This is a genomic window from Haloarcula sp. H-hyl6 (genome assembly GCF_056934455.1).
Map to the genome: position 1 here is coordinate 1,369,277 of NZ_JBRIIK010000001.1, position 53,001 is coordinate 1,422,277.

63 protein-coding genes (2 of these 63 only partly in view) are annotated in these 53,001 nt (G+C 67.1%); 21 read left to right on the top strand and 42 right to left on the bottom strand.

The window, feature by feature from the left end:
* From Hhyl6_RS07170 to Hhyl6_RS07180, 3 genes are all read left to right on the top strand, one after another.
* On the top strand, positions 1-451 hold the end of the coding sequence (locus tag Hhyl6_RS07170) for a M20/M25/M40 family metallo-hydrolase (protein ID WP_483738527.1). It extends 872 nt beyond the left edge of the window; 451 of the gene's 1,323 nt are visible here — the last part of the coding sequence; the start codon falls outside the window, past its left edge; its stop codon occupies positions 449-451.
* A 137-nt stretch (positions 452-588) separates the two neighbouring features.
* On the top strand, positions 589-1,011 hold the full coding sequence (locus tag Hhyl6_RS07175) for a DUF7344 domain-containing protein (protein WP_483738528.1): 423 nt from the start codon (positions 589-591) through the stop codon (positions 1,009-1,011).
* Positions 1,012-1,027: 16 nt separating this feature from the next.
* A complete protein-coding gene (locus Hhyl6_RS07180) occupies positions 1,028-1,747 on the top strand; it encodes a DICT sensory domain-containing protein (protein WP_483738529.1) in 720 nt (239 codons plus the stop codon).
* A 427-nt stretch (positions 1,748-2,174) separates the two neighbouring features.
* Here the strand turns inward: Hhyl6_RS07180 and Hhyl6_RS07185 are convergent, their stop codons facing one another.
* Positions 2,175-2,867, bottom strand: a complete 693-nt coding sequence (locus Hhyl6_RS07185) for a hypothetical protein (protein ID WP_483738530.1) — start codon at positions 2,865-2,867, stop codon at positions 2,175-2,177.
* 148 nt (positions 2,868-3,015) lie between these two features.
* On the opposite strand from Hhyl6_RS07185, the gene Hhyl6_RS07190 reads away from it, so the two are divergent.
* From Hhyl6_RS07190 to queC, 3 genes are read left to right on the top strand one after another with little or no spacing between them, the layout of a single operon-like run.
* Positions 3,016-3,465 (top strand): 6-pyruvoyl trahydropterin synthase family protein, encoded by a 450-nt coding sequence (locus Hhyl6_RS07190; RefSeq protein ID WP_483738531.1) that lies wholly within the window; start codon positions 3,016-3,018, stop codon positions 3,463-3,465.
* A complete protein-coding gene (locus Hhyl6_RS07195; protein WP_483738532.1) occupies positions 3,465-4,247 on the top strand; it encodes a 7-carboxy-7-deazaguanine synthase QueE in 783 nt (260 codons plus the stop codon). The genes Hhyl6_RS07190 and Hhyl6_RS07195 overlap by 1 nt, the downstream gene beginning before the upstream one ends.
* 27 nt (positions 4,248-4,274) lie before the next feature.
* Complete coding sequence (queC, locus tag Hhyl6_RS07200) at positions 4,275-4,973, top strand: 7-cyano-7-deazaguanine synthase QueC (RefSeq protein ID WP_483738533.1); 699 nt, start codon at positions 4,275-4,277, stop codon at positions 4,971-4,973.
* Positions 4,974-4,984: 11 nt separating this feature from the next.
* Here the strand turns inward: queC and Hhyl6_RS07205 are convergent, their stop codons facing one another.
* The 4 genes from Hhyl6_RS07205 to Hhyl6_RS07220 all read right to left on the bottom strand — a co-directional run bounded on the left by Hhyl6_RS07205 (position 4,985) and on the right by Hhyl6_RS07220 (position 7,092).
* A complete protein-coding gene (locus Hhyl6_RS07205; RefSeq protein ID WP_483738534.1) occupies positions 4,985-5,368 on the bottom strand; it encodes a methylglyoxal synthase in 384 nt (127 codons plus the stop codon).
* 42 nt (positions 5,369-5,410) lie between these two features.
* Positions 5,411-5,689: a HalOD1 output domain-containing protein gene (locus Hhyl6_RS07210; protein ID WP_483738535.1), complete on the bottom strand. Its 279-nt coding sequence runs from the start codon at positions 5,687-5,689 to the stop codon at positions 5,411-5,413.
* Positions 5,690-5,773: 84 nt separating this feature from the next.
* On the bottom strand, positions 5,774-6,436 hold the full coding sequence (locus Hhyl6_RS07215; protein WP_483738536.1) for a helix-turn-helix domain-containing protein: 663 nt from the start codon (positions 6,434-6,436) through the stop codon (positions 5,774-5,776).
* 191 nt (positions 6,437-6,627) lie between these two features.
* Positions 6,628-7,092, bottom strand: a complete 465-nt coding sequence (locus Hhyl6_RS07220; RefSeq protein ID WP_483738537.1) for a deoxyuridine 5'-triphosphate nucleotidohydrolase — start codon at positions 7,090-7,092, stop codon at positions 6,628-6,630.
* A gap of 139 nt (positions 7,093-7,231) precedes the next feature.
* Here Hhyl6_RS07220 and Hhyl6_RS07225 point away from each other — a divergent pair, with 139 nt between their 5' ends.
* Both Hhyl6_RS07225 and Hhyl6_RS07230 read left to right on the top strand, forming a co-directional pair.
* Positions 7,232-9,205 (top strand): aconitate hydratase, encoded by a 1,974-nt coding sequence (locus Hhyl6_RS07225; RefSeq protein ID WP_483738538.1) that lies wholly within the window; start codon positions 7,232-7,234, stop codon positions 9,203-9,205.
* A 100-nt stretch (positions 9,206-9,305) separates the two neighbouring features.
* Entirely contained in the window at positions 9,306-9,698 is a 393-nt protein-coding gene (locus Hhyl6_RS07230) for a hypothetical protein (protein ID WP_483738539.1), read from the top strand.
* A gap of 125 nt (positions 9,699-9,823) precedes the next feature.
* On the opposite strand, the gene flaJ is transcribed toward Hhyl6_RS07230, so the two are convergent.
* The 17 genes from flaJ to Hhyl6_RS07315 form a co-directional block, all read right to left on the bottom strand.
* Positions 9,824-11,572 (bottom strand): archaellar assembly protein FlaJ, encoded by a 1,749-nt coding sequence (flaJ, locus tag Hhyl6_RS07235; RefSeq protein ID WP_483738540.1) that lies wholly within the window; start codon positions 11,570-11,572, stop codon positions 9,824-9,826.
* A gap of 2 nt (positions 11,573-11,574) precedes the next feature.
* On the bottom strand, positions 11,575-13,248 hold the full coding sequence (locus Hhyl6_RS07240; RefSeq protein WP_483738541.1) for a type II/IV secretion system ATPase subunit: 1,674 nt from the start codon (positions 13,246-13,248) through the stop codon (positions 11,575-11,577).
* A gap of 15 nt (positions 13,249-13,263) precedes the next feature.
* Positions 13,264-14,025 (bottom strand): archaellum protein ArlH, encoded by a 762-nt coding sequence (gene arlH / locus Hhyl6_RS07245; protein WP_483738542.1) that lies wholly within the window; start codon positions 14,023-14,025, stop codon positions 13,264-13,266.
* Entirely contained in the window at positions 14,022-14,477 is a 456-nt protein-coding gene (gene arlG, locus Hhyl6_RS07250; RefSeq protein WP_483738543.1) for an archaellum stator protein ArlG, read from the bottom strand. Before arlG ends, arlH begins: the two co-directional genes overlap by 4 nt.
* Before the next feature lies 1 nt (position 14,478).
* Positions 14,479-14,922 (bottom strand): archaellum stator protein ArlF, encoded by a 444-nt coding sequence (arlF, locus tag Hhyl6_RS07255; RefSeq protein WP_483738544.1) that lies wholly within the window; start codon positions 14,920-14,922, stop codon positions 14,479-14,481.
* Positions 14,906-16,498, bottom strand: coding sequence for a FlaD/FlaE family flagellar protein (locus tag Hhyl6_RS07260; RefSeq protein WP_483738545.1), 1,593 nt, complete (start codon positions 16,496-16,498; stop codon positions 14,906-14,908). The genes arlF and Hhyl6_RS07260 overlap by 17 nt, the downstream gene beginning before the upstream one ends.
* Positions 16,499-16,751: 253 nt before the next feature.
* A complete protein-coding gene (locus Hhyl6_RS07265) occupies positions 16,752-17,273 on the bottom strand; it encodes a chemotaxis protein CheD (RefSeq protein ID WP_483738546.1) in 522 nt (173 codons plus the stop codon).
* The gene (locus Hhyl6_RS07270; RefSeq protein ID WP_483738547.1) at positions 17,273-18,490 is read right to left on the bottom strand and encodes a chemotaxis protein CheC; all 1,218 of its coding nucleotides are present in this window, start codon (positions 18,488-18,490) and stop codon (positions 17,273-17,275) included. The genes Hhyl6_RS07265 and Hhyl6_RS07270 overlap by 1 nt, the downstream gene beginning before the upstream one ends.
* Entirely contained in the window at positions 18,491-18,850 is a 360-nt protein-coding gene (gene cheY, locus Hhyl6_RS07275; RefSeq protein ID WP_483738548.1) for a chemotaxis protein CheY, read from the bottom strand.
* 109 nt (positions 18,851-18,959) lie between these two features.
* Positions 18,960-20,906, bottom strand: coding sequence for a hypothetical protein (locus tag Hhyl6_RS07280; protein ID WP_483738549.1), 1,947 nt, complete (start codon positions 20,904-20,906; stop codon positions 18,960-18,962).
* A complete protein-coding gene (locus Hhyl6_RS07285) occupies positions 20,903-21,376 on the bottom strand; it encodes a hypothetical protein (RefSeq protein WP_483738550.1) in 474 nt (157 codons plus the stop codon). The genes Hhyl6_RS07280 and Hhyl6_RS07285 overlap by 4 nt, the downstream gene beginning before the upstream one ends.
* A 46-nt stretch (positions 21,377-21,422) precedes the next feature.
* Positions 21,423-21,992 (bottom strand): DUF7500 family protein, encoded by a 570-nt coding sequence (locus Hhyl6_RS07290; RefSeq protein ID WP_483738551.1) that lies wholly within the window; start codon positions 21,990-21,992, stop codon positions 21,423-21,425.
* Between the two features lie 110 nt (positions 21,993-22,102).
* Entirely contained in the window at positions 22,103-22,702 is a 600-nt protein-coding gene (locus Hhyl6_RS07295; protein ID WP_483738552.1) for an archaellin/type IV pilin N-terminal domain-containing protein, read from the bottom strand.
* Between the two features lie 356 nt (positions 22,703-23,058).
* A complete protein-coding gene (locus Hhyl6_RS07300) occupies positions 23,059-23,334 on the bottom strand; it encodes a DUF7521 family protein (RefSeq protein ID WP_220618007.1) in 276 nt (91 codons plus the stop codon).
* Positions 23,335-23,425: 91 nt separating this feature from the next.
* The gene (locus tag Hhyl6_RS07305) at positions 23,426-23,761 is read right to left on the bottom strand and encodes an ArsR/SmtB family transcription factor (protein ID WP_483738553.1); all 336 of its coding nucleotides are present in this window, start codon (positions 23,759-23,761) and stop codon (positions 23,426-23,428) included.
* A 155-nt stretch (positions 23,762-23,916) separates the two neighbouring features.
* Positions 23,917-24,642, bottom strand: coding sequence for an RAD55 family ATPase (locus Hhyl6_RS07310; protein ID WP_483738554.1), 726 nt, complete (start codon positions 24,640-24,642; stop codon positions 23,917-23,919).
* Positions 24,643-24,729: 87 nt separating this feature from the next.
* The gene (locus Hhyl6_RS07315; RefSeq protein WP_483738555.1) at positions 24,730-25,164 is read right to left on the bottom strand and encodes a chemotaxis protein CheW; all 435 of its coding nucleotides are present in this window, start codon (positions 25,162-25,164) and stop codon (positions 24,730-24,732) included.
* Between the two features lie 171 nt (positions 25,165-25,335).
* On the opposite strand from Hhyl6_RS07315, the gene Hhyl6_RS07320 reads away from it, so the two are divergent.
* From Hhyl6_RS07320 to Hhyl6_RS07340, 5 genes are all read left to right on the top strand, one after another.
* Positions 25,336-26,409: a protein-glutamate methylesterase/protein-glutamine glutaminase gene (locus tag Hhyl6_RS07320; RefSeq protein WP_483738556.1), complete on the top strand. Its 1,074-nt coding sequence runs from the start codon at positions 25,336-25,338 to the stop codon at positions 26,407-26,409.
* The gene (gene cheA, locus Hhyl6_RS07325; RefSeq protein ID WP_483738557.1) at positions 26,409-28,373 is read left to right on the top strand and encodes a chemotaxis protein CheA; all 1,965 of its coding nucleotides are present in this window, start codon (positions 26,409-26,411) and stop codon (positions 28,371-28,373) included. Before Hhyl6_RS07320 ends, cheA begins: the two co-directional genes overlap by 1 nt.
* A complete protein-coding gene (locus Hhyl6_RS07330; RefSeq protein ID WP_483738558.1) occupies positions 28,370-29,179 on the top strand; it encodes a CheR family methyltransferase in 810 nt (269 codons plus the stop codon). Before cheA ends, Hhyl6_RS07330 begins: the two co-directional genes overlap by 4 nt.
* Positions 29,176-30,408: a HEAT repeat domain-containing protein gene (locus Hhyl6_RS07335; RefSeq protein ID WP_483738559.1), complete on the top strand. Its 1,233-nt coding sequence runs from the start codon at positions 29,176-29,178 to the stop codon at positions 30,406-30,408. Before Hhyl6_RS07330 ends, Hhyl6_RS07335 begins: the two co-directional genes overlap by 4 nt.
* A 78-nt stretch (positions 30,409-30,486) precedes the next feature.
* Positions 30,487-31,359 (top strand): CheF family chemotaxis protein, encoded by an 873-nt coding sequence (locus Hhyl6_RS07340; RefSeq protein ID WP_483738560.1) that lies wholly within the window; start codon positions 30,487-30,489, stop codon positions 31,357-31,359.
* 1 nt (position 31,360) lies between these two features.
* Here the strand turns inward: Hhyl6_RS07340 and Hhyl6_RS07345 are convergent, their stop codons facing one another.
* From Hhyl6_RS07345 to tenA, 5 genes are all read right to left on the bottom strand, one after another.
* Positions 31,361-33,283: a hypothetical protein gene (locus tag Hhyl6_RS07345; protein ID WP_483738561.1), complete on the bottom strand. Its 1,923-nt coding sequence runs from the start codon at positions 33,281-33,283 to the stop codon at positions 31,361-31,363.
* On the bottom strand, positions 33,280-33,744 hold the full coding sequence (locus Hhyl6_RS07350; protein ID WP_483738562.1) for a hypothetical protein: 465 nt from the start codon (positions 33,742-33,744) through the stop codon (positions 33,280-33,282). The genes Hhyl6_RS07345 and Hhyl6_RS07350 overlap by 4 nt, the downstream gene beginning before the upstream one ends.
* A 73-nt stretch (positions 33,745-33,817) precedes the next feature.
* A complete protein-coding gene (locus tag Hhyl6_RS07355; protein WP_483738563.1) occupies positions 33,818-35,344 on the bottom strand; it encodes a sodium:solute symporter family transporter in 1,527 nt (508 codons plus the stop codon).
* On the bottom strand, positions 35,338-36,102 hold the full coding sequence (locus tag Hhyl6_RS07360; protein ID WP_483738564.1) for a TenA family protein: 765 nt from the start codon (positions 36,100-36,102) through the stop codon (positions 35,338-35,340). Before Hhyl6_RS07360 ends, Hhyl6_RS07355 begins: the two co-directional genes overlap by 7 nt.
* Positions 36,099-36,764, bottom strand: coding sequence for a thiaminase II (gene tenA / locus Hhyl6_RS07365; protein ID WP_483738565.1), 666 nt, complete (start codon positions 36,762-36,764; stop codon positions 36,099-36,101). The genes Hhyl6_RS07360 and tenA overlap by 4 nt, the downstream gene beginning before the upstream one ends.
* A 107-nt stretch (positions 36,765-36,871) precedes the next feature.
* Here tenA and Hhyl6_RS07370 point away from each other — a divergent pair, with 107 nt between their 5' ends.
* On the top strand, positions 36,872-37,798 hold the full coding sequence (locus Hhyl6_RS07370; RefSeq protein ID WP_483738566.1) for a thiamine-phosphate synthase family protein: 927 nt from the start codon (positions 36,872-36,874) through the stop codon (positions 37,796-37,798).
* 294 nt (positions 37,799-38,092) lie between these two features.
* Here the strand turns inward: Hhyl6_RS07370 and Hhyl6_RS07375 are convergent, their stop codons facing one another.
* The 3 genes from Hhyl6_RS07375 to Hhyl6_RS07385 all read right to left on the bottom strand — a co-directional run bounded on the left by Hhyl6_RS07375 (position 38,093) and on the right by Hhyl6_RS07385 (position 39,868).
* Complete coding sequence (locus Hhyl6_RS07375) at positions 38,093-38,971, bottom strand: CheF family chemotaxis protein (RefSeq protein WP_483738567.1); 879 nt, start codon at positions 38,969-38,971, stop codon at positions 38,093-38,095.
* Positions 38,972-39,053: 82 nt separating this feature from the next.
* Positions 39,054-39,482: a DUF7112 family protein gene (locus Hhyl6_RS07380; protein ID WP_483738568.1), complete on the bottom strand. Its 429-nt coding sequence runs from the start codon at positions 39,480-39,482 to the stop codon at positions 39,054-39,056.
* Positions 39,479-39,868: a 30S ribosomal protein S6e gene (locus tag Hhyl6_RS07385; protein WP_483738569.1), complete on the bottom strand. Its 390-nt coding sequence runs from the start codon at positions 39,866-39,868 to the stop codon at positions 39,479-39,481. The genes Hhyl6_RS07380 and Hhyl6_RS07385 overlap by 4 nt, the downstream gene beginning before the upstream one ends.
* A 163-nt stretch (positions 39,869-40,031) precedes the next feature.
* Here Hhyl6_RS07385 and Hhyl6_RS07390 point away from each other — a divergent pair, with 163 nt between their 5' ends.
* Positions 40,032-40,328, top strand: coding sequence for a hypothetical protein (locus Hhyl6_RS07390; protein ID WP_483738570.1), 297 nt, complete (start codon positions 40,032-40,034; stop codon positions 40,326-40,328).
* On the opposite strand, the gene Hhyl6_RS07395 is transcribed toward Hhyl6_RS07390, so the two are convergent.
* Both Hhyl6_RS07395 and Hhyl6_RS07400 read right to left on the bottom strand, forming a co-directional pair.
* Positions 40,325-40,750 (bottom strand): dCTP deaminase/dUTPase family protein, encoded by a 426-nt coding sequence (locus Hhyl6_RS07395; protein ID WP_483738571.1) that lies wholly within the window; start codon positions 40,748-40,750, stop codon positions 40,325-40,327. The genes Hhyl6_RS07390 and Hhyl6_RS07395 overlap by 4 nt on opposite strands.
* Positions 40,751-40,795: 45 nt before the next feature.
* Positions 40,796-41,101 carry an Hsp20/alpha crystallin family protein gene (locus Hhyl6_RS07400; RefSeq protein ID WP_483738572.1) on the bottom strand — a complete coding sequence of 102 codons (306 nt, stop codon included), beginning with the start codon at positions 41,099-41,101 and terminating at the stop codon, positions 40,796-40,798.
* Positions 41,102-41,187: 86 nt separating this feature from the next.
* Here Hhyl6_RS07400 and Hhyl6_RS07405 point away from each other — a divergent pair, with 86 nt between their 5' ends.
* Positions 41,188-41,619, top strand: coding sequence for a DUF5807 family protein (locus Hhyl6_RS07405; RefSeq protein WP_483738573.1), 432 nt, complete (start codon positions 41,188-41,190; stop codon positions 41,617-41,619).
* Positions 41,620-41,634: 15 nt separating this feature from the next.
* Here Hhyl6_RS07405 and Hhyl6_RS07410 read toward each other — a convergent pair whose 3' ends face one another.
* From Hhyl6_RS07410 to Hhyl6_RS07425, 4 genes are all read right to left on the bottom strand, one after another.
* On the bottom strand, positions 41,635-41,760 hold the full coding sequence (locus tag Hhyl6_RS07410; RefSeq protein ID WP_483738574.1) for a hypothetical protein: 126 nt from the start codon (positions 41,758-41,760) through the stop codon (positions 41,635-41,637).
* 64 nt (positions 41,761-41,824) lie between these two features.
* Positions 41,825-42,916 (bottom strand): DHH family phosphoesterase, encoded by a 1,092-nt coding sequence (locus tag Hhyl6_RS07415; protein WP_483738575.1) that lies wholly within the window; start codon positions 42,914-42,916, stop codon positions 41,825-41,827.
* A 43-nt stretch (positions 42,917-42,959) separates the two neighbouring features.
* The gene (locus tag Hhyl6_RS07420; RefSeq protein ID WP_483738576.1) at positions 42,960-43,979 is read right to left on the bottom strand and encodes a hypothetical protein; all 1,020 of its coding nucleotides are present in this window, start codon (positions 43,977-43,979) and stop codon (positions 42,960-42,962) included.
* A gap of 59 nt (positions 43,980-44,038) precedes the next feature.
* On the bottom strand, positions 44,039-44,503 hold the full coding sequence (locus tag Hhyl6_RS07425; protein WP_483738577.1) for a universal stress protein: 465 nt from the start codon (positions 44,501-44,503) through the stop codon (positions 44,039-44,041).
* A gap of 107 nt (positions 44,504-44,610) precedes the next feature.
* Here Hhyl6_RS07425 and Hhyl6_RS07430 point away from each other — a divergent pair, with 107 nt between their 5' ends.
* Entirely contained in the window at positions 44,611-45,048 is a 438-nt protein-coding gene (locus tag Hhyl6_RS07430; protein WP_483738578.1) for a universal stress protein, read from the top strand.
* On the opposite strand, the gene Hhyl6_RS07435 is transcribed toward Hhyl6_RS07430, so the two are convergent.
* On the bottom strand, positions 45,045-45,566 hold the full coding sequence (locus Hhyl6_RS07435; protein WP_483738579.1) for an N-acetyltransferase family protein: 522 nt from the start codon (positions 45,564-45,566) through the stop codon (positions 45,045-45,047). The two genes, Hhyl6_RS07430 and Hhyl6_RS07435, sit on opposite strands and share 4 nt — an antisense overlap.
* A complete protein-coding gene (locus Hhyl6_RS07440) occupies positions 45,563-45,934 on the bottom strand; it encodes a universal stress protein (protein ID WP_483738580.1) in 372 nt (123 codons plus the stop codon). The genes Hhyl6_RS07435 and Hhyl6_RS07440 overlap by 4 nt, the downstream gene beginning before the upstream one ends.
* A gap of 109 nt (positions 45,935-46,043) precedes the next feature.
* Between Hhyl6_RS07440 and Hhyl6_RS07445 the strand changes: the two genes are divergently transcribed.
* Positions 46,044-46,715, top strand: coding sequence for a DUF5806 family protein (locus tag Hhyl6_RS07445; RefSeq protein WP_483738581.1), 672 nt, complete (start codon positions 46,044-46,046; stop codon positions 46,713-46,715).
* Between the two features lie 15 nt (positions 46,716-46,730).
* Here Hhyl6_RS07445 and Hhyl6_RS07450 read toward each other — a convergent pair whose 3' ends face one another.
* From Hhyl6_RS07450 to Hhyl6_RS07460, 3 genes are all read right to left on the bottom strand, one after another.
* Positions 46,731-46,910 (bottom strand): hypothetical protein, encoded by a 180-nt coding sequence (locus Hhyl6_RS07450; protein WP_483738582.1) that lies wholly within the window; start codon positions 46,908-46,910, stop codon positions 46,731-46,733.
* Positions 46,911-46,994: 84 nt separating this feature from the next.
* Positions 46,995-48,299: a dihydroorotase gene (locus Hhyl6_RS07455; RefSeq protein WP_483738583.1), complete on the bottom strand. Its 1,305-nt coding sequence runs from the start codon at positions 48,297-48,299 to the stop codon at positions 46,995-46,997.
* Between the two features lie 54 nt (positions 48,300-48,353).
* Positions 48,354-49,034 carry a lipoate--protein ligase family protein gene (locus Hhyl6_RS07460; RefSeq protein WP_483738584.1) on the bottom strand — a complete coding sequence of 227 codons (681 nt, stop codon included), beginning with the start codon at positions 49,032-49,034 and terminating at the stop codon, positions 48,354-48,356.
* A gap of 206 nt (positions 49,035-49,240) precedes the next feature.
* Between Hhyl6_RS07460 and Hhyl6_RS07465 the strand changes: the two genes are divergently transcribed.
* A complete protein-coding gene (locus Hhyl6_RS07465) occupies positions 49,241-50,071 on the top strand; it encodes a DUF8155 domain-containing protein (RefSeq protein ID WP_483738585.1) in 831 nt (276 codons plus the stop codon).
* A gap of 1 nt (position 50,072) precedes the next feature.
* Here the strand turns inward: Hhyl6_RS07465 and Hhyl6_RS07470 are convergent, their stop codons facing one another.
* A complete protein-coding gene (locus Hhyl6_RS07470) occupies positions 50,073-50,645 on the bottom strand; it encodes a cysteine hydrolase family protein (protein WP_483738586.1) in 573 nt (190 codons plus the stop codon).
* Between the two features lie 80 nt (positions 50,646-50,725).
* Here Hhyl6_RS07470 and Hhyl6_RS07475 point away from each other — a divergent pair, with 80 nt between their 5' ends.
* Both Hhyl6_RS07475 and Hhyl6_RS07480 read left to right on the top strand, forming a co-directional pair.
* Positions 50,726-52,198, top strand: a complete 1,473-nt coding sequence (locus Hhyl6_RS07475; protein WP_483738587.1) for an Hvo_1808 family surface protein — start codon at positions 50,726-50,728, stop codon at positions 52,196-52,198.
* Positions 52,191-53,001, top strand: partial view of an Hvo_1808 family surface protein gene (locus Hhyl6_RS07480; protein WP_483738588.1) — the 5' portion only. It continues 518 nt past the right edge of the window; 811 of the gene's 1,329 nt are visible here — the first part of the coding sequence; its start codon is at positions 52,191-52,193; its stop codon lies beyond the right edge, outside the window. The genes Hhyl6_RS07475 and Hhyl6_RS07480 overlap by 8 nt, the downstream gene beginning before the upstream one ends.

Below are 53,001 nucleotides of genomic sequence, written 5' to 3' on the forward strand. Positions count from 1 at the left end.
CGACCGGGAGTTCGACTCGATACGGGCGATACTGAACCTCGACGGCGTCGTCCGCGGGCGCACCCTCCAGTGTTTCACCCACGGGTTCGACCCGCTGGGCGAGGCCGTCGAATCGGTGGCCGAGCGGTTCGACCACCCGGTGACGGTCAGTCCCGAACAGAGCCCCCACAGCGACCACTGGCCGTTCGTCCAGTGGGGCGTCCCGGGCGTCCACGTGATGAGCGAGACTGGCGAGACGGGACGAGGGTGGGGCCACACGCACGCCGACACGCTGGACAAACTCGAACCGCGCACCCTGCGCGAACAGGCGGTGCTGCTGACCGACCTCGCGGTCACGCTCACCCGGACGGCCTGCGACAGGGCGAGTCCCGAGACGATAGCCGATTCGCTCGAAGCCGAGGACCTCGCCGAGGGAATGCGGATAACCGGCGACTGGCCCTACGACGACTGAGACCAGTCGTTCATCCAACGAGTCCGAGTATCAATCGACGGCGTTAGTGGTCACGTCTGCCGAAAGTCAGTCTCAAAAGTAATATTTGGGTAACAACTATTAGGGCGACTACCGTAGTCGTACGTGTGTGATAACCCATGGTTCCCAGCGAAGACCACGAGTCACGGCCATCACTTGACGTCGACGCCCTCGACGCTGGGTCCGTGGGGCCACCCCCGGACGACCTCTTCAAGGCGCTGGCGAACGCGAAACGGCGGCGACTGCTCGCGGTGCTGACCACCGAGGCCGCGGTCCCGCTCGACGACCTGACGGACGTGCTCGTCGGCTGGGAAAGTACGAACAGCGGCCCGGTCGGTCCCGACGAGTGGGCGCAGGTGAAGATAGAACTCGTCCACGCGCACATTCCGCTGCTGGTCGACACCGGCCTCGTCCGCTTCGACCGGTCTGCCGACGAGGTGCGACTCGAATCGGTCTCGAAACCCGTCCACGACCTGCTCAGGTTCGCTACGAAGTACGAGCGAGTCGCGGACGCCGCCGGCCGAGCGACGCCGGACTCGTGACCAGACGGGGTGGCGAATGTCACTCGGTTCGATTCTCACCGAGGCGGCCGACCGGCACAAACGCGTCGTCGTCTACGCGCCGGACGCCTCCGGCGCAGACCTGACCGAGCGACTCGCGACGCGGAACCTGACCGTCGACCACCGGAAGATACCCACCATCAGCGCCGAGGCGTTCGTCGTGGTCCGGGACGACGGGCGGTTCCTCGGCGCGCTCTCGCTCGCGGACCTGCTCGTCTTTCTCGCGCCGCCGGTCCACCGACCCGAGGACCTCGACGTCATCGACCCCGCGTATCGCGCCATCTACGACCTGCTCGACGACACCGTCTTCGTGTCGCTGGACCGCCGACAGTTGCTCGCGACGTCGCGCGAACTGGAGGACCGCGCGTGGCGGGCCGGACGGGGTCGACTCCACGTGGGATTCCAGTCGGCGGACGCCTTCGAGGCGCAGGCGGACCTCTACCGCCAACTCGCGGCGGCCACCGACGTCGACGTCCACGTCTACGTCCCCGAGGGCGCTCCGGCGGACTCCCTCGACGACGCACCGCTGACCGTCCACACCGACACCGACGAGGAGTTACAGCGGTACTGGTTCGTCCTGTTCGACAGCGAGACGGCGTCACCCGACGCCCGGCAGTCCTGTGCGCTCGTCGCACAGGAGACCGAGGACGGCGGCTACCGGGGCGTCTGGACCTACGACCCCGTACTGGTCGCCCGCGCGTTCGAGGCCGTGACGTGACCGGCGAGCCGTCAGCTCGTTTGCAGTTCCTATAACGAACGAGACAATATTCGAAATATCTTTTCCCCACATAGATGGCGTTTCTACGGACGTTACGGTAGTGAAAGAACTTACTCGGTTCGAAAGTAACATATTTCGTAGACTATTTACCGCAGTGGCGAGTGGAGACTACTGGCAGGCCGTCAGGCCGACATCCGTGTTCGAACACTGCCCCACCCAGTGTTCGAACGCCAGACCCCATGCCCACATGGTGTCTACCACCATTCCACGGCCGATCCACGCCTGCCGTCGTCAGTCAGCCCAATCGTGACCCTCACGTGTCAGGAGCGGTCACGTGCACCAATCCATTCACCGGTGTCGCGCCACTCCCCCCTCGGCGCGACACCGACCTGCCATCCCTCGGAGCGGTGTCTCAGTTCGTAGCCGGTCAATCGTCGAACGCCCGTTCAGCGTCGGCTTTCGCCCGCGGGATGACGCGCTGTTCCGCGCGGCGCATCGACCGAAGTGCCTCGTCGGTGAACTCCACCGTCAGCGACGGGAGCGCCCGCGCGAGACCGCCAAGCACCTCACCCGGGTCTATCTCTAACTCGAAGACGAAGGCGCCCCGTTCCTCCCGGAGCGGCGTGCTGAACTCGAAGTGCTCCTCGACGACGCCTACGGCCCGGTCGTAGTCGTACGCCTCGACGACGGCCGTCCAGAAGTCGTCGCTCTCGGCGGCCACCAGCGGAGCGACGTCTTCGGCGAAGGCGCGTTGGCGGTCCAGCAGTCGCCGTCGGATGGCGTCCCGTCGCTCCCCGCGGACCGACGGCCGGAGCGCGTTCCAGTAGAGGTCCCGGTTCAGTACCTCGTCCTCGTAGTCCTCGAACGGCGACTCGGGGTCGGCCGCGTAGTCGAGCACCGGGTCGAACTGACGGAGGATGGTTCGCTGGTACTCCTGCAGTTTCGGCCTGACTACGTGCCGTTCCAGCGGTTTGCTGTTCTTCAGGAGTTTGCTCGCGGCGCGACTCCCGCCGCTGCGCGACCCGCGCAGGACGGCGGCCACGTCGAACGCCGCGTACGTCTCGTCTACGAGGTCCGCGAGGTACGTCTCGAACCCGTCTTCGACCGCTCGTCGTGTCACACGCTCCCGTGCGGACTGCACCGACCTATCGTTTGTGCCCAAACAGAGGGTATAGCGGGCGTCGTCCCCCAGAGACGTCGCGGCCGGTTCCGGGCCCTCGAACGGCGCAGGTCGAACGGTTTATCTCCTCGCTTGGTAATCCACAGATATGACCCAGCGAATATCTGCGGCCGAGGACCCGGTCGCGGCGGCCGGCGAGCGAGAACTCGTCGTCGGCGGGGAGCGGCCCATCCGCATCTCCGCGGGCCACCGACTCATGCACCACGACGGGAAGTGTTCGCGGCCGCACGGCCACAACTACGAGGTGACGGTGCGAGTCACGGGCGACCTGACCGACGAGGGGTGGGTCGTCGACAAGGGCGACGTGACGAGCGTCGTCGACGAGTGGGACCACCGGTTCCTCGTGGAGCGCGGCGACCCGCTAATCGAGGCGTTCGAGGCCAGCGGCGACGGGGATTCGCTCGTCGTCCTCGACCACCCGCCGACGGCGGAGGTCATGGCCGTCGTCCTCGAATCGCGACTGACCGACCGCCTCCCGGCCACCGTCTCCGACGTCTCGGTGTCCGTCCGGGAGACGAGCGAACTCTGCACGCGCTGATGCCAGTCGCCAGCGACACCGACGGCCTCGGCGAGGCGGTCGGACGGACCGACGACGGGGAGGGCGACCTGCCGGTCAACGAACTGTTCTGTTCGTTGCAGGGCGAGGGCCGACTCGCGGGCGTCCCATCCGTGTTCGTCCGGACGAGTGGCTGTAACCTCCGGTGTTGGTTCTGCGACTCGTACCACACTTCGTGGGAACCGACGGGGGACTGGTACAGCGTCGCGGACGTTGTGGCCGCCGTCGAGGGCTACGACGCCGACCACGTCGTCCTGACCGGCGGCGAACCGCTGGTCCACGAGGCCAGCGTCGACCTGCTCTCGGAACTGTCCGACCGGGGGTACCACACCACCGTCGAGACGAACGGGACCATCTACCGGGACGCCCCAATCGACCTCGCCAGCGTCAGCCCGAAACTCGCCTCCAGTACGCCGACGGCCGACCGCGACCCGAAGGGCGACGGCGAGTGGGCCGACCGCCACGAGGCCCGGCGACTCGACGTGCCGACGCTGGCGGAACTGGTCGAGACCTACGAGACGCAACTGAAGTTCGTCGTCACCGGTCCCGAAGATATGGACGAGATAGGAAATCTCGTCTCGCGCGTGCACGAGGCGGCCGACACCGCCCTCCCCGACGACCGGGTCCTGTTGATGCCCGAGGGACAGACCCGCGAGGAACTGGAACGGACCCGCGAGGTCGTCGCCGACCTCGCCGTCGAGTACGGCTACCGCTACACGCCGCGCCTGCACGTCGACCTCTGGAACGACGCGCCCGGCACCTGACCGCCAGCAGACCTCATATCACGACACATGACACAAGACGACCGCGCCGTCGTCCTCGCCTCCGGCGGGATGGACAGCGCCACGGCCGCCTACGAAGCACAGTCCCGCGGGTACGACGACCTGTACCTGTTGCACACCAGTTACGGCCAGAACACCGAACAGCGCGAGTACGAGTGCGCGACGGCGCTGGCCGACCACGTCGACGCGGCGGACTTCTGCCACGTCGAGACGAGTCACCTCCAGCAGATAGGGGGGTCCTCGCTCACCGACGCGGAGATGGCCGTCGCCGACGCCGACACCGACAGCGACGAGATTCCGAGTTCCTACGTCCCGTTCCGGAACGCGAACCTCCTCGCGATGGCCGTCTCCTACGCCGAGGCCACCGACTGCGCGGCGGTGTTCATCGGCGCACACAGCGAGGATTTCTCGGGCTACCCCGACTGCCGCCCGGCGTTCTTCGAGGCGTTCCAGCGCGTCGTCGACGTGGGGACGAAACCCGAGACGGAGATAGCGCTTCGCGCGCCGTTCGTCGAGTGGTCGAAGACGGACATCGCCGAACGCGGCCTCGAACTCGGGGTCCCCTACGCCGACACGTGGTCCTGTTACCGCAGCGACGAACCCGCGTGTGGCACCTGCGACGCCTGCGCGTTCCGGCTGGAGGCGTTCCAGCGCCTCGGCGAGCGCGACCCGGTCGCCTACGAAGAACGGCCGTCTTACGCCGACTGAGCGCCGCCCGCTCAGTTCACGTCGGCGTCGGCGGCGACCCCCTCCAAGACGTACTCGGCGGAGGTCCGCGTCGTCGCCAGCGGCACGTCGTGAACGTCGCAGATTCGCAAGAGCGCAGAGATGTCGGGTTCGTGGGGCTGTGCGGTCAGCGGGTCCCGCAGGAAGACGATGGCGTCCATCTCGTCCTCGGCGACCAGCGCACCGATTTGGGTGTCCCCGCCGAGGGGACCGCTCTGTTTCCGGTCGACGTGGAGCGACGTCTCCTCCATGATTCGCTTGCCGGTCGTGCCCGTACTGACGAGGTCGAACGCCGCGAGGACGTCCTCGTAGGTCTCCACGAAGTCTATCATCTCCGGTTTCTCGTCGTCGTGTGCGATGAGCGCTACGCGTACCATATCGCGGCTAACGACGGCCGGCGGCAAAAGTGGTGACTTCCCTCAGGCCACGGAGACGCCCCCGTCGGCGCTGACGGTCACCTCGTGACCCTCGACGTCGAAGGTAACGGCCACCCTGTCCCCGTCGCCGACCACCGCGCGGAGGTCGGCCGCGTCGACGTAGGCGTCGATGGCGTCGATAGCGTCACTGTCGAGGTCCGTCGCCGCGAGGACGGCGTCGGTGATTACCTCGTCTGCGGGTTCGGGGCTGACCCACTCGTCACCGCCCTCGTCGGCGGTCTCGCCCCGTATCATGTACACTGTCCCCTCGTCCGATTTCATACACCGACGTACTCCGCCGACAGATATAACGGGCTATGCGTGGTTTCAGAGCGTGAAACAACCGGTCGCCCGCCGCCGGGACCCTCAGTGGCGCTGTGACCCCAGTTGTTGCCGGTTCGGCGCGGCGAGCGTGTTGTCGACGAGACTCCCGGTCCCCCGACGGAGGCGCTCGGAGGCCGCCTGACTGGAGATGTCCAGCACCGTCGCGAGGTCCGAGAGGGAGGCGTCCCGGGGGACGGTGAAGTAGCCGCGTTCGAGCGCGAGCAACAGCACCTCGCGCTGTGGGTCGGTCACGCCGAAGTCACCGGAGGCCTCGTCCGCGTCGTCCTCAGTCATCGAGCGGACGTCGACGTCCAGATTCTCGGCGACGACGTGTTCGCGGAACGAGAGCACGGCGCTCCGGTCGGGGAATCGCCCCCGAATCAACCACTCGTCGTCGGCGAGTTCCGCGCGGACCATGACCCCGTCCGCGCTCAGCAGTCCGCTCCCGACGGTGGTCAGCGGCGTGTCCGTCGTGTTGACGACGTACCAGTGACCACCGACCTCCGGACCCACGTGAACCGCTCTGTCGACGCCGTCGTCGTCGACGAGCGCCGCGTCGACCCGTTGTTTCTCGGCCGTGCCGACCCAGACCACGGCCCGGCATCCCTCCTCGACGCACTGGAGGTGTTGCATCGTGACCCCGTCGGCGGCCGTCCGGCCGACGTCACGAAGGAACCCTGTCTCCACGTGAAATTCGACTATCATGTGGTTACGTCCGGGCGGCGCGGACATAAAACTCAGGCAGACAACTGTCCGACGACAAATGGGTGTCAGGTCGGACCGGACGAACGGGCTGTCAGAGGCGTCGGTCCGGCGTCGCCCGGGCACCGTTCGGTATTACTCGGTGGTACTATTTAAACATACGCCAGTCGGACGGGCGGGCGCGGTCCCGGAGGTCAGTCGAGGTTCTCGCGCTGATAGCTCCCCTCGTAGGTCCCCTCGTGGGCCGCCTCGGCGAGGACCAGTTGGGCGATGCGCGCGCCCGCTTCCAGTTCTATCGGGTGGTGGACCTCCAGCAGACCCTCGCCGCGGCCCTCGTAGCCGGCGTCCCAGACGGCCGTATCCAGCATACACGAGTTGCGCAGGAGCGACGACCGGGGGTAGAGAAAGCCGACGTGGCCCTCGGGGACGACGACTCGGTCGGCGTACTCGACGACGTAGCCGCCCCGCGAGAGCGTGTAGACGCCGTCTTCGGCGTCGAGTTCGCGTCGCTTCCCGACGGTCTTCCCGCCGCGTTCGATGCGCCCCGGTTCGACCTGTTCGTACACCGTCCCGAGGGTGAGGTCGACGCCGTTCGGTTGCACCTGTGCCTCGCGCACGTCGCCGAGGGCGTCGGCGACGAACTGTCCGCTCTTGAACATAGGCCCCGTTGGGGCGGCGACGGCGAAAACAGTACTGTTCGGCGCCGCAGGCGAAATCGACGGACGACGGGAGCGGTTGATGAAAAATAGGGCGGAATACGCGGGATTTATACGCGCGCGCCGTCGATTGTCGGACGTTATGGGACAGACGCTCACGGAAAAGATTCTCGACGACCATCTCGTCGAAGGGGAGCTGACACCCGGAGAGGAGATCGGTATCGAAATCGACCAGGTGCTCACACAGGACACGACTGGGACGCTCGTGTGGCTCCAGTTCGAGGCGCTCGGCCTCGAAGAGGTCCAGACGGAACTGGCCGCCCAGTACTGTGACCACCAGACCTACCAGTTCGACTTCAAGAACACGGACGACCACCGCTTCCTCCGCTCGGCCGCGGGGACCTTCGGCGCGCACTTCTCGCGCCCCGGCAACGGTATCTGTCACAACGTCCACAAGGAGAACTTCGCCGCGCCCGGCAAGACGATGCTCGGCTCGGACTCCCACACCCCGACCCCCGGTGGCCTCGGCGAACTCGCCATCGGTTCCGGTGGGCTGGACGTCGCCGTCGCCATGGGTGGCGGCGCCTACTACATCGACATGCCCGAGGTCGTCAACGTCCGACTCGAAGGCGAACTGCCCGGCTGGGCGACCGCCAAGGACGTCATCCTCGAGCTCCTCCGCCGCCTGTCGGTCAAGGGCGGCGTCGGCAAGGTGCTCGAATACACCGGCCCCGGCGTCGAGACGCTGACCGTCCCCGAGCGGACGACCATCACCAACATGGGCACCGAACTCGGTGCCACCTCCTCGATCTTCCCGACGGACGAGCAGACCGAGGACTACCTCGAACGCCTCGGCCGCGAGGACGAGTACGTCGAGATTGGTCCCGACGAGGACGCCGAGTACGACGACGAAATCGTCGTCGACCTCTCGGACCTCGAACCGCTCATCGCCGAGCCGTCGATGCCCGACAACGTCGTCCCCGTCAGCGAAGTCGAGGGCGTCGACGTCGAACAGGTCATCATCGGCTCCTGTACGAACGGCGCCTACGAGGACATCCTCCCGGCCGCGAAGATGCTCGAAGGGCGCAACATCGACAAGAAGACCGAGATGATCGTCGCCCCCGGCTCGAAGCAGGCCTCCGAGATGCTGGCCCGACAGGGCTGGACCGCGGAGATGATGGCCGCCGGCGTCAACTTCTCCGAGGCGACGTGTGGTGCCTGTATCGGCATCGGCCACGTCCCGGCTTCGGATTCGGTCTCCCTGCGGACGTTCAACCGCAACTTCGAGGGCCGCTCCGGCATCGAGGACGACAACGTCTACCTCTGCTCGCCGGAGGTCGCCACCGCGGCCGCCATCAAGGGCGAAATCGTGGACCCGCGCGACCTCGCCGACGAACTCGGCGACCTCGAAGCGCCCGGTCTGGAGATGCCCGACGAGTACATCGGCAACTCCGAGTCGGACCTCATCGCCCCCGACGAGGCCGTCGACGACGAACTCATCAAGGGCCCGAACATCGGCGACGTCCCGCTGAAGGACCCGCTCGAGGCCGAGGTCGGCGGTGAAGCCCTCCTCAAGATGGAGGACAACATCACCACGGACCACATCATCCCGGCCACGCAGGACATCCTGATGTACCGGTCGAACGTCCCGAAGCTCTCGGAGTTCACCCTCTCCCGGGTCGACGACACGTTCGCCGAGCGCGCGCTGGAAGCCGACGGCGGCGTCCTCGTCGCCGGCGAGAACTACGGGCAGGGTTCCTCGCGTGAGCACGCGGCGCTGTGCCCGATGTATCTGGGCATCGAGTCCGTCCTCGCCCAGAGCTTCGCCCGCATCCACAAGGCGAACCTGTTCAACTTCGGCATCGTCCCCCTCGAAATCGACGAGGACACGTACGAGAAGATAGAGCAGGGCGACGACGTCGAAATCGTCGACGACGTCGCAGAGGCCGTCCGCTCCGGGCAGGAGGAGTTCACCATCCGCGTCAACGACGACTGGGAGGCCACGGCCACGCTGGACGCCTCCGAGCGCGAACGCGAAATCCTCGCCGACGGTGGCAAACTGCCACACACGAAGGCTCAGCACGAAGAGGGCGGCGCCGCGCCGGCCGACGACTAACTCCGCGCTCGAACCGCGCTCTTTTCTTTCGCGCCCTCACCCCCAGCTATGCGACCGTCGGCGCCGATACAATTACTACGCCGACATGTGAAACGAAGGCATGGAGCGACGGGACATCTTACAGGGGACGGTGGCGACGGTGGCCGGAGGGCTTGCCGGCTGTCTCGGCGGCGGCAAGTGCGGACCGGGCGAGACGACGTTCGCGGACGTACAGGCCCGCGTCGGCGACGGCGAACTCGAAGACGACGACCCGGCGGTTCGCGTCCGGTACGAGGGGGCAGTCGTCAGGACGACGGAGTACGACCGAGTGATTCTGGACGACGGCACCGCGACGGCGGAACTGTACGCCCCCGGCGGCTACACCATCGAGACGGAGTATCTGGACGCCGGGGAGTGCATGACCGGCCGCGGGTCCGCCATCACGAAGGACAACCGCGACGAGGACCGCCTCGTCGTGCAGGTGAGTTCGATGGAGGAGAAGTCGTCGTGGTGAGGTGACACGCGATGGCCGTGCCAACGTGTCGCCGCTGACGTCCCTGTCAGCGTAGGCCCCGCCCGAGCGGTCGGTCCTCCGCTCGCGAACACGGGGAGCGGCGGGTCGCCGGCGGGAGGACGCCCCTAGATGGCGAGGAACTGCGTCACCAGCCACTTCGTGAAGGTGCCGGTGATGGCGCCAATCCACGAGAGGACGACGAAGTGCATGTAGGTGTTGGCCTTGTGGCCCCCGTCGACGGTGCGAATCATCAGCGCCGACAGCATCGCCGAGAACATGATGATGATGACCAACAGGAACTCGATGAGCGGGATGTCGTAGACGCCGGTGTTGATGAGGGAGTTCACGTCGAGTCGGCTCCCGGCGTTGAGGTTCAGCGACATCTGTGCGAGGATGTTGACGACCTGTAAGCCGATGAAGAAGGCGAACGTCGACGCGGCCGTAATCCCGTAGAGGAGGCCGACGAGCGTCGTCGTGGCCTGCTTGCGCTTCTGGCGGAGTTGGAGCACCTGATTCATGTTGGCGGCGATGAGTTCGCCCAGTTGCTTCGGGGACCCACCCATCTCGCGGCCGATGAGGTACATCTCGGAGAACGTCTGGACGAGGTAGGAGCGACAGTCGGCGGTGAAGTACCGCCACGCCGACGTGGGTTCGATGCGCATGTTCAACCGCTTGTACAGGTCGTCGATGTTCTGGGTCAGCGGCCCGAAGTCCTTCTTGCGGAGAGTCCGGAGCACCATCCCCGTCGTGGACTGTTTCGCCCCTTCGGTGGCCCCCAGCGCGCGGATGAAACTGGGGAACTCGTCGTCGCGGGCCTTGACCTTCTGCTCCTCTTGGCGGAAGACGATGCCGGGGATGAGCATCGGGGTGACGGGGACGACGGCGTAGAACGGCAGGGGTACGCTGTCGAGGAAGAACAGCAGGTCGTTCAGGGTAATCGGGGACACGCCGAACATGCCGCCGACGGTGACGAACACCAGTAGCGCCGAGAGGCCGACGCCGGCGTACATCGACTTGTCGAGACGCTCTTCGATGGGCGAGGGGTACTCCTCGGGGTGGAACCACACCGGGTCGTACGGGGCCATCGAGCGGATGGCGAGGAAGAACCCCGACTGGACGAAGACGAACATCACGATGACGGCGCTGACGGTCATCGTCGGGTTCGTCCCGGTCAGCACCGGCAGGACGACGGCGAACACCAATGCGAACGTCATCGAGAGAATCATCGAGAGGTAGAGGTCCTTCATGACCTCCAGACTGTCCAGCGAACTCCGGTAGACGGTGGTGTAGTGCTGGATAATCTGCTCCTGTTCGGACAGCAGATAGTCCTCTAAGGACTGGCCGGCCCCGAGGGTGTAGGCCAGACGGTCGAGGAAGTCCGAGAAGGCGTCGCTGGGCACTTCCTTGGCGCGACGACGGCAGGCGTCGTCTAAGCTCTGGTTCCACGTGTCCACCAGTTGCGTGATGCGGTGCATCTCCATGGCGAGTTCCCCGTACTCCTCCTCCTGCGCGAGGGTGCGAAACACCTCCATGCGGTCTATCTTCGTCGTCGCCAGCACCGTCATGTGGGTGATGAGGAGGTGAAAGCGGTTGTTGAGTTCCCGCTTGCGCTGAGAGAGCAGAATCTTCGGGTAGAACAGCGCCGACACCATCGCGAGGAACCCGAGCAACGGAATCGGCGCTCGGATGGCCATCGGGAGGTCGAGCAACAGCGCCGCCACCGCCGAGAGGACGAAGAAGGCCACCGACGGGAGGAGGATGAAAAAGAGGTACCGTTCCAGCGGAATCGTCATCTGGCGGTACGACTCGACGAGGCTCTGGACGGTCTCGGTGATGGTGAGGTCGATGCCGGTCTCGGCTTCGCTCTGGGCCATCGTCAGTTCGGTCGAGAGACGTTGAACGGGATGCCTTCGACGCCGTCTCGCTGGAAGTCCCGGATGAAGTCGTTGACCTCGTGGTACCCCAGAATCCCTTCCTGGATGGCGCGTTCGATGAGGTTCGCCCGGAACTGCAGGTCGTCGTAGATGTCGCGGGTGTCCTCGTACCCCAGCAGGGTCGCGATTTGCTCTTCGAGGACGTAGGAGTTGTTCATCCCCTGGAAGACGATTTCGTCCTCGACGGGGTCCCAGTTGAACACCTGTCGGGTGACGACGCCGTCCATCTCCTTGGAGTACCCCTCTATCTCCTGAACGCTGGTGACCCGACGCAGGACTTGGTCGCCCTGCTTGACGCGGTTCTGGAACAGGGCGACGTCGGCGACGTCCATGAACGTCTCGGGGACGTTGATGGGTTCGCCGGTGAACCGCTGGATCATCGAGACGATGTCGCTGGCGTGGAAGGTCAACATTACGGGGTGGCCGGTCTGGGCGGCCTGGAACGCCATCCGACCCTCCTCGCCACGGACCTCACCCACGATGATGTAGTCGGGGCGGGAACGGAGGGCGGCGGCGACGAGGTCGAACATGTCGATGCTGGTCCCCTCGTCCTCGCCCTCGCGGGTGAGCAGTTGCTGCCACGTGTTGTGGGGCGGGAGCACCTCGGCGGTGTCCTCTGCGGTGTAAATCTTCGCGTCGGCGGGGATGAACGAGGTGATGGCGTTCAGCGTCGTCGTCTTTCCCGAGGCCGTCTCCCCGACGACGAAGACGGTCTGTTCGTTCTCCAGACAGAGCCACAGGTACGCCGCCAGTTCCGGCGAGAGGGTCATCCACTTCGTAATCTGGAAGATGGAGAGCGGAATCTCGTCGCCCTGTCGGATGGTGAGCGAGGGGCCCTTGAGGCTCACGTCGTCGGAGTAGATGAGGTTCAGACGCGACCCGTCCGGCAGCGTCGAGTCGACGATGGGGTCCGAGTCGGAGACGGGGTCGCCCATCCGTTCGCCCATGTTCCGAAGCCACTGGTCGAAGGCCTCCTCGCTCTGCCACTCCACCGTCGTCTCCAGCATCCCGTAGACGCCGTGGTCGACGTGGCACTCGCTCCGGCCGATGACGTGGATGTCCTCGTTGGCCGGGTCGCGCATCACCGGTTCGAGCGGCCCCAAGCCGACGATGTCCCGGTTGAGGCGGTAGAGGATGTTCTCGTAGGTCGACTGGGTGACCTCGACGCTGCCGACGTCGGCGAGGTTCGACAGGCGCGTGAGGACGCCCCGGTCGTCGTCCTGGTCTCGGATTCTGGTCGTCTCCTGAAGCAGTTCCTCGATTCGGTCGTCGTACTCCGCCTCGCTCTCCGGGGCGGGCTTGTTGACGCTCTTCTGGAGGAGGCGGTTGCGGACCTTGCCGAAGACCGCCCGTTCGTCCTGGTCGAGTTCCGGTTCGATGGCGTAGTACTTCGTGTCCTGTCCCACGTCGCCGTAGATGTGACAGAAGATGGGGCCGCCGACGGGGTAGAGGACGTTCGGTCGGTCGGACTCGTACTCGCCGTCGGCCTCGTCTATGAGCATCGGGAACTCGCCGGTAATCTGCTTGAACTTCTTGAGGTGGTCCCGGAGGTGTGGCCGCCGGGCGGCAATCTGTCGAAGTTCGTCCGATGGCTTCGCGCGTCCGTGGTCTGTCATATCTTAGATCACCCCTTATGCGACGCTCCGCGACTCGATGACGATGCCCGTCCCCGACCGCACGGAGAACCCGACGGTGTCACCGACCTGTTCGCCCATGCCGGCGAACCGGAGGACGTTGATCTGCCGGCGCACGTCGTTCCCGACCTCTATCATCTCCAGTTCGATGAACACGTCGGCGATGGCCCGGAACGGGCCGATGGCCTCCTCGTCCAGCGTCGACGGGTCGACGGTGAGCATGATGCACTTCCCCTGAGAGATGATGTCCCTGAAGAAGGAGATAATCTCGAGGGCCGCCTGTCGCTCCTCGTTCTGGCGGACCAGCGCCTCGAACTTCGGGTCGTTCCGGAGGATGGCGTCGAAGGTGTCGATGACGACGACGTCGGCCTCCCACATCACCTCCGCCTCCATGAGTCTGCGGAGCAGTTCCTTGCGGTCCTGCTCCTCGTTGCCGCCGGAGAACGTGTTCGAGTCGCCGATGTCGGCGTGCAAGAACAGGACGTTCTCGTCCAAGATGTGGTCGACCATGTCGTAGGACAGCGAGTGCATCTGGTCCAAGAAACTGCCGACGGTGAGTTCCGTCGAGAGGTAGGTCACCTCGTGGCCCTCCTCGCACAGTCCGTAAGTGAACCGCTGGCTCATCGCGGACTTGCCGGCCCCGTAGTCCCCCTCGACGAGGATGATGCTCCCCGGAGGGATGCCGCCGCCCAGTTCCTTGTTCAGTCGGTCGTGGTCGTCCAGTCCCAGCGAGAACAGGTCGGTACTTGCGAGGCTCATGCTCGGAACCTGAACACCTCCTCGTCGCCGTTGACGATGAGTTTCACGCGGTGGTCGCCCGACAGCCCGGGCGCCGAAATCTCGACGCGGACAACCGTGCCGGGCCGCCAGACGCCGTCGGTACCGTCCACGAGCGTCACGCCGAACGACGTGACGAACGACCCGTCGAGGAACAGGTCCATCTGTCCGGGGTCGGCCCCCAGCGGTTCCGACCCCGTGTTCTTGACGTGGAGCGTGACGTTCCCGTTCCCGTCGCTGTCGTAGATGGCGCCGCTACCGCTGTCGGAGATTATCTCGACGTCGGTCCGAACCTCCTCGCTGACGTCCAACCCCTGCTCCGAGACGGCGTTGCTCAACTGGCCGATGGTGTCGGTGAAGACGCCGGCGACGCTCGCAGCCACCATCATCGAGGCGATGAACAGGATGAGGTGGGAGGCGGAGACGCTCGCCATCTCAGCTCACCACCTGCGTCGTCTCGACGGCCGCGACGCCGGGGCCGGTGACCACTTTCACGCGGCCGGGGTCCGACGGTATCCCCGTCGCGTTGACCACGAGTTGCTCCTCGGGGAGCCACAGGTCCGTCGCCTCGTCGCCGTCCACGGCGGACCGGTAGCCGGTGAGGTAGTCGTCGTTCGCCAACAGGTCCACGTCGCTGACGGTCAGGTCCGTCGACCCCGCGTTGACGACCGTGACGTTCAGCGAGTCCGCCGTCGTGTTGTACGTGACGTCGGTGACGTCGATAGCCGTGTTCTGCTGTTCGAGCGTCCGGTCGGCCTGCACGTCGCGGGCGTCGTTGACGTTCTCGAACCCGTTGGCCGTCGCGCTGTAGAACATCCCGAAGCCGATGAACATGGCCACGAAGACGACGGCCGCGGAACCGCTAACGCTGAAGCCCATCGGCACCACCTCCGACGAGTTTCGAGAGCGCGACGGCGTCGGCGCCGCTGTCGTCGTCGAGTTGCGAGATGTAGCGTAGGCTCTCGGTGTGGTGGTCGATGGTGAGGCCGCCGCCGGTGTCCGATACGTCGTCGAACCCGCGGAGGTACTCGGTGAGGCTGTCGGCGACAGACGCGTCGATCCATCCGATGGTCTCGTAGTAGTCTATGGCGCGGGCGGCCTCGCGGTAGCCCGCCTGCTCGACGAGGAACTCCAGCCACTCGACCACGATGAGGTCCGCCGCGAACCCTTCGGGCATCGTCTGGAGGTAGGGTTTCCCGCCGTCGCTCTCCGCGCTTCCGTCCGTCTCCGCGGTCGCCGCGGTCGTCGGGTCGGACGCTGGCTCGGGCTCCGGTTCCGGGTCGGCCGTCGTCTCGGGTTCCGGTTCCCGGTCCGGGTCTGGCTGGGCCGTCGAGTCCGGGGTCGCCGTCGTGTCTGCCGCCCCGTCGTCCACGGGGGCGGGGTCGGGTTCGACCTCGGCCTCGGCGTCGTCCAGTCCGTCGTCGTCGATGACCTCGTCGAACAGGTCGTCGTCTTCGAGGCCGCCCTCGTCGTCCAGCAAGTCCCCGTCGTCGTCTTCGAACAGTTCGTCCTCCTCGTCCGCGAGGCGTTCCTCGTCGTCCTCGGACTCTCCCTCGGCCCAGTCGGCGTCGCCCGACTCGTACTCGTCTTTCAGTTCGGCGAAGGACTTGCCGCCGTCCCCGCCGTCGTCGCTCCCACCCTCGTCCACGTCGAGTCCGTCGTCCATGCTCATGTCGTCCTCCGTGTCCTCGAAGTCGTCGAACTCCTCGTCGAACGACCCGCCGTCGTCCTCGAAGCCGCCGCCGAAATCGTCGTCGCCGAACATGTCGTCGCCGTCGTCCATCGACATGTCGCCGCCGTCGTCCTCGACGAGGTCCTCGTCGAAGAAGCCCTCCGCGTCGGCGCTGGCGACGTCTTCGTCGATGTCGTCGGTGTCGTCTCCCCCGTCGTCGCTGTCGAACAAGCCGAACGAGCCATCGCCCATACCGCCGCCGCCCATCCCGGCGTCGACGTCGTCGGCGAAGGGGTTGACCCCGCGCGTGACCATCTCGTAGATGTCGAGGAGTTTCCGGACGTTCTCCTCCACCTCGTCGACGGACTCGGAGATGGACTCGTTCTCCGTGCGGACCGTGTTGACCGTCGAGGAGAGACTGCCGACCTCGTTCTCCAGTTCGTCGAGTCGGTGCTCCAGTTCGTCCGTGTCCGGTCCCGTCGCGTCCTCCATGTCGCCGAACTCGTCGTCGCCGAACCCGCCCATGTCGTCGCCGTCGTCCAAGCCACCGAGGCCACCGAGTTCGTCGCCACCCCCGCCCTCTTCCGCCATCAGACCACCGCCGTCGGCCATCTCGTCGTCGCCGTCGTCGTCGCTCTCGTCGTCCGACATGATGGAGTCGAACATGTTCTTGATGCTCATACCGACGAGGCCCCCGGAGAGCAGGACGAGCAACGCGGGCACGAGTGCGACCACGTCCGGGGACAGTGCCTGCAACGTCGGCAGGAGAGCGAGACTACTCATTGTCGTTATAAATTACTTCAGACACCCTTGAATATTCCGTCTAGCCTATCATCGTTGATAACAAATCCCAAATTTCTAATCTCTAATTCAGGAATTAATATCTCGAATAGAGTAGTTATCCTGATAAGGTTGGTTTCGGGTGGAGATTAGTGGATAGACGCCCTGATGAGCGCGTTTGCGGCAGACGAGTGGATGCCGTCCGTCAGACATCGTTCGTGATACTGGGCCGGGTCGTGGCTGTCAGCGACGGGACTCAAAGCGTCTTCGAGTCGGTGTTGGCGCTCTTGACCACGAAGTCCCCTGTGTCGGCTTCCAGTCGGAGCGACCGGCCGTGGTCGCCACCGACGTCCTCACCGATGATAGGGATGTCGTGCTCTTCGAGCGTCGTCCGGACTTGGTCGGCGTTGCGGGACCCGATAGAGGCACCGTTCTCGGAGAAGTCGAGCATGTCGCTCCCTCCGGCTATCTTCGCTCGCATCTGCTCGCGGGATGCCCCCTCGGCTTCGAGCGCCTCGACCAGCGCGGCAACGCCGGTGTCCGCGAACTTGGCTCGGTTTCCCCCCTCTACGTCTTCGGCCGTCGGCAACATGACGTGGACGAGGCCGGCGGCACCCGACATCTCGTCGTAGATGCCGACGCCGATACAGGACCCGAGACCGCTCGTGGTCAGTACGGCCGAGTCAGTCGTCACCCGGTACTCGGCGATACCGACCTTGATTCGCTCTGGCTCGGTCTCCTGCGTACGCTCCGTCTGACTGCCGTCGTAGACTTTCATTATTCGAATATCTGTTCGACGTCCGCGTCAGTCTCGTCGGCACGGTCGACGTCCAAATCTTCGAGCGCCTCGCGCAGTTCCTTCTCGTTGGGCAGCGCGTGAATCTCGGCGTTGAACTCGATGTCGTCGGTCCGCATCGTCGAGTTGATGATGAACGCGTGTTCCTGATGCTGGCCGACCTGTGCGGCGAGGGGGTCGACGATGGACCGGCCCATGTCGTGGACCAGTCGCGGCGGCGTGTGGTCGACCGACGTCTGGAGGACGTTCGCCCACCCGTCGACGAACCCGCTGGTCATGATGTTGCCGAGTTCCTCGATGGCGGCCTTGTGCTGGTCGGTCACGCCGTCGCCGTCCACCTCGACGGGCATCATCGCCTCGGCGACGTTGACCGCCGAGACCTCGTCGAACAGCACCATCAGGTAGCCGCTGGGGACGCCCGTGAACTCCACCACCGTCCCGACGTACGTGTCGGTGCCGACCTGTTTGGGCACGTCCTCGATGGGTGCGAAGCTAATCTGGGTCACCTCCGCGTCCGTCGGGATGCCGGTCATCATCTCGACGTTGTCGGCGGCCTGTTGGGTGCCGTCGGTGGTCATCTCGTTGAACGTCTGAAGTTTGTCGATGGGAATCGCGTCGGCGTCGGTGTCCCCGTGTTCCATCATCGCCTCCGCGAGCGGGTCGTACTCGGGAAGCATGTAGATGTAGAAGTTGACCGACTCGCCCACCCACTCTATCTCCGACTTGAAGACGAACACTTGGTCGTGTCCCCCTGACTCCGGGGCCTCGGGCAACACGTCGGCACCGTCGCGTTCGATGTACTCCGGCGGCGAGTGGTCGATGGTCGAGTCGAGGTAGTCGGCCCACCCGTCGATGAACCCGCTCATCATGATGTTGCCTATCTCCTTGACGCCGCTCTGGGCCATCGCGGGGTCGTCGCTGGCACCGGGCATCAGTGCCTCCGCGATAGTGTCGGCCGAGTCGGTGTCGAAGACGAGCACTGTCTCCCCCTCCAGCACACCCTCGAAGCCGAACTGGACGCCGACGAACTCCTCCCCGGTCAGTTCCCCGCCGACGTCGGCCCGGTCGAGTAAGGTAATCCGGGTCACGTCGACGCTGGCGTCGATGCCCGTCATCTGGGCGAGCGACTGCGTGGCCTGCTGGGCCCCCTCGTGTGCGAGTTGGTTGAACGTTCCGAGCGACTGGATGTCGACGTTCATCTATGACGGCACGACGTCCTCGATGGCCTCCATCACGCTGGGCTTCTGGAACGGTTTGGTGATGTAGCCGTCGGCACCGGCCTTCACGGCCTCCTTCATCTTCTCCTCCTGACCGACGCTCGTGCACATGATGACGTTGGCGTCGGGGTTCGCCGACTTTATCTCGTCGGTCGCCTCGATGCCGTCCCGAATCGGCATCACGATGTCCATCATCACCAAGTCTGGCGTCTCCTCTTTGTACACCTCGACCGCCTCCACGCCGTTCTCCACCTCTCCGACGATGGTGTGGTCCTCCTCTAGAATCTCCCGAAGGAGGTTGCGCATAAACTCCGAATCGTCGGCAATCAGTACGTCAGGCATGACCTATCGACACGAAGTACCGCGATGAGCTAAATAAATGTGACCCGTAAATTATCGCCTGTGATACCGCCGTACTGCGGTCGTGTAGCGCTGTCGCGGCGGTCTGCGCTCACAGCGTCGGTAACAGGTCGGCGACGACCCGCACGAGGTCGAACGCGTAGACGCCGTATTCGAAGTACACCAGCCCCGACAGCACCAGGTACGCCGTCGCGAACCCGGCGGGGAGCGCCAATCCAGTCGCGACTGCCCGTTCCGAGAAGCGGTCGGGCGCGAGGGTGCGACCGACGACGGCGACGGCGCAGACGAGCGCGGCCGCGAGGTTCCACAGCGCGTGGTACTGTACCGCCTCGCCAAGCGCCAGTCCGAGGGTCACGATACCGCCGAGAACGACCGTCAGCGCCGCCACGAGGGCGAGGGCGTACGCTCGGACGAGCCACCCTGTTTCCGCTTTGACGCCCTCGCGGACGGCGGGCACCCGGCAGACGCCGTACACTGCGAGGGGGATAATCGGGTGGATATACCGCACCGTCAGTTGACTGAACAGCGGTAGACTCGAAAGGTAGACTATAGAGAACACCAGCGCAAGCGCCGTGACGAGGAAGTCCGTCTGTCGGCGTGGCGAGAGCCGCCGCGGGTGTGGGAATCGGCCGATTCTCCACCTACCGTCCGATAGTCGGTGACCCGCCAGCATCGGAAGGGCCAACAGCGCACCGAGTACCGGCGTCGCTTCCAACAACGCGAGTTCTATCGTCTCGTTATCGTTGAGCCAGTACCGCACCCCCGGGATGTGTCCGCTTCGGAGGAAGATGTACGAGAGACGCGCGGGGTCGTCGAGAACGCCGACACCGTCAACGACCGCCCCGCCAGCGAACTCCCCGACCGGTTCGGCGGCGTCGAGTACCGTCCCGAGGAACGGAACGGTCGGTCCCCTCGGCGTCGTATCACCGTCAATCGCGGTATCACCCCCATTACCAGACTCTCCACCGGTGCCACCGTCGGCGCCGGAGTCGGTCGCCCCACTCTCGTCGACCGATGGCGCGAACTCGACGGCGTCGTCCTCGACGTCCGGGAGAAGTCGCGGCGGTTCCGCCGGGTTGCCGCTGATGGCGTAGTTCGTCGCCAGCATCGGCGTCGTCGCCGCGAGGAGGACGAGGGCGACGACGAGGAGGTCCCGCGGTCGGTTCGAACGCGCGGTCAGCAGGTCGACCACACCGAGGACGCCGACGAGGAAGAACGCCTCGAACGCGTGGACCCACGTGACCACGCCCACGAGCGCGTAGGCCCCCGCTCTGGCTCGGAGCGCGGCCCGGCCCTCGGCCCGTCTGCTCACGGCGAAGGCGTACACCGCCGCGAGCGTCAGCGTCGCGACGAGGGTGTGGCGTTTCGGTAGCGTCGACCAGAACCCGACCGGCGTGGCCAGACCGAGAGCGGCGCCGGCCGCCAGTCCGACCCGTCGCCCGTGCCACTTGCCGACGAGACGGTACAGGAGGACGCCGGCGGTGGCCGCCGCGGCCATCGTGGACAACTGGTAGGCCGCCAGCGCGAGTCGGTCCGGGTCCAGATTCGTCGCCGTGAGGACGCTCCCGACGAACAGGAGGGCGACGACCACCGTACCGACCGTCACCGTCCTGTCTCTGTCGATGCCGTCGAGACGCCCCGTCTGCGTGACCAACGCCAGTCCGAGGCCCGCCCACAGACCGGCGAGGAGGAGTCGCGGGTCGACGAGGAGAGCGAGACCCTCCAGCGCCCAGACCAGCGGTACCGCCAGCGCGAGTTGCCCGTAGTTTCGCCCGTACAGCAACCCGTCGTAGCGATGGAGGCCCGGCTGTGACCCTAGCGTGAGCGAGTACTGAATCTCGGTGACGTGGAGGTGGCCGTCGGCGAGGGCGACGAGCGTGTTCGCCGTCGCGTAGGTGTCCTGAATGAAGATGCCGACGCGCCACGTCAGCCCGAACCAGCAGAGCAACCCCAACCACAACACCAGTCCGTAGCGGTCGGCGAACAGCCACTGACCGAAGGCGACGAGTCGCCCTCTCGCTCCTTCGGCACCGCTCACGCCCCCACCTCCACGGTCGCGTTCTCCCGGTAGACCGTCCGGTCGGTGGTGAAACTCTGGACGCGCACCGTCAGTCGCCCCTCGTAGGTCGCTCGCTCGACGGTCTCTCGACCCATCCCGTGGTCGTCGGGGCCGAGCCGATACGTCCCCGGCCCGGTCACGACGGCCGTCTCGACCAGTTCCACGTCGAGGGCCGGCACCGAGACGAGGTAGACGAGTCGCGGGCGGCCGGTGACCGACGCGAGGCGAACGGTCGCCGTCGGCGGTCGGAGGTACGTCACTCCCGTTCCGAACCGACCGTCCGTGACGCGAAAGGCCGCCGTCTGGACGGTCACCGACGAGACTGTCGCCGTCCCCTCGCCGAAGTCCGTCGGTCGCTCGGCGGTCACGTCCACCCCGAACGGTCCCGTCAACACGGCGACGGCGACGACGAAGAGCGCGACACCGGTCACCAGATACCGTCGAGTCATCGCCTGCCGTAGCAACGACGCCCCCCGGTGTTAAAGCTCTCGACGCTCAGAACTCCGCGCCGTCCTGCTCTTCGACCGCCGCCACGAGGTCGGCAATCGTGTCGTCCGGCGAGAGGCCGGTCGATTTGACCATCTCTCTGAAGCACCCGGGCGGATACTTCACCGGGACGTTCGACTCCGAGAGGAGGATGCCGAGGACGTCCTCGACGGCCGTCGAGCCGTCCATCTGACGCCCGTACCAGAGCATGAAGCTCTCGAAGACGGTGACGATGTCGTTCGAGGAGAGTTGCTGTTGGTCCACGTCGCCGTCGAACTTCGCGGTCACGTCGAACCCGTAGCGGGTGTTCGAGTCGGCCATCTGCTCTGCGAGCCACTCGTGGACGTCCGCGTCGGTGAACCTCACGGTGTCGGGTTCGGGGTCCGTCGCCGATTCCGACTGGGGGCCCGCGTCGGCAGACACCTGATTGCCGTAGGAGTCGTCGGTCCGCACGTCCGGCGAGACGACGTACCGTCCCTCGTCTATCTCCGTGACGTGGTCGTCGTCCGCGATGTCGAGTTCCTCCGGGGAGAGTATCTTGCCGTCCTCCGGATTCGGTTCGTCTGACCCCGGGGTCATATCGGCTAGTGTGTGAGGGAGTGGTATAATTCCGTCGCTGGTGGTGAGTCACCGTCGAGAACCGCACCGCTAGTGGAGAGTTGCTTCGAGAAAAAGAAAGATACGCCGGCTTACAGCGTGACGGCGGAGTTGCCGGACAGGGTCTCCGGGACGACGAGGCGGACAGTCGTGGTACCGCCGGACTGGGTGTTCAACTGAATCGTCGCCGTGGCACCTTCACCGAGACCACTGGAGCCGAGGTCGACGGCGCTGAAACGCAGCGTCGCGCGGTCGGCCGGGTCGTTCAGCACGTTACTCTCGGAAATCGACGAGTCGTCGTCCTGAACAGTCGAGACCGAGAAACTGTCGCTGTTGGCAGTCGAGCCCTGCGTGAGGTCGTACGAACCGGACGATTCAACCCACTGCGCGATGGTGCTACCAAGGTCGATGTTCGCCGCACCGGGAGCCTTCTTCACAGTAATCTGCACCGTGTCGACTTCCTTGTTCGTGCTGTCGATGTCGGTCCCGACGGTGCTAACGACTTCCAGTCGGTTCGTCACTTGGTCACTGCTCTGTTGCCCGGTCTCCTCCGCACTGCTCTGGAGGAAGCCGGCCGTGTTGATCAGGACGCCCGCGGCGATGGCCGCGACCAGCACCATCGCGATGAACACGATGAGCGTGCCGATACCGACCTGCCCGCGGTCGTCGTCGTTTCGTAGTTCCGTGAACATTGAATATTCCGGGCCTGTCTGACCCTACTATCAGTCTGCGTTTCATCAGTAATAATACCTCCCCCCGAAATATCTATGCTGATAACGATACTTTCAGGCCGTTAATCGGTCGTTTTACTCGAAATGGTCGGCCACAGTCGGTGGTGCAGCGGCCCGCAACGGCGACGCCGTTAGAACGGACGGAGAGACCCGTGACTCGGGCGAGAAAGCGGTGAGTCGGAGACCACCATGTGTGCCGGCCAGCTCGGGAGAAAATGGTCGATTAATCGCCGGGCTCGCACGCACGCGCTATACAAAAATTAACTATTGATACGGCTATCCGGTGGCCGCCGTGAGTCCCGACGTCCCGGGACGACTCACTCGTAGGTCACGAGGCTGTACATCACGAACAGGTAGCCAAACGTCGTCAGACCGCTGTTGACGAGCAACAGCGAGCGCACGCCCTCGAAGTCGTTGACGAACGCGCTTATCATCGTCGCGGCCGCACCGGCGACGGCCAGCGAGAACCCCAGCGAGAGGTGGAGCATCGCCTGCCGGGACGTTTGAACGTACGCCCGCATCGCCATCCCGACCATGGTGAGTCCGGCGACGACGAACACCAGCGTCGAGATGGCGTAGAGGAGTTCTATCATCGGCACTGCATCGGCCTACGAGAAAGCCGTTATTAAATCCACCCTCTAAAATATCTGTCCTGATAATAAGCGGATAAGGCAGTTCGGCGGCTCAGCCGTCCGAGAGCGTCCGCCACGCCTCGTCGAGTTTGTTGGTCACCTCCGACCGCTCCTCGACGTGGACCGAGAGCTCCTCTTCGAAATCGACGCTGACTTCGTCGACGTTCCGGCGGTACACCTTGATTCGCCGCCGGTCGTCCGAGAGGATGTTGTCGTGGAGTTCGAGCAGGTCGTGTTCGGTGAGTTCGTCGATACGTCGGTAGCAGGTCGCAATCGGGATGCCGAGTTCGTCGCTCAGTTCCTGCGCCGAGACCGGTTCGTCTGTCGCGTCGAGGATTTCGGCGCTGTATTTGTTCCCCAGCGTCTGGAGAATATCCGCTGAAGCCATCGTTATCAAAACATGAATTTTGAATTTTATAAAGCTATCGCCGATGATACTGAGTGAGTTTGGGGTAAATAGAGCGTTAGAGCCGAACCACCCAGAACCACCCACATATGCCCTGAAACGGGCGTTTCAGGACTTAATAACGGTTTAACCCCAGCCTATATCGGTGATTCTTCCTCGCTCATCATCGAGAACGCGCTGGCGTTCTGGTGGACCTTGATACCACCCCAGTCTATCTCCATCGGGTAGATGTCGGTCTCGATGTTCTGCTTGCGCATCTTCGCCACCCAGACGTAGCGGCTGACGCCGGTGTCGGTGGGGGTCTGGATGAGGTAGATGTTACCGTCGGTGAGGTAGTTCTCCAGTCCGATGTCCGTGTCGGGGAACACGGCACCCTGCTCGTTCGTCAGGAGCGTCGTCAGACCGTTGTCCCGGAGGATGTCGGAGAACTTCAGGAGGTACGTCCGCTTCTCCTTCTCGTCCTCGAAGAACAGTTCGAACATCGCCAGCGAGTCGAGGACCAGTCGGTCGTACTCCTCGTCCTCTAAGTCCTCCAGCAGGAGTTCCAGCGACGAGGAGAAGTCGTTCTCCCGGAGGAGGACCTGCTTGTCGTACACCTTGATGTCGCCGTTCTCGACGAAGTCACGCCACTTGTCGAAGCCCAGCGATTCGGCGGCCTGTCGCAGGTCGGACTCGTTCTCCTCGAAGGAGAGGTAGATGCCTTTCTCGTCGAACTGTTCGACACCGTTGTAGAGGTACTGGAGACAGAGAATCGACTTGCCAGCGCCGGGGTTCCCACTGATGAGTGTCGTGGAGTTCTTCACGATACCGCCGTTGAGGATGTCGTCGAGACCGTCGATGCCTGTCTTGGTTAGCTCTATCATGTTCTGTGGGGTGGAGTGGAAGGTTGTGTAAGCGTGGTGTGTGGTGCGTTGAAAAGTCTTGTTCACGAAACCCGGGTATAGACGCGTTCAGCCCTCACTGTGGACGACAGCGGGGTCTACCCAGATGACGAAGTCGTCGTCGCGCTTGACGACGCCCCGGATGGACCCGGAGTCGTTGGCCGGCGACCGGTCGACCTGTTCCGGCGTAATCTGGACGACCTGGAACACCTCGTCGACGAGCCACCCGGCGGCGCCCTGCGTCTGGACGATAGCCGGGTCGAAGACGATGATGCGTTTCCCGTCGGCGTCGTCCCCGATGCCGAAGACGACCTTCGGGTCGACGATGGACGTCGTCCGACCGCGGAGGTCCATGACGCCCTCGACGTGCGCTGGGGCGTTCGGAACCTGCGTCAGGTCGCCCACGTCGACTATTTCGGTCACGTAGTCGATGCTGACGCAGTACGTCTCCTCGCCGAGTTGGAATTCGAGCACTTGGCCGGTCGTAGCTGACTGTGCAGACATGGGTCCCGGAGTACCAGAAAGTGGTCCGTAGGTCCGTATAAAGATGTCTGCTGGGCTATCAACTTTGATTACGTGGGCGGAGTCTTTATTTCGGGGCGAACGGGAGTACGGCACAGGAATGCAGATGCTCTGCCCGCGAATGACGACCGCGTCACAGGGGCACGTGTGACGATGGTCGGTGCCGCGCCGCGTGCAGTCGTCGCCGACGACTCGCACTTCATGCGTAGCGTCATCTCGGACATCCTCGAGGAGGGTGGTATCGAGGTGGTCGCGCAGGCCCGGAACGGCCGAGCGGCCGTCGACGCCGTCGTCGAACACGAACCGGACGTGGTGACGATGGACGTCGAGATGCCGGAGATGAACGGCATCGAGGCCACAGAGCGCATCATGACCGAGCGCCCGACGCCGGTGTTGATGCTGTCGGCACACACCGACGAGAACGCCGACGTGACGTTCGAGGCACTCGATAAGGGTGCCGTCGACTTCTTCACCAAACCCGGCGGCGAGGTGTCGATGGAGATGTCTCGGCTGAAGGACCAACTCGTCGACATCGTCTCCTCGGTGGCCGAGGTAGACGTCGCCGGAGACCGCCGCACCGCGGCCGTCAATGCGGACCCGGCGAGCGGTCAACCCGCACCGGAGGCGGCCTCGTACGCGAGCAATCCCACGGTCGTCATCGGGTCCTCGACCGGTGGCCCGAAGATGGTCGAACAGGTGCTGTCGGACCTACCGCTGGCCGCCGACCTCCGAGTCCTCGTCGTCCAGCACATGCCGGAAGGCTTCACCGGTCGGTTTGCGGAGCGCATCGACGCTCGGAGCGACTACGACGTCCGTGAGGCGACGGACGGGGCGCGAATCGGAGGCGGCGAAGCCCTCGTCGCCGCCGGCGACCGCCACATGGAGCTAAAGAACTACCGGAACGGCCGTCTCCGCGTGAAACTGACCGACGACGACCCGGTCAACAGCGTCCGACCGGCCGTCGACGTGACGATGGCGACGGCCGCGGACGTCGTCGACGACCCCCTCGTCGGCGTCATCCTCACCGGGATGGGCGAGGACGGCGCGGACGGCATCCGCCGCATCAAGGCGGCCGGGGGGCGGACTCTCGCACAGGACGAAGCCACGTCGGCCGTCTACGGCATGCCCAAACGGGCGGTCGAAACCGGCTGTGTGGACGACGTGTTGCCCATCGACGACGTCGCGAGCGGCATCTTAGACACGATTACGACCGAGGTGACCTCATAATGGACGACCAGTATCTCGACGCATTCATCCGAGAGAGCGAGGAGGCGATAACGGAACTCAACAACTCCTTGCTCGACCTCGAATCGGACCCCTCCGACGAGGAGGCGATGGACTCTATCTTCCGCACCGCACACACGCTGAAGGGGAACTTCGGTGCGATGGGGTTCGACGACGCCGCCAACCTCGCACACGCGATGGAGGACCTCCTCGACGCGATGCGGCAGGGCGAGATGGAGGTCACGCCGGACGTGATGGACCTCGTCTTCGCCGGCGTCGACCAGATAGAGGTCATCGTCAAGGAGATAGAGGCCGACGGGGAGTCACAGACCCGGACCGACGAGACGGTGGCCGAACTCCGCGCCGTCCTCGAAGACGGGGCCGAGGCCGCGGGCGATGCGAGTGCGGCCGCCGGGGGGACGGCCGAGAGCGGCACCGGCGAGACGGACCCACCGGTCGACGTGGACCTCGACGCGGGCGAGGCCGACGGACGGGTCGTCCACGCCGCCGTCGGGGTCGGCGAGTCCGACATGCTCGGCGTCGACGCGATGCTGGCGCTGGAGGCCATCGAGGACGTCTTCGACATCCTCGCCTCCGACCCCGAGCGAGCGGCCATCGAGGACGGCGAGTTCGAGGCGACGTTCGACATCTACCTCGACGCTCCGGACGCCGCGACCGTCGACGCGGAACTGGGGACCATCGGGAAGGTCGACTCCTTCACAGCGGCGGACGTGACCGAGGACCTCTCCGACGACACGACTGCCTCGGGTGACGACGGGACCCACCCGGCACCCACCGACACCGAGGGCGACGGAGAGGAACACAGCGTCGACGAAATCAAGTCCGTCCGCGTGGACGTCGACCAGTTGGACGACCTGCACGGACTGGTCGAACAACTGGTGACCAGCCGTATCAAACTCCGGCGCTCCGTCGAACAGGAGGACGTCGACTCGGCGGGCGAGACGCTGAACGAACTGGACAAGATTACGGCGAACCTCCAGAACACGGTGATGGACATGCGGCTCATCCCGCTGAAGAAAGTCGTCGGGAAGTTCCCCCGACTGGTCCGTGACCTCGCCCGCGAACTCGACAAGGACGTCGAGTTCGAAATCGAGGGCGAGGACATCGAACTCGACCGGACCATCCTCACCGAGATTTCGGACCCGCTGATGCACATCCTCCGGAACGCCGTCGACCACGGCATCGAACCGCCCGCCGAGCGTGCGGCCGCCGGGAAACCGGAGACCGGACACATCACCCTGCGGGCCTCTCGGGAACGCGACCACGTCATCATCGAAGTCGAGGACGACGGCGCGGGACTGGACGTCGACGCCATCGAGCAGAAGGCCATCGAGAAGGGCGTCCGCTCGGCCGAGGAACTCGAGGCGATGGACGACTCGTCCATCTACGATCTCGTCTTCCATCCGGGCTTCTCGACGGCCGACGAGGTGACCGACACCAGCGGTCGCGGGGTCGGGATGGACGTCGTCCACGACACCGTCACCCAACTGGACGGGTCGGTCAACGTCGAGTCCACCGAGGGCGAGGGGACGACGGTCGCTCTGCGCCTCCCCGTGACGATGGCCATCGTGAAGGTGCTGTTCGTGGAGGTGGGCGACGAGGAGTACGGCGTCCCCATCAAGAACGTCGACGAGATTACCGCGACGGACGCCGTCAAGCAGGTCAACGGGAAGGAGGTCATCAAGCACAACGACGACATCTACCCCGTCATCCACCTCGACGACACGTTCGACGTGCCCGGCGAGACGGCCAACGGCGACGGCATGCTGGTCCGCATCCGGGAGTCAGAGCGGCAGGTCGCCCTCCACTGTGACTCCGTCAACAGTCAGGAGGAGGTCGTCGTCAAACCCCTCGAAGGTATCCTCTCGGGGACGCCCGGACTCTCCGGGACGGCCGTGCTGGGCGACGGCAACATCGTCCACATCCTCGACGTGGTGACCCTATGAGCAGAGGGAACGACCGGCAGTTCACCCGCCTGCTGGAGTTCATCGGGACGGAGATGGACTTCGAGTCGGGCTTCTACAACGACGCGTACCTCGACCGCCGCATCACCGCACGGATGCGCCGGACCGACATCGACAGCTACCGCGAGTACAAGCGCCTCCTCCAACGAGACGACGGCGAGCGCGAACTGCTGCTCGATTCGCTGTCCATCAACGTCACGAGTTTCTTCCGGAACCCGGACGCGTGGGACCAGTTGCGCCCGGTCCTGCGGGACCTCACTGCCGAGAACCGCCGGGTCCGCGTCTGGTCGGCCCCGAGCGCCGACGGCCGCGAACCGTACTCGGCGGCGATGCTGGCGCTGGACGACCCCGAGGTGGACGCCAGTCGCATCGAGATTACGGGGACGGACATCAACGCGGACATCCTCCGTGAGGCCCGAGCGGCCACCTACGAGACGTCACAGACGACGGACATCGCGGCGGAACTCGAACCGCTGGACGACTACACGGAGTACGTCGAGGAGGACGGCGACACGTTCCGGGTCCGAGACGTGGTCACGGACATGGTCACCTTCGAGCAACACGACCTCATCCGGGGCGACCCCAAACGCGACTTCGACTTGGTGTTCTGTCGGAACCTCCTCATCTACATCGACAGCGAGTACAAGGTCCCCATCTTCGAGACCATCCGCGGGTCGCTCCGGGAGGGCGGGTACCTGATGATAGGGATGACCGAGACGCTCCCGGCGGAGTGTCGGGACGCCTTCGAACCGGTCGACAAACAGCACCGCATCTACCGCCGGGTATGAGCCTCTACGAACTCGAACGCGACGGCGAGGTCCAAGAGCTCATCCGCGTCCTGCGCGAGAGCGACAACCAGCGAGTGCAGGCCCGCGCCGCCGAGTTGCTGGGGAACTTCCCCGACCACGACGACCGGAAGGACGTGGTCAACGCGCTCGTCCGGGCGGCGCAGGGCGACAGCGACGCGGTCACCGCGGCGGCCATCGACTCGCTGGACGAACTCGGCGGGGACGCCATCGAGCAACTCATCGGCAGCATGGCCGGCATCGAACTGGACGCCGACGCCGCCGACTGGGTGACCGCGAAGGCGTTCATGCGGGCGCTGGATTCGGACGTGCCCGAGTTGCGGATGGCCGCGGCCAACGGCCTCGGTCGGTTGGACCAAGCCGACGCCGTCCCGAAGCTCGCGGAGCGATTCGAGGACCCCGACCCACGCGTGCGGGCCCGGGCCGCGCGGTCTGCCGGGAAGATAGGCGACTCCCGGGCGACTGGACCGCTCGAATCGCTGCTGACCGACCCGAAGGGCGTCGTCCGCCGGGAGGCCGCCGAGGCCCTCGGGAACATCGGGAACCGGCAGGCCCTGCAGGCCCTCCTGCCGATGTACGAGGACGACAACCAGCAAGTCCGGCGCATCGCCGTCGGCGCGTTCGGGAACTTCGGGAACGACCGCCCGGTTGACCACCTCGTGGCAGCGCTCTCGGACGACTCGCCCGCGGTGCGGCGCACGGCCGTCTACTCGCTGGTCGAACTGCTCTCGAACGTCCCGACCGAACAGAGTCACGACATCCGCGAGACGGTGGTCGAGAAGCTCTCGAACACCGACGACCGGAGCGTCGTCGTCCCGCTGGTCGAGATTCTGGAGGAGAGCACGCAGGCCGCCCAGCGGCGCAACACCGCGTGGTTGCTGGGTCGGGCGACCAGCGAGGAAGAGCGGAGCCGCGTCATCGACGCCCTCGTGGGTGCCCTCAGCGACGAGGGACAGATGTTGCGGCAGTTCGCCGCCACGAGCCTCGCGGAACTGGGTGGGGAGGACAACATGGTCGAGCGCCGCCTCCTGAAACTCGTGGAGGACGAGACGGTCGACCCGGAGGTCCGCGGACAGGCCATCTTCACCCTCGGCAAGGTCGGCGGCGAGCGCTCCCGGAAGGTGCTCGACAAACTCATCGACGACACCGACCACGACGTGGTCCGGAAGAAGGCCTTCTCCGCCATCTCGAAGCTCGGAGGGCGAGGATGACGCGGACCGTTCTCCGAGCGTGTCCGGACCGATTAAGGCGCGCCGCGCCGTATCGACGCCACAGAGCGGAGTAGAGCGATGGGGAACGGAGAACACGCACTGGTCGACACGAAGGGGAAGTTCGTGCAGGTCGTCAAGGACGGCCGGAAGCGCAACGACATCGAGTGGCTCCCCGGTCGCATCCTCCTCTCGAACAAGCGCCTCGTGCTGGCGACCAACGAGGGCAAGCGGACCATCCCGCTCTCGAAGCTCACCAGCGTCACGTCCAGTCAGATGAACCAGTCGCTCGCACAGGTCGACGGCTACGTCAAGGTACAGGCCGGGCGGGACGTCACCCTCGTCTCGGCGCAGGCCGCGGACGAGTTCGAGGAGGAACTGTACCGGACCCTGCTGGACCAAATCGTCGTCCTCGTGAAACACCCCGCCGTCGAGGGCGGCGTCGTCAGAGACACCGGGTGGGAGAAGACCCGCCTGAAAGTCGACGACGAGCAGGAGGACACGCTCAACCTCGCCATCGCCAGCGGCACGTTCGTCGAACTGGACATCGACGACGTCGGCACCGTCGAGGCCAAACAGAAGGAGATTCGCGGGGCCGAGCGACCCCTGCTCGAAGTCGAACACACCATCGACGGCACCAGCGTCGAGACGCACATCTCCGGCGGGGCGCGACACGTCTCGCTCATCGAGGGGCTGGTCCGGCAGGGCGAACAGCGCAACGCCGCCGAGGACGTCGACCTCGAACCGGAGGAGACGCAGGTGCTGATGGCGCTGTACTCCGGCATCTCCCCGTTCAAGATTCCCGACTTCGTGGAGATGGACGTCGACGACGTCGAGGACGTCTACGACCGCCTCATCGAGGCCGACATCCTCGAACCCGTCCGAGTCCGCCGCGAGGTCCAGTTGGAGGCCCGCGGCCGCTCCATCGCGGGCGACGCCATCGCCGACCAGTAAGTCAGGCCGGCGGCGAACTGCCCAACAGCCGTGCGTAGTGTACGTGCTCGCTGAGCGCCCGCGAAATCGGGAGGAGGAACTCCCCGGTGGTCGGGAACAGCGACAGGCCCGCCACGAGGAGGTACACCGTCGTCACGCCGGCGGCGACGCCGAGTGCAACCGCGCCGCCCCGGCGTGCGTCCCCGTTCAGCGTCCCGGCGACCGACCACAAGGCGAGGCCCGCGGCGACGGTCAACGAGACGAGCGCGAACAGTTGGACCGACTCGTCGAGGACCAACCCGCCGGCGGCGATGGCCCCGAGATACGCCGGCACGCCGAGGACGACAGTCACCGCGTAGGTGCGGGTCAGCCTCCCCGACTCGGTCGCGACGACTCGCCGAACCGGCGGCAGGCGGACGAGCCAGTAGACGCCGATGGCGTACAGCGGGTGGAGATATCGAACCGTCAGCATGTGTCGAAGCGGGAGTGACTGGAGGTACAGCCCCAGCAACAGGCCCACGTAGCAGACCGTGAACGCGTCGACGACGGGAGCTGGGGACCATCGGCGAGGATGTGGGTGGGAGCGGTGCCAGTCTGGCTCACGAAGCACGCGCCGCGCGGCCAGCAGAGGGTAACCCACGAGCGCGCCCAACAGCGGCATCGACGCCAACACGCTCAGATTGATTGCGGCGTCGCGCGTGGGCAGGAGCGACGGGACGTACCCGGTGCGGACGAAGATACGGAACAGTCGGCCGGGCTCGAGGAGTACCGCGTACGAGGTCACGAATTGGCCGACGATACGCGCGAGTGGGGCCGGTAGGAGCGTCGTTGCGCCGCCGGCACCCCCGGTGGACCCGTCGCCGCTGGCCTCACTCGACGCACCACCGTCTGCCGCCGTGGACGCGTCGGAGAGGACGTCCCCGTAGTACGGGTCGAGCAACCGCGGCGGGTGGAGCGGGTTCCCCGAGATGGCGACGTTCGTGAGAAAGAAGGGGAGCAGGGAGACGAACAGCACGGTCCCGATGGCGAAGAGCGACCGGAAATCGTTCGACCGAGCGGTCGGGAGGTCGGCGGCGGCGACGGCGACGAGCAGGATGAACCCGTGCGGCGCGTGGACCCACGTCAGCGGGCCGACCCACGCGTACGTCAGGGCGCGAAACCGGGTCACCGACCGAGGCGACTTCACCGTCCGACTCCGGTACAGCGTGTACATGGCGCAGACGACCAGCAGAGCCGTCACGCTGTGGCGCTTCGGCAGCGTCGCCCAGAACCCCACCGGCGTCGCCGCGATGACGGCGACGCCAGCGGCGACGCCGAGGCGTCGGTCGTACAGGCGCGTCACCAGTCGGTAGCAGACGACGGTGAGCAGGACTGCCGAGAGCGCCGTCGTCAGTTGGAGGGCCACCAACGGGAGCCACCACGCCGACAGCGGGGCCGCGAGCGATACCGAGGCAGCGAACAGCGTCACCCCGAGACCGGTGCCGACGAGCCGTCCCGCGTCGGGGCGTCCCAGCACCGACCCGAGGCGGGGACCCAACTGCACCACGGCGAACGACCACACGCCGACCAGCAACACCCGCACGTCGGCGACCAGCGAGAGGGCTCGCAGGGCGACGTACCACACCGCGGAGACGAGGACGACGCCGTAGTTTCGGCCGTAGACCCGGCCGTCGACGAGGTAGGTCCCCGGCGTGGCGCCGGAGTCGGGACCGTACACCGGTTGTGTGACGTGTAACTGCCCCTCCACGACGGCGAGCAGAGTGTTGGCGAAGGTGTACTGGTCGTTCGAGAAGAAGCCGAGGCGCCACGTCAAGCCGACCCAGACGAACGCCGACAGCGCCAGCGTCACGCCGGTTCGGTCGCCGAAGACGGCCCGCCACGCCGCGGTTCGAAGCGTCGACACCGCCACCGTCTCGCCGGCGAGCAAGCGGTCGGCGACGCTCATCTCCGGACCTCCAGCGTGACCTGCCGCTGGACGAGCGCCCTGTCGCGGTCGCCCGTCCGGACCCAGACGGCGACGACGGCGACGTAGCTCCCGTTCTCCACCCGGTCGGGGCTGACCGTCACGGGTCCGGGCGCCATCCGGAGTCTCCCCTCGCGCCCCGCGAGGTCGTACCTGCTGGTCGCGGTCAGCCACAGGCCGGGCACGTCGACGGTGTACCGTATCGAGGGCGTGCCGGTGACGTTCCCGACGGTGACGACGGCCGGCGGCGCGTCGACGTGGTAACGGCCGCTCCCGAACCGGCCGCGTTCGAGCGCGATGGTGTCCGTCGGTGCGGAGTCGAGGGTGACGGCGACGCTATCGTCGACCGACTGCGCGGGTTCGGCGCCGACGCCGAAGGACCCGACTGCGACGGCGGTGACCACGACGACCAACCAGAACCCGACGAGGAGGCGCCGCCCCATGTTACTCGCGCTTGGCGAGGCCCCTATATGACTGTGGTGGGGCGGTTATCAGACGAGAGAAAGGCGGCCGTCGTCAGTCGGCGGACTCCGCTCCGCCGTCGGTCATCGACACCGCGTCGCCGTCGGCGAGTCGGTCGAAGTCGAAGGTGGCGCTCGACACGCGAGCGCTCACGACGGCGAGGACGGCCGAGACGAGGAACGCGCCGGCGAAGGAGGTGAGGTACAGCGGGTCCGCCGCCGGCAGGAGGTCCCCGACGACGGGAATCGCCGTCGTCACGCCGCGGAGGTCCGGGAAGTACGCGAGGCCGACGGCGAGGCCGGCGAGGCTACTGCCGAGCGCGCCGGGACCGGTGAGTCCCCGGGAGTAGAGGCCGTAGACCAGCGGGAAGGCGACGGCGGCACCCAGCAGGTCCGCGAAGAAGAACAGGCGGAGGACGCTCCGAGCACGCAGGCTGACGTAGATGGCGGCCACGGCGACGACGACGGTGAGCGCCCGCGCGCCGAGGCGGAGCGTTCGGTCGTCGGGGTCCGCGAGCAGGCGGGGGAGGTCGGCAGTGACGAGACTCGCCAGCGCCGAGAACAGCGAGTCGACGGAACTCACGACCAGCAACAGCGCGAGGAGGACGACGCCGAGGAGGAGCCACTCGCCGAACGCGCTCTCGACGAGGACGAAGAAGGCCACGTCGGCGTTGTAGGCCGAACTGGAGACGTCGGTGACCACGTCGGCGTTGCCGACGGCGACGACGCCCAACAGCGCTGCCACGAAGACGAGCGTGCCGTTGAGGAGCGTCGCGTTGCGGAACCCGCGAGCGACGGTCCCGCCGTCTCGGCCGGCGTAGATGCGCTGCCACCACGTCTGGTTGACCAGTTCCGCGCCGAGGATGGCGAACGCGAGGGCCAGACCGAACTGCAGGCCCGGGAGGAAGTCGAGGTCGACGAGCGTCGGGTCGGCCGCGACGACGCCCTCGTACGCCCCGGTGGGACCACCCAGCGAGAAGACGACGCCCCCGACGACGAGTGCGAGAAGCGGGAGGACGAGGACGGCCTGTACGGTGTCCGTGGCGATGGTCGCACGGAGGCCGCCGTAGCCCGTGTACAGCAGGACGAACCCGCCGACCAGCACGGCCGTCTGCCACTGCGGGACGCCCGCGACCAGCGAGAGCGCCCCGGCGATGCCGGTGAGTTCGGCGGCGACGAAGATGAACATGTACAGGGCGCTGACGAGGACGACGAAACCGTACATCGCGTCGCCGTAGCGGGCGTGGGCGTACTCGGTGAGCGAGTGACCCTCCGGGACCAGTTCGCGGATGCGCGGCCCGAGTTTCGAGTAGACCAGCATCGGGACGGCCGTGCCCACGGTGTAGCCGACGGCGGCGGCGACGCCGAACCCGGCCCCGGCCTCCGGCGCGGAGAGGAGAATCCAGACGCCCATCGAGGAGGCCACCAGCGTCGCGGTGAGGCGGCGGCCCCCGACGGAGTCGCGGGCGATGAGGAAGTCGTCGGCCGAGCGGTCCTGCCCGCGGGTGACCCAGACGCCCAGCGCGGCGAAGGCGGCCAGCGTGGCGACGGTCACCCCGAGGGCGACGGCGGTGCTCACCACGAGCGGTCACCCCCGTCGACCGCCGCCCCACCACTGGCACCGCTCTCGTAGGCCGCGTCGAAGAAGGCGACTTCGAGGTCGACGGTCCGGCAGAACAGGTCGGCCAGACGGGCCTGCCGGCGCTCGCCGGCGGCCGCGCCCTCGCGGTCCAGTTCCGCGCGAAGCCACTCGACGAACGACTCGAAGGCCGGGCCGGCGTGGAGGTCGACCCACTCGGCGAGGTAGAACCGCTCCGGTCGGTCGCCGTCGCTCCCGCTCTGGTCTGTCGCCCACGCGAGGTACACCCACTCCGCCGGGACGAGGACGGCCAGCGTCTCGGCGTAGCCGCCGTCGTTCGCGGCCCGGAGGAGCAGGTCCCGGAACGCCGCCGTCGTCTCGGTCGGCGTCGGGTCCTCGTAGGTGGTTCGGGGCACCTCGAGGGCGTCGAACGACCGCTCGAAGTAGTCGTTCTCCTCGTCGGTCAGCGTCCCGAGGAAGTCCGCGAGGCGGGACTTGGCGGCCATCGACGGCGCGTCGCCGAGCAAATGCCCGAACGCCCCCACGAGCGTCTCCACGAAGGCGTAGTCCTGCACCAGATACCGGCGGAAGACGGCGTCGTCGAGCGTGTCGGCGTGCAGTTCGCGGGTGAACCGGTGGTCGGTGGCGTCGTCCCACGACGGCCCTGCGCGGTCGCGAAGCCAGTCGGTGAACCGGGGGTCCGTGCGGTTCTCGGCGTAGGCGGCGTAGGTGTCCGGCACCGCCGGGTCGTCGGCGGTCACACCGACCACTCCTCCTCGCGCCACGCGGCGTCCCAGAAGCGGTACTCGTAGCGGGCCGACGTCTCGAAGATGTCCCGGTAACGCGCACGTTCGTCTTCGGTGGCGTCGGCGGCCACGTCGTCCATCAGGTCCTTGCACCACTCGGCGAGGTCGGTGAACTCCTCGCCGGCGTACATCGCTATCCACGCGGCGTACTGCTCGTGGTCGGGGCGACCCCGTTCGTCCAGTCGCAGGGCCGTCTCGTTGAACCCCCACATGCAGGGGAGGAGCGCGGCCACGAGGTCGCCGAACGTGCCGGTGGCGGCGACTCGGACGAGGAAGTCCGTGTAGGCACGCGTCGTCGGCGACGGGTCGGTCGCTTCGAGGTCGGCCTCGCTGATGCCGAACTCGGCGGCGTACTCCCGGTGGAGGTCCATCTCCGTGTTGATGGTCGTATCGAGGAGTTCGGCGAAGGTCCCCATCCGCGCCAAATCCGGGGCGTTGGCGGCCCCGAGTGCGAACACCCGCGCGTACTCCACGAGGTAGACGTAGTCCTGTCGGACCCAGTAGCGGAATGGGGACTCGTCGAGAGTTCCCTCACCCAACCGTTCGACCATCGGGTGGTCGACGACGGCGTCCCAAATCGGGTCGCCCACGTCGGCCAGTTCGTCGGTGAAACTCATGGGAGATGGTCGTCGGTCCAGCGTGATATAACTTGTCGATACAATCGAGTTATAGAGCAGAGCGGCGATGTCGAACGCTTAAGCCGCCGCTCGTGCAACGGCGAGCCATGTCGCTCCGCCTGCCGAGCGAAATCGTCGTCGAGGACGTGCTGCCGACCCTCCGGGCGCTGTTGGCTCGCGAACTCGCCGACCACGGGCTGACCCAACAGGAGATAGCGGCGCACCTCGGCGTGACGCAGGCGGCCGTCTCGACGTACGTCAGCGGGGACCCGGCGCTGGAACCGCGCATCGCCGACCACCCGCGGACCGCGGCGACCGTCGAGCGAATCGCCGAGGGACTGGCGACCGACGAGATGGACCCCTACGACGCGCTCGCGGCCGTGCTGGAACTCGTCCGGGCCTTCGAGGACCGCGGCCCCATCTGTGAACTCCACGAGGAGGCGATGCCCGCCCTCGAAGGGTTGGGCTGTGACCTCTGTGTCCGCGGCGCGAACCCGGAACTCCGGACCGAGCGTGCGGTGCTGGACAGCGTCCGGGAGGCCAGCCGCGTCCTCGCGACGACGCCGGGTCTGGCCGCGTTCGTCCCAAACGTCGGCACGAACGTCGGGACGGCCCTCCCCGACGCCACCGCCCGCTCGGACGTGGCCGCCGTCCCGGGCCGCATCTACGTGATGGACAACAGCGTCGAGGTCCCCGCGAACCCGGAATTCGGGGCCTCAGAGCACGTCGCGACGACGATTCTCGCGGCGATGGCCGTCGCCCCCGAGCGACGGGGCGCGCTGAACCTCGCCACCGACGACGCCCTCCTCGCGGCCGCCCGGGACCGCGGCCTCGACACGATGGAGTTCGACGCCGGCTACGAGAACCGCGGCGACCGCCTCGGCGAGCAGTTCGAGGCGCGCGGCGCGGTCCCGGACGTGGTCTTCCACCGCGGCGCGTTCGGCATCGAACCCATCACGTACGTCCTCGCAGAGACCGGCGCGGACGCGGCGCGACTGGCCGCCGAGTTGGTCGAGGCGGCGACGGACGGGTAGCGGTTCGGAGTGCGGGAGCGCTCGGCGGTGTGGAAGCGGTGGCCGGGAGTGCGCTCCGTCGCACGACCCGGGGACAGGCAGGCCTGCCTGTGAACAGAGCATACCGCGAGCGAAGCGAGCGGTTTCGCCGTCAGAGCGCCGCGCTGACGAGCCCTGCGTTCGCAGGCGTTCACGCAGGACACCGAACTCGCGGCGTCGCCGCGAGTTCGGCCGTTTTCCCCGACGTTTTTGCAAGCGGAGGTGCCCGCAGCGCCGACGGCGCGAGGACACCCCCCGCAGTAAAAACGTGGGTTCCTAGACGTTGACGTCCTCGAGGAACCGGCTCGCGACGACCTGTCCCTTCGGCGTGAGCGCGGGCCCGTCGGGGCCGTCCTGAACGAGGCCGTCGGCTTCGAGGTCCTGGAGGAGCATCGACACCTCGGCGGACTCTTTCCCGAGGATGCTCGCCAGCGGCATCCCCTCCATGTCGCCGGTGGAGTACATCGCCACCAATACCTCCTTCTTGTCCTTCGTGAGGTCGACGTTCTGTAGCTCCTCCATCAGGCCGGAGTACTCCCGTCGGAGGTACCGGCCGAGGATGGCCATCTTCCGGGAGGAGGCGAGCGCCGCCAGCGTGGTCACCGCAGTCCCGTCCTGCATGTGCCGGACGACCAACACGGGCCGGGAGGCCCCGGCAATCTCTCTGGTCGTGCGGTCGAAGTCCGAGACGGTTTCGAGGTCGATGGCGAAGGTGTCGTCCCCGCGGCGGAACTCGACGGTGCCGGGGGTGAGAAAGAGGCGCGCCGAGCGAAACTCGTCGTCGGTGACGCGGCCGCCGACGCGGGCGCGCTCCGTGACCGTCGTCTCGGTGCCGTTGACGATTGCCTTGAACAGGAGCGTCCCGAACTTCTGTATCTTCTCGTCGTCGGCCTCGACGGCGGCGACGAGTCGCCGGCCGTTCTTCTCGAAGGCGATGGTCACCGTCGACTGGAAGAAGTTGCCGAGGTCCGGCGGGACCTGTCCGATGGCGATGTCGAAGACGGAGTCGAGCGGAATCGTCAGTTTGTCGTCCTCGCTGGCGGCCAGCACGAGGCGCTTCTGCGAGAGGACGATTCGGCCCTTGATGGGGTCACCGCGGCTGGCCATCTCCGAGTTGAACTGGCCCACGAAGTCCGCGATGACTGATTCCGACATGTCGCTCGTAGTGGCGGTTACAGCCGCCGGTCTATTGAGCGTTTCGCGCCAGTATCAGTCGGGAAAACCGGCCGCATCGGTCCTATCCGTCGAGGTCCTGTGCGATGTCCGACAGCGACGAGTCGGGGCCGTCGGTCGCGGTGTAGACGACGCGGGTCCCGGGCGTCCGGAGGCCATACTCGCGGCCCGCGGTGACGACGTCGAGGTGGGCGGACCCGCCCAGCGAGACGTTGCCGTCGGCCACCCACTCCGCGAGGCGGTTCTCGCCCTCGCGCTCCCGAGCGAGGCGTCGGTTGTCGGCGACGTGCGTGACGACCGTCTCGCCCTCGATGCTGGTCTCGACGGCCGCGTGGTAGCCGTCGCCGTCGAGCGCCATGTCGACGACGTCGCCGTCCTGCAGGTCGACCGCGTCCGTCAGGACGACCCGCGGGCGGTTGGTCCGCCCGATGGCCTCGACGGGGACCCGGTGGGTCTCGACGGCGTCGTGGTCGCTCGGAACGCGCTCGCTCACTCGTCGTCGGCGCCGAGCAGGTCGTCGACCGACTCGCTGCCGCGGCCGACGATTTTGGCGTTGATCTGGCGCGTCTCGTCGCTGACTTCGCGGCCGCGGATGGTGATGCGCTTGCGCTCGCCGTCGGTGGTCGGTTCGAAGCCGACGCCGCCGTCGGACATGATGGACGTCGTCTGGGTCCCGCGGACGTCCGGGCGCATCGGTCGGCCGGCCGTGTCCGAGCCACCGGTGAGTTCGAGCGTGTAGCCGTCGAGGCCGACGGCACCGGCGTCGACTTCGTCGCCGAGTTCGCGGCCGATGAATCGGTTCGCGTCCTGTCCGTCGACGTCGATCTGGTACGTGTGGCCGCTCTCCGGGTCGGAGACAGCGACAGTGAATTCAGCCATACCTATTGGCACTCTATCGCGCTTCAAAAGCGCATCGAAGCGTCGTGGCCGGCCCGACGGGTGTCACCGTGTCCCGGGACGACGCCACCGACGCCCCGTCGCCGGTGACACTTACTGGTTAGGTGGTCCCGACACGGACCCTCGTCGTGTCTGTGCTACCACGATGGCTACGACGGCGACAGACGAGCGAACGGACGACAGCGCAGTGGGTGACCTCGGCGACGCGATGGCGACGCTCGGGGGGTCGATGGACGAGTTGAGCGACGACCTCGACTCGCTGGGGGCGGCCGTGGCCGACCTGCAGGCGTCGACGCGGCGTGCCAGCGAACGACAGCGAGCGGTGTCGGCCTCGCTCGACCGGGCGGCCGAGCACCTCGCCGGGACTACCGAGTCCGCCGGGGAACCCGGTTCGGGTGCGACCGACCCGGCCGCCGGAGCGCGTGCCCCCGCCGACGATTAGCGCTCCTCGGCGGCGACGATAGTGGTGATGCGGGCGTTCTCCTTCAGTCTGAGACCCGCACCGCCGACCGAGAGCGGGATTCTGGGTAGGGTATCGACCTGTAGCGTCGGGTGGGTCGCACCGCGTTCGAGGAGTTCGGTCCGGGGTTGGAGCGTCACCGTCGCCTCGCCGGTCAGCGACTCGTTGAACTCGACGAGGTACTGTCCCTCCCGGAGCGTCCACCACTCGTAGTCGTCCTCGGGGTTTCGCTTCTCGCTCGCGTGCGGGACGGTCCCCGCGGGTTCGAGTTCGCCGCCGCCGAAGTCGATGCGGCCCGGGTCGGCCACCTCCGACACCGCCGCGACGGTGAGGTCGAAGCCGGGGCTGTCGGTTTGGGTCGGTTCGTGGACGACGTCCGTGACGTACTCGGCGAAGTCGGACATACGCGACTGTGACGGTCCGACCGCGCAAAACTGTGGGGGCGGCGTTCAGGAGACGTCGATGACTCTTCCCCCGCGCTCCCGGTCGTCGATGGGCAGGGTGACCTCCAGAACGCCGTCTTCGATGGTCGCAGAGATGTCTGCCTCCCTGACCGGTCGCGGGACGCCGAGCGACCGGTGGAAGACGCGGGTCCGTTCCCCCGGTTCGCGGTGTTCGGCCTCGACGTGCAGTCGCCCGTCGTGCCACCGCAGTTCGACGTCCTCGCGGTCGAAGCCCGACAGTTCCACGAGGACGACGAACGCGTCGCCCTCACGGTACAGTTCGACGCCCTTGGCCGGGTGGTGGGTCGCCATAGCTGTAGTTTCGCCCACTGGATTCAAAAAGCTAGAGGGCCGGCGAGAACGCCGTGCTTTTGCGTTCCGAACGACTCCGGGCGGGTATGAGCAAGCACGCGGAGTTTCTGGCGGGCGAACGGCCCGACGACGTCCTCTTTTTCCTCCACGAGGACGCCGTCTCGAACCCCGGCGCACTGGCGGAGTACGCCGAGACCGTCGAGGACGGCCACGTCCTCGTCCTCCCCGGAGACGACGGGCGCAGCGCCTTCCAGTCGGCCACCGGCATCGACCCGATGGGACTCGCACAAGAGGCGATGGGCACCGACGGGACGGTTCGGGACGACCTGACCGGTGCGGTCTGTCCCGTCGAGGCAGAGGAACCCGAGGAGAACCACACGGCGCGGTTCGTCTTCGCCTTCGCCGAGGCCCAGAACGAGGACGTGGGCGGCCTCTACGCCGAGGGAGACGTGATTCACGCCTACGCCGTCTGTGCCTGCGGCGAGCGCTACAGCGACAAGTGGGTCGTCGACGAGTAATCGCGCCTCGACCCGCTACCGCTCGGTGTCGACGCCTTCGTCTTCCTCTTCGGGCAGGCGCTTGAACGCGTCCACGATGGCCTGTTTCGCCACCGCACCGTGGGTCGTCCGAGTCCACCTTTTTCCGGTTCGGGTGAGCACACGGCGCTCACCGCTCACCGCAAAAACGTGGGCGAAAAAGGCGCTCGCTCCGCTCGCGTCCAGTCTACCGCTCGGTGTCGACGCCTTCCTCTTCCTCTTCGGGCAGGCGCTTGAACGCGTCCACGATGGCCTGTTTCGCCACCGCACCGTGGGTCGTCCAGTGGTGGGCGTAGTCCATCATGTCGTCGTAGATGTCCGGTTTGCACCCGGCCGCTTTCGGGTGGCCGCCGCCGTTGACCTGCCGGGCCACCTCGTGGGCGCGCTCGAAGTTCTCGGTGCCGCGAATCGACGCGGACCCGGCGGGCTTGACGACGACGGCGGCGTCGGCACCCCGTTCGCGCAGGGCCTCGGCCACCTCGTTCTGCGAACAGCGGCCGTAGGTGACGCCGACGGTCCACTCGCCGACCTCGCGCAACTCGGCGCGGTCGACGGCCTTCTCGATGAGCGCCTCCTTCTCGACGCGCTTCTCGTCGAGGAACTCGTGGACCTCCGGCGAGAGGTCGGGGCCGTGTTCGGCGACGGCCTCGATGTACTCCTCGGGGTCCGACCAGTACGAGAAGTCCGCCAAGTCGTCGCTGCGCTCGTCGTCCCGAATCCAGAGGTCGTGGTCCCGCGTGACCGCCGCGAGGTCCGCCCACCGCTCGTCGAAGGCGTAGTCCAGTTGTTCGAGGGCAACGTCGGCGGTACACACCTCGTCGGAGTCCCCGACGGTTCGCTCGACGCCCGCCTCGTCGACTGTCTCGCCGAGGGCGGCGTCCCACTGGTGGTGGTCGAACCACGCCACGCGTTCGACGCGGGCGACGAGGTCGGAGAGCGCGCCGAGGTCCGACTCGCTGTCCGGACAGAGGTCACAGACGTAGACGGTCGCCTCCGGTTCGGCGTACTCGGCGGTCCACGCCAGCGCCTCCTGCAGTTCGTGCGGGCCGGCGGGAAGGAGTGCCCCCTCGCCGTGGGCCTCTCGAACCAGCGCGGTGCAGGCCAGTCCGTCGGCGTCGGGGTCGGCGATGACCACCACGCCGGCGTCCGCGAGCGTCTCGGCGGCCTCGGCCTCGGCCTGTTCCTCCTCGTACGAGTCGGGGATGAAGAAGCCCTCGCCGGGGAGGACAGACTTGCGCTCTACGGAGAGGCGGTCGTCGTCGATGAGCCAATCGTCCATGCCCGTTCATGCTGGCGGCCGGCAATGAACCCCGCGGTCCGTCTCAGAGCGACCAGCGTGCCCTGCCGGGCGTGTGGTGGACCCACGTGTCGTCCGACCGCAGGAGGCGCGGGTCCCGCCAGCGAAAGCGGGCGTTCGCCGTGTAGCTGAACGTCTCACCGAGTCCGTCGGGAACCACCCGGCACCGCGAGCAGGCGGTGAACGACTGGCGCGTCGCGTCGGACTCGGCCGTGAACACCTGCCGCGCGGCGTTCCGCGTGGGGGCGGTCCGGTCTCGAACTGTCAGCCCATCGGTCGACAGGACACCCGGGCCGGTCTCGTCCAGTCTGGCGTCGAACTCGGCGGCCAGAATCACCCTGTCGGCGCGGTACCGGTCGTCGCCGTTCGCCGCCCGCCCGCTCCAGATGGTCGCCTCTGTGTCGACGTACAGCGCTGTCGCGTCGCCGGCGTCCCGGTACGTGAGGCTGTCCCGCCGGTCGAACCCGCCCACGTCGTTGTGGCCGCGAATCCGCGCCATCCCGACGAACGCCCCGTCGTCGGGGACCTGCACGAAATCGAACGGGACCCGACAGTCCGGGTGCGGGGGGTCCAGCGTCTCTGCGAGCGCCCAGGGGACGTCCCGTGGGAGCGTCGCACCGACGAATACGTGCGTGTCGAGGCGGCGCTCCCGCGGAACCGCGGCCGCGACGCGCGTGTTCGGGTTCCAACTCCGACTGCAGAAGCCGTAGCTGGCAGGCAGTCGCTCACAGGCCCGAAAGAGCGTCCCCGGTGCACCACGCCCGACGACAGCCGCTGGCGTTCCGGCGGCCAGCGACTCGGCCACCCGGTCGCTCTCGTCGGCACCGTAGACGGCGAGACTCGCGTCGGTCGGGTCGTCGCTTCGGTCCGCGTCTGTCTCGGGGAGCGCGAGTCCGTCCGCGACGAACAGCGTCTCGCCTGCGAGTGTCGGCCCGGTCGGGGGAGAGCCAGTTGGCGGGTCCGAGGAGACGGCACGACACCCAGCGAGTGAGCCGAGGGCGACGCCGGTCGCGGCCAGAAACGCACGACGGGAGTTGGACGGCATGGCTCGGCGTTCGACAGCAGTCCCTCTGTCTGTTTCGGTGAGTGAAAACCGCGCTAGAGCTACACCTGTTCGCGCTCGGGGTTGGCCTCGCCCTCTAGCTGGCGGACCGACAGCACCGGCATCGGGGCCTGTCGGACGATTTCCTCGGCGACGCTCCCGAGCAGGAAACCGTGTTCGCCGTGTCGCCCGCGCGTGCCGGTGGCGACGACGTCGGCCTCGTGGTCGATTGCGTACTGGCAAATCTCGTCGGCGGGGTCCCCCTCCCGAACCGCGGTGACGACCTCGTCGTCGGCCTCGGCGGCGGCGGCCTCCCTGACGAACGAGAGGGCGCGGCCGCCGGTGGTCGCCAGTGCCCGCTCCAGTTCCGCCCGGACCTCCTCGGGCGTCGACTCGACTTCCCCCGAATCGACGACGTACAGGGCGTGGACGGTCGCGTCGAAGTGCGCGGCGAGGTCGAGGGCCGCTTCGACGGCCCGCTCTGCGCTCCCGGAGCCGTCTGTCGCGATGACCACCGTGTCGAACATACGGCGGGCTACCGCGGGTACGACCAAAAAACCGCCCCATCGCCGGCACAGCGCCGACCCTGCGGGATGGGGTGGCTTTTTGTCCGGTCCGGTCACAGCAACTGGTGATGGACATCGACCTCGTGCTCGTGCCGGTCGACGGCAGCGACCGGTCCGAACGGGCGACCGAGTACGCTATCGCCATCGCCGAGCGATACGACGCCGACCTGCACCTGCTGTTCGTCCTCGACGAGCGCCTCCGGCGGGACATCGACGACGGCACCGTCGACGCCGAGGCCATCGCCGAGGAACACCGGGCGTTCACGGGCCGGGTCCGCCAGCAGTTCCGGGACGCCGGCCACGACGGGGCGCTCGACACGTCGACGGCCACCGCGTTCTCCGAACACCGCCTGATGCAGACGCCGGGGAGCGTCGTCCTCGACGTGGCCGAAGACGTAGATGCGGACTTCCTCGTCATCCCGCGAGAGAGCGGGGGCGGCGACGCCGTCGGCCGCGCCGCCCTGTACGTGCTGGAGTACGCGAGTCAACCGGTGCTGTCGGTCTAGAGCTGTATCGACATCTCTATCTCGAAGCTCTCGGCGTTGCTCGTCTCGAAGCCGACCTTCCGGTAGAGCGCGATTGCGGCGTCGTTCCAGCGTTCGACCGTGAGCCAGACCCTCCCGATTCCCTCGCGCTGTCCCTGTCCCAGCAGCGTCTCGACGAGCGCGGTGCCGATGCCAGCCCCTTGGAACGACTGGAGGACGAAGATGGCGAGTTCGTGTTCGCCGTGGCGGTCCGGCACCAGCGTCGCGTGGCCGACGACGTTCGCGTCGTGGCGCGCGACGACGTTGACGCACTCCTCGTCGAGAATCGTATCGAGCCACTTTCTGATGGCCTCCTCCTTGGCGGGCGGGATGCCCTGCGCTCGGTCGGCCGGGTCGAAGTCGACGTACATCGACACCAGCCCTTCCCGGTCGCTCTCGTCGGCCGGCAGGAACTCGACGTCGCGGCCCTCTCTGTCGGTGACGGTCCGGGGCGGCGCGGGGAACTCGCCGGCCGGTTCGTCGGGGTACGTTCGCGTCATCGGATGAGCGTGACCGGCGTCTGTGCGTTCAACAGGACGAACTCGACGACCGAGCCGAGTTGAATCTTTCCCAGCGTCGAACGTTCGCCGCCCCCCAGTACGATGCGGTCGAAGTCCTCGCTGTCGGCGATGTCGACGAGTTGGCTCCCCGGCGCGTCGCCGCCGACGTAGCGTACCGACGCCTCGAACCCGGTCTCGGCGAGCGTCTCCTCGACCCGTTCCCGGACCGCCTCGGCGTCCGTGTCGGCCTCCTCGTTGTCGAATATGGCGACCGTCAGGTCGTCGCCAGTCTCCTCTGCGCGCGCTATCGTCTCGTCCAGTGCGTGGTAGGACAGTTCGCTCCCCCCGACGCCGAGCAGGATGTTCATACGCGGTCACTCCGGCGGCATCGCTCAAAAAGCCACCTGACGCCCGGACGCCCGCGGCCCGGCGTCCGCGGGCGATACGCTTTTTCGGCGCGGGCACACAGAGACGGCCATGACAGAGGGCGTGCCGCCGGAGGGAGACGAGGAGCCGACGCGGGTGGTCCAGCCACACGAACCAGACGACGCACCCGGCGAGGGGTCGGACGCCGACGCCGCAGACACCGCAGACGCCGGCGTCACGCCCGCCAGCGACGTCCCCGAGGACGTCCAGAAGTACGAGCGGTTCACCAAGATAGAGGGTGGCACCTACGACCGGGCCAACGAGTTCCTGCGCGAGCGGACGTACGTCACCGCCCGCGAGTGGGCCATCGCCCGCCTGTGTGCGGACTTCCGGACCGAGACGGGCGTCGAGATGACCAAAATCGGCGAGAACCTCCCCGAACTCGTCCCGTTCATGACCGACACGTACACGCCGCAGGCGGTCAATCAGGCCCGGGCGTCCTTCGAGGAGAAGGTCCGCAAGGCCGGTGCGACGTTCCTCTACGGTGCGATGTCCGACTTCTTCACCGCCGAGGAACTCGACGACGTGATGTACGAGGCCACCGAGGTGGCGAAGTTCCTCCTGGAGGTCGAGGGCGTTGACCTCGCCGTCGAAGAGGAGATGGAGGCCGAAGACCGCATCTCGACGGTCATGCGCGAAGTCCGCGAGCACTCGGCGGCGCTTCGGCACGACGAGGTCTGTTGTCCGGAATGTGGCCACGAGTTCGACGTCGACGACGAGTGACCGGCGAGGACGTGGTTAGCTGACCCCGAGAACCTTCCCGCACTTCTTGCAGCGCCAGACGTCGCGGATGTCGACGCCAATCTGGATGCGCGGCGGTCCCTCGCCCTCCTCGACGAGGTTCAGTTCGTCGACCTCCTCGTGTTCGAGGTCGTCGGTAGTTTCGAGTTCCGCTCCGCAGTTCTCACAGCGTGGCATGGGTCCGTATCACCGCGTTGACGTAAGACCACAGCTCGATTATGCGTTGTGGTCACACACCACGGAAACCGACATATAACCGGCTCACTCCAGCACTTCGCCGTCCGCGTCGCGGACGTTCTCGCCCTGATGCCCGTAGAAGACGTCCTCGTCGGGGTCGCGCTCGTACACCATCGTCCCGCGGACCATCGTCCACTCGGGGAAGACGGCCTCTAGGCCTTCGAAGGGGGTCCAGCCACACTCCGTGTGGAGGTCCTCGCCGCGAATCTCGGTCGTCTCGGTGGTGTCGACGAGTACGAGGTCGGCGTCCTTGCCGGGTTCGACCGCGCCCTTCTGGGGCACGTCGAACACGTCGGCGGGGTTCGCGGCGGTGAGGTCCCGGACCCGTTCGTAGGTCAGGGCGGTGTCGGGGTCCCGGGCTTCCGCCAGCAAGAGCGGCAGGACCGTCTCGACGCCGGGCACGCCCGACGGAGCGTCCCAGATGCTCGCGTCCTTCTCCTCGCGGGTGTGCGGTGCGTGGTCGGTCGCAATCATGTCGACGGTGCCGTCGGCGACCCGGTCGTACACCTCGCGGCGGCGCTTCTCGCGGCGCAGCGGCGGATTCATCCGCCCGAACGTCCCCAACTCGCCGAGGTCCTTCCGCGAGAGCAGGAGGTGGTGGGGCGTCACCTCCGTCGTCATCCCCGCGTCGGCGGCGATGTCGATGCCCTCCGGCGTCGACGTGTGGGCGATGTGGATGCGGGCGTCCATCCGCTGGGCGGCCTCACAGGCCCGCTCTACGGCCTTCGCTTCGGCCTCGGCTGTCCGGTACGCGCTCCACGCGTCCGCGTCGTCGCGGGCGCGGGCGTCCTCGTTGAAGTAGTCGGCGTCCTCGGCGTGGACCGTGACGGTGACCCCCTCCTCGGTCGCCAGTTCGAGGGCGTCCTCGAAGAGGTCCGTCTCGATACCCATGTCGCCCGTCGAGTCGGCGAGGAACACCTCGCCGAGCGCGAACAGACGCCGGCGCAGGAGGACGTTCGGTATCCAGTCGGCGGTGACGCCGCCGTTGATGCCCCAGTCGACGACGGAGTCGGCGGCGAACTCGGCCTTCCGGTCGAAGGCCTCGCCGTCGACGGTCGGTGGGTCGGTGTTCGGTTGGTCGACGACGGTGGTGACCCCGCCCGCCGCAGCGGCCCGGGACCCGCTCTCCCACGTCTCTTTGTGCGGGTAGCCGGGCTGTCGGAAGTGGACGTGTGCGTCCAGCATCCCGGGGAACAGTCGCTTGCCCGTCGCCTCGATGGTGCCTCCGTCGTCGGGAGCGAGGTCGCGGCCGACCTCGGCGATGGTCTCACCACGCACCCGGACGTCCCGTTGCCGGCCGTCCGCGAGCGTCGCGTTGCGGATGAGCATACCGTCTCTCGTCCGGGCGCATCCCTAAGTGTCTCGGAAGGCGCGCCGTCCGACTCACCCCACGCACTCACGAGCGGTCACGGACCGGTCGCCGACGAGCGCCGTCTCGAGGGCGTCGACCACGTCACCCGGGTCGCCGGTCCCGCCTGCACGAGCGACGCTCCCTACCGAGTCGGGGTCGAACGGGACGTCGAGGGCGTGGTACACCGGGTCGAGCACCGCCGCGACGGCGTCGTGGTCCCGGACGACGACGATGCCGGCGGTGAGTGCCGCGTCCTGTCGAACGCGCTGGGCGAGACCCGCTATCTTGCCGTCGGCCTGCAAGGAGTGGGTGCCCGGGCAGAACGAGTCGGACGGTTCGCCCTCTCGGGCGTCGACGCCCACGGCGGCGAGACCGCGCTGGACCGCCGCCGAGACGCGGTCGTAGCGGGCGCCGATGCGGCCCCGGCCGTCCGCGATGGGTTCCGCGAGGGCGAAGGCGACGGTGTGGCCGGTGTAGGCGACGGCGCGCCCGCCGACGCTCCGTTCGAGGACGGGGTAGTCCCGCGACGTGGCGGCCTCGCGGGCGCGGTCGTACCCCTCGGCGCGGCGGTCCCGGCGGCCGAAGACGACCTGTCGGTGCGGCGTCCACACGCGAAGTGCAGGCGTGCCGTCCTCGCCGACGCTCGCGACCATCTCGCGGGTGCGCTCGGAGTCGCGTTCGTGGTTGCTCGCTCGGCCGCGGAGGAGTCGCATAGCGGCCCTATGGAGAGTAGCGACTAAAACGCTCTCACCGGCCCAGACGTGACGAACAGGCGACACACGGCGGTCGCGACGGGACGTGTCGCACAGTCGCGGCCCCCGTCGCGGCGGCGGTCAGCGCACGCAGAGCAGTGGTCCCGGCATCCGTCTTGAACCCTCGGACGACAGGCACATACTCGGCCGCCGCTAAGCCACCCCCGATGGCCGTCACCGTCCCGCGAGACGTACTCCACCGCTACTACCGCTTCTCGCTGTACAACTCGCCGTTCGACGCCCACGACGAGGGGTGTGCGATAGACCTCTACCCAGAGGGCGAGCGCGCGCCCTCGCCCGTCGCCGGCGAGGTACTGGACACGAAGGCGGTCCGTGCCCCGCCGAAGCCCTACGCCGCCGAGCGAGACCACCTGATTCTGGTCGACACCGGCGAGTACGTCGCCCGGTTGCTCCACGTCGACCCGAGCGTCGAACCCGGCGACAGCGTGGCCGTCGGCGACGATATCGGCGAACTCGTCCGGGCGGGCTTCTTCGCGCCGTGGGTCCCCAACCACGTCCACCTGGGCTTCCGAGAGCGGGACGCGAACCCCTACCGAGCGTCGGGGTCGCTGCCGGTCGACGTGGCCGTCGACGTGGAACCACTGGCGTGGGACGGCACCGGCACCGTCGTGGAGACGGGCGAGACGTGGGCGCGACTCGACAGTCCCGAACACCCCGCCCCCGGCGAGCGGTTCGCGGGGGTTGCGAACGAGGGCGGCGGCGTTCTCGACGGCGGCCTCCCCCACTACGAGTGGGGCGGGCTACTGGGCGTGAGAGCGGGCGACGGACCGACGCAAGCGAGCGTCGCCGGACAACCGGTGGGGACCGCCGAGGGGCGGACGGTCGCGTGGGATAGCGTGACCGTCCGGGCGAACGGCGACCCGGTGACGGGGCTGGCGCTGTTCTGCTCGCGGGACGACGCCGGGGTGAAACTCGTCGGCGAGGGCGTCGACCTCGCGGTCGGCGAGCGAGTCGAAGTCAGCATCGAGCGCGCCTAACTCACGCGAACTCGACGGTCTCGCGCTCCGTGACCTCGCCGAACAACCAGTCGGCGTGGTCCACCGCGTACTCGCGGTGGTCTGCCTCGATGAACCCCACGGCGTCCTCGACGAGAATCGGGCGATAGTCCCGCAGGCCCGCGCTGGAGGCCGTGTGCAGGACGCAGACGTTCGCCAGCGTCCCGCATAGCACGAGGTCCCTGACGCCGTGGGCGTCGAGCCACCCCTCCAGTTGGGTCCGGTAGAAGGCGTCGTAGGTGTGTTTCTCCACGACGAGGTCCGCGGCGTCGGGGTCGAGTTCCTCGACGAGTTCGGCCTCCCACGACCCCTCGACGACGTGTTCGCCCCACCGCTCGAACTCGTCGTAGTAGTGGGTGTCTTCGAACTGCTCGGGCGGGTGGACGTCGCGGGTGTAGACGACGCTCGCGCCGGCGTCGCGGCCGCGTTCGACGAGTTCGGTCACCGGGCCGATGGCCGCCTCGCTGTCGGGTGCGTAGAGACTGCCGTCGGGGTGGCAGAAGCCGTTCTGCATGTCCACCACGACGACGGCGGTGCGGGTCGGGTCCAGTCGCATATCCGAGAGTTCGGTCGCCGGCCCTACCAACCTTACTCCGTGCGTGTGACTTTTCACCGCGCTCCCCCTGAAGACGGTAGATGCGTCGCCAGTCCGCCGCGGTCCTGTGTGCCGTGGCGCTCCTGCTCGCCGGCTGTCAGGGCTTCGGGAGCGCCGACACCGCGACCGAGCGGACGGCGACGCCGACGCCGGACGCGGTGTTTACCCTCTCCGTCGATTCCGAGGCGAACGAGTCCGACCCAGCCGTAGACGACCAATCGGCCCGGACCGACCCCGACGAGGACGTCCTCGGCTGGGAGGCCGGCTACTGGCACAACGAGACGCTCGCCGTGACCACCGACGACGGCCTCAACGAGAGCGAACGCGAGGCCGTGGTCGCGCGGTCGATGGCCCGCGTCGAGTACGTCCGCGAACTGGAGTTCGAGTCCGCAGTACCCGTCGAAGTCCTCTCCCGGGCCGAGTACCGGAACCAGAGCGGGGGCCACGCCGTCGGCGAACCGCTCCGCCGGTTCGACAACGCGAAGTTCGAGGCGCTGTTCCTCGTCGGCGAGGAGCGCGACTCCGTCGCGGTCCAGCGCAGCGAACTCGGGTCGAGCGTGCTGGGGTACTACAGTTCCCGGCGGGAGGCCATCGTCGTCGTCTCCGACGCCGAGACGCCGACGGTGAACGAGGCGACCCTCGCCCACGAACTCGTCCACGCTCTGCAAGACCAGCAGTTCGGTCTCGCCAGCGACGCCCGGACCCGCGACGCCCTGCAGGGCCGTAACGGCCTCGTCGAGGGCGACGCGGTGACGACGACGGACCGCTACACCGCCCGGTGTGGCGACGAGTGGGACTGCCTGTCGAGCGAACCCGGCGGCGGTGGCGGCGACCGGCACTTCGGACTCGGGTTCCTGCTGTACTTCCCGTACAGCGACGGCCCGGGACTGGTCGAGGACCGATACGACCGGGGCGGATGGGCCGCGGTGAACGACGCCTACGACGAGTACCCCGACGGCGCCCGCGAGGTCATCGCCCCGCGTGACTACCCCGACTGGGACCCGAGCGAGGTGGAACTGACCGACCGCTCGACCGACGAGTGGGAGCGGGTGCGGCCCTCGGGTCGGCCCGACTACGCCGTCCTCGGCCCGTCGGCCATCGCGGCGACGATGGCGTACACGCTCGCCGACGACTACAACGACTCGGCCGTCGTGAGTCAGCGGGACGTGTTCAACTACGACGGGCGCACGCTCGACGACAGCGACCCCTACAACTACGCCCTCCCGGCGACCCTCGGGTGGGACGGCGGCCGGATGCACGTCTACACGAACGGGTCGGAGACGGCCTACGTCTGGCGAACCGTCTGGGAGGACGAGGCTGCCGCCACCACGTTCGCCCGGTCGTGGGCCGCCGTCCTCGCCCACTGGGGCGGGACCCGGACGACCGACGGGACGTGGGTGCTGGCCGAGTCGAGTCCGTTCGCCGACGCCGTCGCCGTCCGCGTCGACGGGGACACCGTCACCGTCGTCGACGCCCCGACGGAAGCGGAACTGAACGAGGTCTACGATGCGTAAGGAACTACTGCTCGCACTGACTGTCGTCCTTGCTGGCTGTACCGTCCCCTCCCTCGGCGGGAGCGACCACCCCGCGGCCCCCGACGGCGAGGACAGCATCGGGTGGGAGAACGGCTACTGGTACGACGACACCGTCGACGTGACCACCGACGACGGCCTCAACGAGAGCGAACGCGAGGCCGTCACCGCCCGGACGATGGCCCGCATCGAGCGGATACGGGACCGCGAGTTCACGGAGGCGGTCCCGGTCGAGGTCATGTCTCGGGCCGAGTACCGCAACCGGTCGCGGGGCAACGGGAGTAGCGCCGGCCCCCCGCAGGACCCGTGGAACGACCAAGTGTGGGAGTCGCTGTTGCTCATCGGGGAGGACTCGGGGAGTAGCGAGGCCATCGACGACACGCTCTCGACGTCGGTGCAGGGCTTTTACTCGCCGAGTCGGGACGAAATCGTCGTCGTCAGCCCCACGGAGACGCCGAAGGTCGACCGGCGGACGCTGGCACACGAACTGGTCCACGCCCTGCAGGACCAGCAGTTCGGGCTGAACGGGTCCGCCGAGACGCAGGACCAGCAACTGGCCCGCGACGGCCTCATCGAGGGCGAGGCGAACTACGTCCAGTACCGCTACGAGCGTCGCTGTGAGGACGACTGGAACTGCCTCGCTCGTCCCGAGCGGAGCGGGGGTGGCGGCGGTAGCGGGCCGCGGTACCCCGGCCTGTTCACCGTCATCTACCAGCCCTACGCGACGGGACCGGCGTTCATCGACGCAATCTACGGAGACGGCGGGTGGGAGGCCGTGGACGCAC

Bases quoted from the DNA above. Each gene is read 5' to 3' on its own strand.
- Hhyl6_RS07175 (WP_483738528.1), top strand. From the start codon at position 589: ATGGTTCCCAGCGAAGACCACGAGTCACGGCCATCACTTGACGTCGAC.
- Hhyl6_RS07180 (WP_483738529.1), top strand. From the start codon at position 1,028: ATGTCACTCGGTTCGATTCTCACCGAGGCGGCCGACCGGCACAAACGC.
- Hhyl6_RS07190 (WP_483738531.1), top strand. From the start codon at position 3,016: ATGACCCAGCGAATATCTGCGGCCGAGGACCCGGTCGCGGCGGCCGGC.
- Hhyl6_RS07195 (WP_483738532.1), top strand. From the start codon at position 3,465: ATGCCAGTCGCCAGCGACACCGACGGCCTCGGCGAGGCGGTCGGACGG.
- queC (WP_483738533.1), top strand. From the start codon at position 4,275: ATGACACAAGACGACCGCGCCGTCGTCCTCGCCTCCGGCGGGATGGAC.
- Hhyl6_RS07205 (WP_483738534.1), bottom strand. From the start codon at position 5,368: ATGGTACGCGTAGCGCTCATCGCACACGACGACGAGAAACCGGAGATG.
- Hhyl6_RS07210 (WP_483738535.1), bottom strand. From the start codon at position 5,689: ATGAAATCGGACGAGGGGACAGTGTACATGATACGGGGCGAGACCGCC.
- Hhyl6_RS07215 (WP_483738536.1), bottom strand. From the start codon at position 6,436: ATGATAGTCGAATTTCACGTGGAGACAGGGTTCCTTCGTGACGTCGGC.
- Hhyl6_RS07220 (WP_483738537.1), bottom strand. From the start codon at position 7,092: ATGTTCAAGAGCGGACAGTTCGTCGCCGACGCCCTCGGCGACGTGCGC.
- Hhyl6_RS07225 (WP_483738538.1), top strand. From the start codon at position 7,232: ATGGGACAGACGCTCACGGAAAAGATTCTCGACGACCATCTCGTCGAA.
- Hhyl6_RS07230 (WP_483738539.1), top strand. From the start codon at position 9,306: ATGGAGCGACGGGACATCTTACAGGGGACGGTGGCGACGGTGGCCGGA.
- flaJ (WP_483738540.1), bottom strand. From the start codon at position 11,572: ATGGCCCAGAGCGAAGCCGAGACCGGCATCGACCTCACCATCACCGAG.
- Hhyl6_RS07240 (WP_483738541.1), bottom strand. From the start codon at position 13,248: ATGACAGACCACGGACGCGCGAAGCCATCGGACGAACTTCGACAGATT.
- arlH (WP_483738542.1), bottom strand. From the start codon at position 14,025: ATGAGCCTCGCAAGTACCGACCTGTTCTCGCTGGGACTGGACGACCAC.
- arlG (WP_483738543.1), bottom strand. From the start codon at position 14,477: ATGGCGAGCGTCTCCGCCTCCCACCTCATCCTGTTCATCGCCTCGATG.
- arlF (WP_483738544.1), bottom strand. From the start codon at position 14,922: ATGGGCTTCAGCGTTAGCGGTTCCGCGGCCGTCGTCTTCGTGGCCATG.
- Hhyl6_RS07260 (WP_483738545.1), bottom strand. From the start codon at position 16,498: ATGAGTAGTCTCGCTCTCCTGCCGACGTTGCAGGCACTGTCCCCGGAC.
- Hhyl6_RS07265 (WP_483738546.1), bottom strand. From the start codon at position 17,273: ATGAAAGTCTACGACGGCAGTCAGACGGAGCGTACGCAGGAGACCGAG.
- Hhyl6_RS07270 (WP_483738547.1), bottom strand. From the start codon at position 18,490: ATGAACGTCGACATCCAGTCGCTCGGAACGTTCAACCAACTCGCACAC.
- cheY (WP_483738548.1), bottom strand. From the start codon at position 18,850: ATGCCTGACGTACTGATTGCCGACGATTCGGAGTTTATGCGCAACCTC.
- Hhyl6_RS07285 (WP_483738550.1), bottom strand. From the start codon at position 21,376: ATGACTCGACGGTATCTGGTGACCGGTGTCGCGCTCTTCGTCGTCGCC.
- Hhyl6_RS07290 (WP_483738551.1), bottom strand. From the start codon at position 21,992: ATGACCCCGGGGTCAGACGAACCGAATCCGGAGGACGGCAAGATACTC.
- Hhyl6_RS07295 (WP_483738552.1), bottom strand. From the start codon at position 22,702: ATGTTCACGGAACTACGAAACGACGACGACCGCGGGCAGGTCGGTATC.
- Hhyl6_RS07300 (WP_220618007.1), bottom strand. From the start codon at position 23,334: ATGATAGAACTCCTCTACGCCATCTCGACGCTGGTGTTCGTCGTCGCC.
- Hhyl6_RS07305 (WP_483738553.1), bottom strand. From the start codon at position 23,761: ATGGCTTCAGCGGATATTCTCCAGACGCTGGGGAACAAATACAGCGCC.
- Hhyl6_RS07310 (WP_483738554.1), bottom strand. From the start codon at position 24,642: ATGATAGAGCTAACCAAGACAGGCATCGACGGTCTCGACGACATCCTC.
- Hhyl6_RS07315 (WP_483738555.1), bottom strand. From the start codon at position 25,164: ATGTCTGCACAGTCAGCTACGACCGGCCAAGTGCTCGAATTCCAACTC.
- Hhyl6_RS07320 (WP_483738556.1), top strand. From the start codon at position 25,336: ATGGTCGGTGCCGCGCCGCGTGCAGTCGTCGCCGACGACTCGCACTTC.
- cheA (WP_483738557.1), top strand. From the start codon at position 26,409: ATGGACGACCAGTATCTCGACGCATTCATCCGAGAGAGCGAGGAGGCG.
- Hhyl6_RS07330 (WP_483738558.1), top strand. From the start codon at position 28,370: ATGAGCAGAGGGAACGACCGGCAGTTCACCCGCCTGCTGGAGTTCATC.
- Hhyl6_RS07335 (WP_483738559.1), top strand. From the start codon at position 29,176: ATGAGCCTCTACGAACTCGAACGCGACGGCGAGGTCCAAGAGCTCATC.
- Hhyl6_RS07340 (WP_483738560.1), top strand. From the start codon at position 30,487: ATGGGGAACGGAGAACACGCACTGGTCGACACGAAGGGGAAGTTCGTG.
- Hhyl6_RS07345 (WP_483738561.1), bottom strand. From the start codon at position 33,283: ATGAGCGTCGCCGACCGCTTGCTCGCCGGCGAGACGGTGGCGGTGTCG.
- Hhyl6_RS07350 (WP_483738562.1), bottom strand. From the start codon at position 33,744: ATGGGGCGGCGCCTCCTCGTCGGGTTCTGGTTGGTCGTCGTGGTCACC.
- tenA (WP_483738565.1), bottom strand. From the start codon at position 36,764: ATGAGTTTCACCGACGAACTGGCCGACGTGGGCGACCCGATTTGGGAC.
- Hhyl6_RS07370 (WP_483738566.1), top strand. From the start codon at position 36,872: ATGTCGCTCCGCCTGCCGAGCGAAATCGTCGTCGAGGACGTGCTGCCG.
- Hhyl6_RS07375 (WP_483738567.1), bottom strand. From the start codon at position 38,971: ATGTCGGAATCAGTCATCGCGGACTTCGTGGGCCAGTTCAACTCGGAG.
- Hhyl6_RS07385 (WP_483738569.1), bottom strand. From the start codon at position 39,868: ATGGCTGAATTCACTGTCGCTGTCTCCGACCCGGAGAGCGGCCACACG.
- Hhyl6_RS07390 (WP_483738570.1), top strand. From the start codon at position 40,032: ATGGCTACGACGGCGACAGACGAGCGAACGGACGACAGCGCAGTGGGT.
- Hhyl6_RS07395 (WP_483738571.1), bottom strand. From the start codon at position 40,750: ATGTCCGACTTCGCCGAGTACGTCACGGACGTCGTCCACGAACCGACC.
- Hhyl6_RS07400 (WP_483738572.1), bottom strand. From the start codon at position 41,101: ATGGCGACCCACCACCCGGCCAAGGGCGTCGAACTGTACCGTGAGGGC.
- Hhyl6_RS07405 (WP_483738573.1), top strand. From the start codon at position 41,188: ATGAGCAAGCACGCGGAGTTTCTGGCGGGCGAACGGCCCGACGACGTC.
- Hhyl6_RS07415 (WP_483738575.1), bottom strand. From the start codon at position 42,916: ATGGACGATTGGCTCATCGACGACGACCGCCTCTCCGTAGAGCGCAAG.
- Hhyl6_RS07420 (WP_483738576.1), bottom strand. From the start codon at position 43,979: ATGCCGTCCAACTCCCGTCGTGCGTTTCTGGCCGCGACCGGCGTCGCC.
- Hhyl6_RS07425 (WP_483738577.1), bottom strand. From the start codon at position 44,503: ATGTTCGACACGGTGGTCATCGCGACAGACGGCTCCGGGAGCGCAGAG.
- Hhyl6_RS07430 (WP_483738578.1), top strand. From the start codon at position 44,611: ATGGACATCGACCTCGTGCTCGTGCCGGTCGACGGCAGCGACCGGTCC.
- Hhyl6_RS07435 (WP_483738579.1), bottom strand. From the start codon at position 45,566: ATGACGCGAACGTACCCCGACGAACCGGCCGGCGAGTTCCCCGCGCCG.
- Hhyl6_RS07440 (WP_483738580.1), bottom strand. From the start codon at position 45,934: ATGAACATCCTGCTCGGCGTCGGGGGGAGCGAACTGTCCTACCACGCA.
- Hhyl6_RS07445 (WP_483738581.1), top strand. From the start codon at position 46,044: ATGACAGAGGGCGTGCCGCCGGAGGGAGACGAGGAGCCGACGCGGGTG.
- Hhyl6_RS07450 (WP_483738582.1), bottom strand. From the start codon at position 46,910: ATGCCACGCTGTGAGAACTGCGGAGCGGAACTCGAAACTACCGACGAC.
- Hhyl6_RS07455 (WP_483738583.1), bottom strand. From the start codon at position 48,299: ATGCTCATCCGCAACGCGACGCTCGCGGACGGCCGGCAACGGGACGTC.
- Hhyl6_RS07460 (WP_483738584.1), bottom strand. From the start codon at position 49,034: ATGCGACTCCTCCGCGGCCGAGCGAGCAACCACGAACGCGACTCCGAG.
- Hhyl6_RS07465 (WP_483738585.1), top strand. From the start codon at position 49,241: ATGGCCGTCACCGTCCCGCGAGACGTACTCCACCGCTACTACCGCTTC.
- Hhyl6_RS07470 (WP_483738586.1), bottom strand. From the start codon at position 50,645: ATGCGACTGGACCCGACCCGCACCGCCGTCGTCGTGGTGGACATGCAG.
- Hhyl6_RS07475 (WP_483738587.1), top strand. From the start codon at position 50,726: ATGCGTCGCCAGTCCGCCGCGGTCCTGTGTGCCGTGGCGCTCCTGCTC.